This window comes from Candidatus Eisenbacteria bacterium (assembly GCA_016867715.1).
In the GTDB taxonomy this organism is placed as follows: Bacteria; Orphanbacterota; Orphanbacteria; order Orphanbacterales; family Orphanbacteraceae; genus VGIW01.
Window position 1 is genome coordinate 1 of the sequence record VGIW01000010.1, and the last position, 56,611, is coordinate 56,611.

Consider the following 56,611-nt stretch of genomic DNA (forward strand, 5'->3'; position numbering starts at 1 on the left):
CTCTCGGGATCAGGCTCTCGGCGTTCGCGGCGGGCGCGTGTGTCCCCTACGCGCTCGTCCTCGTCTGGATGGCGGCCTCGGGGACGCTCCGCGCCTTTCGGCACTGGACGATCGATTACGCCGGCGCCTACGTCTCGCAGGTTCCGCTCGGCGAGGTGCCGGGCCGCTTCCTCGCCCTTTTCGGGAGCGTCGCGGGACACGCCCCCTCGATCTGGATCCTCGCGGGATGCGGGGTCGTTTCCCATCTCCTCACACGGCCCCGCCGCGCGCCTGTCTTGCTCGCGGCTCTCTTCTTCTCTCTCGCCGCCGTCTCTCCCGGGTTTTACTTTCGACCTCATTATTTCGTTCTTCTTCTTCCGGTCGCCTCGCTTCTCGCGGGGGAGGGGATCGAGCGGATCGAGCGACTTCTCGGGGAGCGTTTCGGATGGGGAGCGTCCGCGCGCCTCGCGCCGCTCGTCCTCCTCCTCGCGCTCGCCTTCGCGGTGCATCGGGAGAGGGCCTTCTTTTTCGCGATGACCCCGGAGGAGGCGTGCCGGTCGACCTACGGGCTCAACCCCTTCGTCGAGTCGATCGAGATCGGGGAACGCGTTCGCGAGAGGACGCGCCCCGACGAGCGGATCGCGGTGATCGGGTCGGAGCCGGAGATCTACTTCTACGCGGATCGGCGCGCGGCGACCGGATTCCTTTACGTGTATCCCATGATGGAGGCGCAGCCCTTTGCGCGCGCGATGCAGGAGCAAATGATCGCCGAGATCGAGCGCGCGTCGCCTGCGGTTCTCGTCTTCGTTCGCAATCGGCACTCGTGGGCGATTCGTCCCGATTCCGAAACGCTCCTCCTCGATTGGTTCGATACCTATCGGGAGCGGAATTACCGTTTGACCGGCCTCGTCGAGCAGCATCCGGAACGAAGCGTCTTCCACTGGGGGCCGGATCTTCCGTGGCCGCCGCGGACGAGCGACTGGATCGCGGTCCTCGATCGGCGCGAAGAAGCGCGCACCGGCTTCTCGGGGGGCGAAGCTGCGAACTGAAGCGGGAGGACCGACAGGTGTCCCGATTCCTTCCGCAGGCCCCCTACCCGACCTCCACCTCGATCATCCCCTTCTTCTCGTTCCACGTGCACGGGTACGAGCGCGTCTTCTCGCGGGGGATCTGGTAGTGATCGAGGAACGCCACGGCGCTCAGCATGACGATGCTTCCGTTCTTGTATCGCTTGATTCGGTACGCGTTCGGGAGCTCCTCTTTCATCGGCTTTATCCCGATCGTTGTCTTGTCGCGATCGTAGTAGTAGACGACGTAGTCGAATTCCTTCAGATACGTCCGATCGCAGACGGTGTTGATGCCGATGTTCCCCCTTTTCGATATCGTGATTTGCGGTTCTCGGTTCCCCCACCGTCTCCGTTGCTTGACGAACTCTTCGTAGGGCATCGTCTTCCTCCAGATTGATACCTTATACTCATTCTTGTACTTTGTTTGACAGCCGGATGTCAAGAGCTTTCCCTCTCCCGATCAGAAGTCCAAATCCAGAAAAGAGCGAAAGGCTCGATCGACGCCGCATCGCTGATACCTGCGTCGAACAGAATGCCTGATCCTGATTCAGAATGCGGTGCGAATTGACGTCGGCTCCGATCGGTGATAGCATGAACATCAGAATCTGAAAGGAGATATTCGTATGAGCCCGATGCGGAATTCCTGGAACCCGTCCGACCCGACGCATCGAGACGATGCCTTCGCCAACCCGGGGGGTGCAACTCCTCCCACCGCGGTGCTCATCGATGGGAGCGCCCTCTATCTCGTTTCCCGCGCGCTCTATGAGGGGCGCTCGCTCGACTACCGGGGCTTCATTCGCCTTCTCTGTGAAGAGGTGGAGGGAGTGCGGGAGCCGGATCCGAGAGGGAAGGAGGGCCTCTGGGTGATGTGGACCTCGGCGTCTTCCCAGAACGCGGGTCAGATGCGCTTTCTCGAGTTCGCCGAGAACGACCTTCATTGGGAGGTCCGCCGTTTCGCGCCGATCGAGAGCTTCGTGGTGGAGCCGGCGGGGGTGCTCGGGTTTTCGGAGGACGGGAAGGTGGCGCCCCGGCTGGTCCGTTTCGATGCGGGGATCGCGTTCGCGATCGGAAGGCTGGCGGACTCGTATCGGATCGCGGTGGTCTCGGATAGCTTCGCGCTCTCCGAGCCTCTCCTTCGGACGGCGCAGATCGCGCGTCGCCGCGGGGGCGGTCACCGCGCGCCCGTGCTCGCTTTTTTCGGACGGGGGCTCGACGCGCGGTGGCAGCGGGTTCTCCGCGCGGAGGGGGAAGACGGGCTTCGCTTCCTGGATTTGGATGATTTCGAGGAGGGGCTTTTCGGTTTCGGGAGAGTGGTTCGCCCCCGCCCGGCCCGAGAGGAAGACGCTCCGATCTACTAGATGCGCCGGGTCCTGTGCCGCATCGTGCGGTTCCTGGGCTCAGCCCGATGCGGGACGGGGAAGGCCGATTTCCCCAACGAACCTCCAGGCCTCAGCGGTGACGGAGGCGATGACTGAAAGGAGAATGGCCCAGTGAACTTCCACATTCGGAATGCCGTCCTCTCTTTCGCTGTTTTTTCCCTTCTCTTCGCCTTCCCCGCCTATGCAACGACCTACACGATCAAGACCTACAGCTATCAAGGGGAGCCCCTCGCGGGGCAGCTCGTGTTCGGCCGGCTCTGCGACCGGACGCTCTCCGATACAACTGATGCGAACGGGGAGGCGACTTTGGAATGGGTCCTCACCGGGGTCCCGGAGGCCCGCTCCGAACGGGGCTCCTGGGGCGCCGTCAAGAGGCTTTTCCACGTTGGCACGCCGGCGAAGACGAGTGTCTCTCCCTCCGACTTGTTGAACGGCCAGGTTATGATTGATGGGAATAGTGTGTATTGGAATTGGCTGAGAGATTTTGGAATAAATGCAAATGACAACCAGACAGTATGCGTGATGATAACGCCCAAACAATATCGCGGCGTTAGTGATTTTGATGTTGCTCTTATGAAAGTACTCTATGATGTTCCAGTGCTTGGAAATGACAACAAATGGCATCCTACTGCGAATTTTCCGCTGAAGGTTGATGGGTATTATGTTGCATCATTGCCTCATCGTCCCCTAAATTCAACAGAAATTGGATATATTACAAGTGCTATTGATGATATTAATGCAAGATGCGATTCTATTATTCCAGGACCAGCTCTTGCGTGGGCTCCTGGTGAGGTCAATCCTGAGGAAGATAATATTTATATCTATATTTTAAATATGAATTCATCTGATTTTAATATTATTCCAGAGACGCAGGAAATAGAAGCAGTTACGATTTACTATAAGCCCGGAAGTTTGGGAATAGGCAACTGGAGGATTTGTGCACACGAGTTGGCAAGAGCTATTTCTGGTATTAGTGGAAATTCTTCTGATTCCAGACTTGGCATATTGCAGGTTAGTCCTCAGCCTTGGACCAGTTCAGATATCTCTTACATTGCCTGGGGAAGAGATAAAACAAGGAGAACAGAAGAACTTAGAAATGATGCCCAAGCTATTGAGTTCAATCAATAAATCAATACCTCCTTTTCTCCAAAGAACAGATAATCTTGCCCAGGAAGTGGAACTCTCAAGAATTCACAGCAGGCAATGCTCCAATTTCCGGATTCTCCTGGGGGAGAGAAATCCTCAAGACACCACCCTAAATCATTCATGAACCCAGGCTGTGCAAGTGTCTCATTGGTCTGGCAATTATGCTGTGTCTCGTTCTCAAACCCATAATCGCACAATTCCTGAACCGGTTCACAGCGTCCAAAATCTTCATTCCAAATGAAATTAATGGGACACCAAACACCACTTTCAATACAAGTAATGTCCACATCATCTTTGTTGGAAATGGTCGAAAAACGAGAATAGCATCTGCCAGGTTCGTTATCATTTTCAGAATACGCACAATCCTGTCCCACTCCCGTGAGCTTGTTGCAATTCGCATATGCCGGGAGAGGTGTTGTGGTATTGCACGCTCTTCCGAGCACAATGGCTTTGCTCATGTCAGTAAACCACCCGCACTTCATCTCCTGATTACCGCACCAAGGTATTCCTTCCATCGGCGGCTTGATTTCTGGTCCGACGCTGGTGATGTTTAAGTAGTCAAAGTAGACTGGCTCAAGGCTTCCGAGCTGTGCTCTTCCGACCATGAGCGTGCTTTGGTTGTTTAGGAGTATTGGGTCTGGAAGTGTGGGATGATCTTGGTGCCAGGCTACGGAATCCTGCCGCCTTCCTAAGAAGTCTCGTGGCCCGGCGCCGAATCCGCGCTACACGTGCTCCGTTCCGCACGTTCGGAACGTTCCCGACCTCCCCCTCCGGCAGGTGGACAGTTCCCTCACTCCAAAACGTGGGGGGGTGGAGACGTCGCGAATTATCGGAACTTGTTTCTCTACCGGTTCTCTTCATGATCCAGTTCCTCCGGCATGGAGTCGAGAACCGATACGCACGATTCGTCTCCAGTCCCTGTCTTCTGGCGTAAGCAAATCGAGCGCGAGGTTCCGCGAGTTCGGAACGTCCCCGATCTCTCCGTCCGCGATCTCTCTGCGGGGAAGGCCGCCGAGCCGTCCAGGCCCTGGGCGGCCTTTCGGTCGCGCCGCCCAACCGGTGGGCGGGGGCGCGTTCGCGCCCTTTGGGCCGCCTCGCTCGATGAGTCGCTCCCTCTTGCACTTGCCGGCGGCGGTCTTGGCGTTCGGCGGGGGGAACGGATCCTGCTTCGACCGGTCCCGAGAACCGGCCCGCGGGAGGGAGGTGATGCGGCCGCAAGAGAACCGGGCGTCGAATGGGATGGGATGTGCGGATGAAGGGAAGGAGTGAGGATTCGATGAGGTTGCTTTCGATCGCAATGATCGCGCTTCTGGTCCTCGTGTTCGCGCCGGCGGCGCGGGGGGCTTCGCCCGGGGACGTCGTGATCACCGAGATCATGCAGAACCCGGACGCGGTGAGCGACACGTACGGGGAGTGGATCGAGCTCTACAACACGACCGCGGCCGGGATCGACATCAACGGATGGGTGATCGGGGATGGGGGGAGCGAGGCGCACACGATCGCCGCGGGCGGCTCGCTCGTGATCCCCGCGGGCGGGTTCCTGGTGCTCGGGCGGAACGACGACCCGGCGGTGAACGGCGGGTATACCTGCAACTACAAGTACTCGGCGATCACGCTTGGCAACGCGGCGGACCGGGTGGTGATTCGGCAAGGAACGACGACGATCGATTCGGTCGCGTACGACGACGGCGCGACCTTTCCGGATCCGACCGGCGCCTCGATGGAGTGCATCGATCCGCTCGCGGACAACCGCGTCGGGTCGAACTGGGCGGAGTGCGTGGTCTCGACGTATGGGGCCGGGGATTACGGAACGCCGGGCGCTCCGAACGACGCGTGGGGCGTTCCCTCGGGCCCTCCGGTGATCAGCGGGACGCGCCATGAGCCGGCGTATCCGAGCTCCGCGGACACGGTGCTCGTGTCGTCGGAGGTTCGGGACGATGAGGGGATCTCCCAGGTCTGTCTCTATTACCGGGTGAACGGCGGCGCCTCGCAGATGACCGTGATGGCGGCCGGGTCGGGGAACTGGTTCGAGGGACTCATCCCCCCGGCGGCGGATGGGTCGAGCGTGACGTACTACGTCTGCGCGATCGACGCGGGAGGACACACTTCGTACGATCCGGCCGGAGCGCCGGCCGAGACGTACGGCTACACGGTGGAGGACCATCTTCCGACCGTCGTCATCAACGAGATCCTCGCCTCTCCGCAGGGGGACGCGAACAACGACGGGATCATCGACGCGTATCAGGACGAGTTCATCGAGCTTTACAATCCGGGCGCGACGAGCGTGGACGTCTCAGGTTGGACTCTGTCGGACGACGACTCTCCGACCGGCGCGTTCATCTTTCCGACCGGGACCGTGATCCCGTCGCACGGGTTCCTCACTCTGTTCGGCGGCGGATCGCCCCAGGGGTTCGAGGGTCCGGTCTTCGCCGACGACGGACGGATCGGGAACGGTCTCTCGAACAGCGGGGACACGGTGGAGCTTCGAAGGCAGGGCGAGCTGATCGACCAGCGCACGTATGGATCCGAGGGGAACCACGGCGAGTCGATGATCCGCTTCCCGGACGGCTACGGGGATTGGACGCGTCCCTCGCTCGAGGGCTTCGACTGGGACTATAGCCCGCAAGCCTCCAACGGCGGGAGCGTCACCTGGACGACCGGAAAGAGTTGGGGGGCGATCAAGAGGCTTTTCCAGGAAGCGGACGAGTAGCGGCTGATACAACTGTGGGGCGGGGCCCGCGGCCCGTGCGCGGGCCCCAAGATTCGGGGAACGCGATCGGTTGCGGGCGGGTCGTCCGCCCGGGGGGTTGTTGTGGGCGCCGAGGCATGCCTTCCGCGCGCCTCCCCCACCGGACGGATTGTTTGGACCGTGACACCCCATGTGCTAGACTGCGCGGGAAAACGGTCCGCTATCCGGGTTTCCGGGGGGCGAGCAGATGTTGGCGATCCTCCTCGCGATCAGCGCCATCCCTTTCCTGATCGAGATGGTGCTTCTGGTTCGAGCGATCGCTTGGACCCGTCGGGAGAGAAGGGCGAGACGGCCCGTCTTCGGACCCCGCGTCGCCGTGATCGCCCCGCATTACGGATGGGACGCGCAGGCGGAAGCGAACGCGCGAGTGCTCCTCGACCAAAACTACCCCGGCGACTACCAAGTCTTCTTCGTCACACACGTCGACGTGGATGGGCGGCCCGATCGGTCGTACCGGCCCCTGCAGAGGCTCGCGTCCGCCGACACGCGCGCGCGCGTGCTCTTGGCCCCCAACGTGGTCGACAACGGTCTTGGGCGATCGCAGAAGGCGGAGAACCTCCTCACGGCGCTCGCCGCGGTTCCGGACGAGGTCGAGGTTTTCGCCTTCGTCGACGCGGACGCGGGGATTCACAGGGAATGGCTCGACCGGCTCGTGAGGCCGCTTCAGGACGAGGAGGTCGGGGTCGTCACCGGGGCCCGATTCTACGCGCCGATGGTTCCGAGCGTCGCCTCGTACACGGAAGCGGTGTGGGTAAACTTCCAGATCGCGCTCTACGGGGATCCCCGTATCGGGATGGTCTGGGGCGGGTCGTCGGCGATCCGGAGGGAGACCTTCGCGCGCGGAGAGATCCTTGCGCGATGGAAGAAGGCCCTCTTCGAGGATCAGCATCTGACGCGGGCGATGTCCGAGCTCAAAAAGAAGATTCACTTCGCGCCCGAGTGCGTCCCGGTGAACTACACGGCCGAGCGAGGATGGCGTCCGGTGATCGAGTTCACGAACCGCCAGATGGCGGTCACTTATTGGATGAAGCTTCGGCTCTCCTGGTGGCTCTGTCTCACGCACCTCCTCCCGAAGGGAGCGGTCTTCGCCGCCGCGATCCCCCTCACGGTTCATGCTCCCGAGCGGTACGGGGTTCTTCTCGCGGTGCCGTTTCTCGAATCGTTGAGCTATCTTCTCTTCACGCGCACGCTCCCCGAGAACCTCCGCAAGGACCGGAGGATCCGCCGCACGATGCTTCTCACGGCCCTCGCCGTTCCGGCGGCGATGCTGCTCGGAGGGGTCAACAGCCTCTGCGCCCCCTTCAAGCGATCGATCGTGTGGGGCGGGGTGCGTTACGCGCACCGGCATCCGGAGGGGTGCCGGATTCTCGGTCGCGTCCCCCGTCCGATCGAGGAGCCCCGCGAGAGCGCCTGGGAGGGGTTCCTGAGAAGGGCTCGGGCTCCCCTCGCGCGTCTCCTGCAGGTCGAGCCGGGCTTCCGCACGGGCGATCTCTCTGAGGAGGACTAGCATGGCCATCCGCAGCCGCATCCCCCCGAGGGGCTTCGTGCGAACGTTGGCGGCCGCGCTCGACGAAGATGGGATCGCCACGCGCACCTTCCTCCGGTATCAGGCCCTGAAGGAGATCTTCAACCTGCGCCACCCGCTCGGGGCGCGGCACGGGAAGGGAGACGGCGTGCAGCTCGTTTCCCTTCGGATCACGGACCGGTGCAATCTCCGGTGCCACTCGTGCGGGCAGTGGGGGGACAACGGCTACCTTTTGGACACGCCGTCCCGCGAGCTCCGGCGGCGCGAGGTTCCAATAGACATCTATCGTCGGTTCATCAACGAGATCGTGGCGGCCGGTTGGTCCCCCATCTGGTACGTGTGGGGGGGCGAGCCGATGCTCTACCCCGGCATCCTCGAGGTGCTCCGCGCCATCCACGAAGAGCGGATGCCGATCTCGCTCGTCACGAACGGGACGCGCGTCGCGGACCACGCGAAGGAGATCGTCGAGACCTGCCGGGTCTTCTACATCAGCGTCGACGGCCCGAACGCGGCGATCCACAACCGGCAGAGGCCCGGCGCGGGCGAGACGGCCGACAACTTCCGGGAGGTCGTCGCGGCGCTCGATGCGATCCGCGAGGAGAAGAAGAGACGCGGTTCGGTCTATCCGCTCGTCGTGCCGCTCTCCTGCATCACGAGCTACAACATCAATCATCTCGTCGATCTCTACCGCTTCGTCGCGGGCTACGCGGACGCGCACATCCTCTATCTCACCTGGTGGATCGACCCGGAGTCGGCGGAGGAGCACAGCCGGGAGTTCGAACGCCGCTTCGGCTTCCCGCCGAGGACCCACCTCGGCTGGATCGGAACGTGGAAGGACTTCGATCATCGTCTCGTGGCGGAGAAGCTCGATGCGATGCGCGCGCTCTCGAACGCAAGCGGGCGGTGCCCTCCGATCCCGATGCCGGCGCTGAAGACGCGCGAGGAGATCGAGCGCTACTACACGAACCACGCGGACGATTTCGGCTACGATCAGTGCGTCAGCATCTTCATGACGATGGAGATCGACAGCAACGGAAACGTCAGCCTCTGCCGGGACTATCACGACTACGTGATCGGCAACATCGCCCGGGACGACGTCCGGACGATGTGGAACAACGAGCGCGCTCGGCGCTTCCGCCGGTCGATCAGCACCGAGGGGATCCTGCCCGCTTGCCGGCGCTGTTGCGGGCTGATGGGGTTCTGATGGAGGGGAGCGCCGCCGGGCGGGACGAGCACGCGGCGATCGGGCGCTCGGCGGGAACGATCGGCGCCGCCACGCTCCTCTCGCACGTCTTCGGGATGGGCCGCGACGTCCTCTTCGCCTTTCTCTTCGGGACGTCTCTCCAGGCGGACGCCTTCAACCTGGCATTCTCCGTTCCGCAGTTTCTCCGGCGCCTTTTCGGCGAAGGGGTGATGAACGCCGCCTTCGTTCCGGTCTACACGCAACACCGGATCGCGAAGGGAGACGAAGAAGCGTCCCGCTTCGGGTCGAACGCGCTCGTCGTGCTCACGATCCTTCTCGTTCTTCTCGCGGCGCTCGCGGCATGGGCCGCGCCCTTTCTCGTCGGGCTCTACGCGCGCGGATGGCGGGAGGATGCCCTCCGCATGGAGGCAGCGGTCCGCTTTACGCGTTTACTGTTTCCATATCTCCTTTTCATCGGCCCCGCGGTCCTCGTGATGGGGATTCTGAACGCGCTCCGGCGCTTCGCGATCCCCGCCCTCTCCCCGGTTGCCTGGAACATCGGGATCGTCGCCTTCGGTTTCGCGGCGCTCGCGCTTCCGAAGAGCGGCTACGCGCGGATGGACCTCTTCTGCGCGGGAATCCTCTTCGGTTCGGTCTTGCAGCTTCTCGTGCAGGTTCCGGAGCTCCGCAGTGCGGGCTTTCGCTTTAGGCCGCGCGTCGACCTCGGGAGCCCCGAGCTTCGCGCGGTGGGGGCCCTCATGCTCCCCGGAGTTCTCGGGCTCGCCGTGGTGCAGATCAACGTGCTCGTCGATACTCTCTTCGCCACGCTCCTCGATGAAGGATCGGTGACCGCGCTCCGCCTGGGGAACCGCGTGATGTTCCTCCCGCTCGCGGTCTTCGCGACCGCCGTCGCTTCGGCGTCGCTCCCCTCTCTTTCCGCGCAGGTGGCGGAGGAGGGGATCGAGCGGGCGAAGAGAACCCTTTCCTACACGCTCCGGCTTCTCTTCTTCCTCCTCATCCCCGCCACAATCGGGCTCATGATTCTCCGCAGGCCGATCATCCGCCTCTTGTTCGTTCGAGGGGAGTTCGACGCGGGAAGCTCGCTCGACCTCACCTCGACCGCGCTCCTCTTGTACTCGCTCGGGCTCTTCGCGTTCGGCGGCGTGAAGGGGGTCTCGCAAGTCTTCTTCTCGATGCGGGACACGCGGACGCCGGTTGTCGTCGGCGCGATCGCGGCCGGCGCGAACATCCTCTTCGATCTTCTCCTCTATCGACCTCTCGCCGTCGGAGGGCTCGCGCTCGCGACCTCGCTCGCCGGGATGGCCAACTTCTTCCTCCTTCTCGGCCTTCTCGTCCGGCGCCACGGGAGACTCGGCGGCCCGTCGCTCGCCGGATCGTCTCTTCGAACCCTTGGTTCCTCTCTCGTGATGGGCGTCGTCCTGTGGATCGTGAGCGGCCGCCTCGATCCCGGCGGCGAACCGACGCTCGCCGCGCAGCTCCTCCACGTCGGGGGGAGCATCGCGGCCGGTCTTCTCGCCTTCCTCCTCGCCTCCCTCGTCCTCGGCAGGCGCGAGCTCGCCGAGATTCGGACGGCGGTGCTCCGGCGTTGAGAGAGCGAAGTGGCACGTACCGGGGCCGCATCGGAGGAATCTTTTGGCCCTCCTCCTTCGCACGGGGATCGGCTATGCTGGAGCCGTCGAATCTTTGGTGGCGCGGACGCTCCGCGCCGCGCAATCCGCAGCGGATGAAAGATCCACATGCCGTCCGGCGCTTCGCGCGGCCAACGTGCGGCCAGAACGAACGAGCGGCCCCGCGAGCGTGTTCACTGAACCGCCCGCTCCTCGTCCGCGGCGGACCGATGGAGAGTGACGTGGAGAGGATCGCCGGCGTCATCGAGTCGGTCGGCCGAACGCCTCTTGTCGAGCTCCGACGCGTCGTGCCTCGCGGATCCGCTCGCGTGTTGTTGAAGCTGGAGAGCCACAACCCGACTGGAAGCATGAAGGACCGCATGGCTCTCTCACTCATTGATCGCGCGATTCGCTCGGGCCGTCTCTCGCCGCCGGGAAGGGTGGTTGAGTACACAGGGGGAAGCACGGGGACGTCGCTCGCCTTCGTGTGTGCAGCACGCGGGCTCCCCATCACGCTCGTGACATCCGATGCGTTCAGCCGGGAGAAGCGCGACCACATGCGTGCCTTCGGAGCCGTCGTCCTGGAGCTTCCGAGCGAAGGAGGGAAGACCACCAAGGAGCTGATTCAGAAGATGATCGCAAGAGCAACGGAGCTCAGCGCCGAGCCCGGCACCTTCTATGCCGACCAGTTCAACAATCCCGATGCCGCCCTGGGTTACGCGCCGCTCGCGGATGAGCTGTGGGAGCAGTCGGGTGCACGGGTGGATGCCTTCGTTCAGTGCGTAGGTACCGCCCAGTGCATCTCAGGGGTCTCCGACGCTCTGCGCGCACTGCATCCAGGAGTTCAAATCATCGCCGTGGAACCTGCCGAGTCGGCCGTGCTGTCCGGTGGCGTGCCCGGTGCTCACAAGATCGAAGGGGTGGGACCGGGTTTCGTTCCTCCGAGGTGGAGAGAGGACTTGGCGGACGAGATTCAGCAGGTCTCCACCGCCGAGGCGAAAGAGATGACCCGTCGCCTGGCGGGTGAGGAGGCTGTGTTTGCCGGGACGTCCACGGGAGCCAACGTCGTCGCGGCATTGCGCGTAGCCCGGCGACTAGGGGCTGGTCGTACGGTGGCGACCTTGGCGTGCGACTCCGGGCTGAAGTACCTGTCGACCGATCTTTTCACGACCACCTAGTTTCGTAGCCCCGCACCGAAATCCTCTCTCTCCCCTCCTCGTCCCCCCGCGAATCGGACTATACTCCGCCGGAGGAGGGGAGCGATGAAGGCGGAGGATCTGGAGCGTCTTCCCGATCACCCGGGCGTCTATCTCATGAAGGACGCCGGCGGGCGCGTGATCTACGTCGGGAAGGCGAACAGCCTCCGGAAGCGGGTGCGGAGCTACTTCGGGCGCCGCCACGAGTCGGCGCGGCTTCGGGCCCTCGTCTCGCGCATCTGGAACGTGGAGACCTTCCTCGTCGATTCGGAGCTCGAGGCGCTCCTACTCGAGCTCAACCTGATCAAGGAGCACCGTCCCCGCTACAACGTCCGCCTGAAGGACGACAAGCGGTACCCGTACATCGAGGTCACCTTGGGCGAGCCGTTCCCGCGGGTCTTCGGGACGCGGCGCCCGGCCGCGGAAGGCTCGCTCCTCTTCGGGCCGTACACCGACGCGCAGGCGATGCACCGGGTCCTTCGCCTCATCCGGCAGGTTTTTCCGGTCCGCTCGTGCACGGCGGTTCTTCCTTCACGTGCCGTCCGTCTCTGCTTCGATTATCAAATCAAGAAGTGTTCGGGCCCGTGCGAGGGGAAGGCGTCCGAGGAGGAGTACCGCCAAATGATCGATCGCGTGATCCTTCTCCTCAAGGGGAAGAACCGGACTCTGGTCGAAGAGCTTCGCCGGGAGATGGCGCGCGCCTCGGAGGATCGCCTCTACGAGAAGGCGGCGATCCTCCGGGACCAGATCGCGGCGGTCGAGCGGGTGATCGAGCGGCAGAGGATGAGCGCGAGCGACCCGGCTGACCGGGACGTGGTCGCGCTGTCGGAGGGGGACGGCGAGCTCGTCGCCGTGCTCCTTCGCGTCCGCGAGGGGAAGATGACCGGGAAGGAGACCTTCCCCCTCCAGGCGGGGGCGGAGGAGGAGGCGCTCGGCCCGTTCCTCAAGCGGCTCTACGAGAAGGCCCCGGCGATTCCTCCGGAAATCCTCGCCGACCGGGAGGCGGCGGATCGCGAGACGATCGAGGCGTGGCTCGCCTCGCGCGCGGGCTTTCGCGTGCGGCTCCTCGTTCCGAGCCGCGGGGAGAAGAAGCGGCTCGTCGATCTCGCCCGCGCGAACGCGGCGCACGAGCGGCAAGCGCTCCTCGTGCGGAAGCTCGCCCGGAAGGACCGGTCCTTCGAGGCGCTCCGAGAGATCCGGCGGGCGCTCGAGCTCGCGCGCATCCCGCGCCGCATCGAGTGCTTCGATTGTTCGAACCTCGGTGATCGAGACCTCGTGGGATCGTCGGTGTCGTTTCGGGACGGGCTTCCGGAAAAGGCTAGGTACCGGCGGTATCGGATTCGGACCGTGAAGGGGATCGACGACGTCGCCTCGATCGGCGAGATCGTGGGACGGCGCTTCCGCCGCCTTCTCGCCGAGGGGGATCCGCTCCCCGATCTCGTCCTCGTCGATGGGGGGAAGGGACAGCTCGCGGCGGCGTGCGCCGCGCTCCGTGAGGCGGGGGCGGAGGGGACGGAGGCCGCCTCGCTCGCGAAGAGGGAGGAGGAGGTCTTCCGTCCGGGGGTCTCCGAGGCGATCCGCCTCCCGAACGGGCCGGGCCTTCGGCTTCTTCAGAGGATCCGGGACGAGGCGCACCGCTTCGCGATCACTTATCAGAGGCGGCGGCGGGCGGAGGGGACGGAGCGGAGCGCGCTCGACGCGGTCCCCGGCCTCGGCGCGGAGCGGAAGCGCGCGCTTCTCCTCCGCTTCGGGTCGGTGGCGCGCGTTCGCGCCGCAACGGCGATCGAGATCGCCAGGGTTCGGGGGATCGGGCCGATTCTCGCCGAACGAATCCGCGCGCACCTTCGGGGAGCGGAACGATGAGCGCGCCCGGCGTCCCCCCGCTCCGCCACGCGCTCCGCGATTTCCTGGTTCATCTGAAGACCGAGCGGGCGCTCGCGGCGAACACGATCGAGAGCTACCGACGGGATCTCGAGCGCTACACGCGCTTTCTCGAGGAGGAAGGGGTCGTGGAGCCGGAGGCGATCGGCCCCGAGGAGGTCGCGCGTTTCGCGGAGCGGGAGGGACGCGCGGGCCTCTCCGCGCGCACGCTCGCGCGCCGCCACTCGTCCCTCCGCGCCTTCCATCGGTTTCTCATAGAGGAGAAGATCCTCGCGGGGGACCCGACCTCGGTTCTTCTCCCCCCGCGCCTCCCCTTCCGCCTTCCGCACGCGCTCCCGGTTCGGGACGTGGAGCGGCTTCTCGAGGGGATCCGCCCGTCGGGGCCGATCGCGATCCGCGACCGGGCGATGCTCGAGTTCCTCTACGCGACCGGGCTTCGCGTCTCCGAGCTCGTCGCGTTCCCCGTGCGCGGTCTTCTCCGCCGGGAAGGGTACGCGCGCTGCGTGGGGAAGGGGGGGAAGGAACGGGTTGTTCCGGTCGGACGCCGCGCGAAGGAAGCGGTCGAGGCGTATCTCGACCGGGCGCGGCCCGCCCTCGTCCGGGGGAGGACCACCGAGGCGCTCTTCGTGAACCACCGCGGGGGGCCCTTGAGCCGGATGGGGGTTTGGAAAGCCCTCCGGAAGCGCGCGCGCGAGGCGGGGATCGAGGGGAAGCTCTCGCCGCACACGCTCCGGCATTCGTTCGCGACGCATCTTCTCGAGGGGGGCGCCGGTCTTCGCGACGTGCAGGAGATGCTCGGCCACAGCGACATCTCGACGACCCAGCTCTACACCGCGGTCGATCGGACCTACCTCAAGGAGGTTCACCGGACCTTCCACCCGCGCGGTTGACCGCGCGCCGCGCGGAACGGGAAAAGGGTGGAACAACCGGCGGGCGCTGTGCTTCAATACCTCGGCACGGGGAGGGCGTGATGGCTCCGATGACGGAAGAGGTCCGCGGGACCGGCTACAAGGTCGAGCTCGAGGCCTTTCAAGGCCCCTTGGATCTTCTTCTCTATCTCATCAAGAGAGACGAGATCGACATCTACGACATCCCGATCGCTCGGGTGACGGAGCAATACCTCGCGCACATCCGCCTGATGCAGATGCTCGACCTCGAGGTCGCGGGGGAGTTCCTCGTCATGGCGGCGACCCTGATGAGGATCAAGGCGAAGATGCTTCTCCCGCGTCAGGAGGTCGAGGAGGGCGAAGAGGAAGAGGACCCGCGCGAGGAGCTCGTCCGCCGGATCCTTGACTATCGAAGGTTCAAGGCGGCCGCGGAGAACCTCCGGACGCGCGCGGAGGCGAGGAGCCTTCTCGTCGGGCGCGCCGCGCCGGAGGAGGAGGACGGCGAGCCGGACGAGCCGGAGGAGGTGCTCATCCCGGTCGACTTGGGAGGGCTGCTCCGCCTCTTCGCGGAGGTCATGCGGCGGACCCCCCGCCTCGAGCCGTACGAGGTGATCCTCCACGAGTACACCTTGGAGGAGCAGATCGAGCGGATCGAGAGCGCCCTCCGGTCGGCCGAGGAGGTCGAGTTCGAGCGTCTGTTCGAGCCGGAGGCGAAGAGGGCGGAGATCATCGTGACGTTCATCGCCCTTCTGGAATTGCTTCGCCTCCAAAGGATCTCGCTCGTCCAGGCGGGGCTTTTCGGGCGGATCCACATCCGCCGCCGAACGGAAACCGAAAATGGAAACGGGAACGGAAACGGGGACGAACCTCAGCACGAAACGGATTCTTGAGGCGCTTCTCTTCGCCGCCGACGGGCCCTTGAAGCCGAAGGAGGTCCGGGCGCTTCTCCCGGAGACGGCGCCGCGGGAGATCGCGGAAGCGTTCGCGGAGCTCCGGGAGGGGTACGACCGGGAGGGGCGGAGCTTCGAGCTCGCCGAGGTCGAGGGGGGCTGGCAGCTCTTCACGCGGCGGGAGTTCTTCCCCTGGGTGCGGAGGATGCGGAGCGACCTTCGGACCATGCGTCTCTCGCGGGCTGCGGTCGAGACGCTCGCGATCATCGCCTACCGCCAGCCGGCGACGCGCGCCGAGATCGAGCACATCCGCGGCGTCGACGCGGGGGGAGTGCTCCGCACCCTCCTCGACCGGAACCTGATCACCCTGAAGGGGCGGGCGGAGGGGGTGGGGCGTCCTCTCCTCTACGGAACCACCGATTTCTTCCTCAATCATTTTGGCCTCAAGAGTCTAGAGGAGCTTCCGAAGGTTGAGGAGCTCTCCGAGATCATGAAGGCGGACGAGCGGCTCTCGGTCGAAGAGGAGGTCGAAGAACTGCTCGCCGCGCGGAGAGAGCGGGCGGAGGGGGCGGGCGGATCGGAGACGGACGAGGATCCGGAGCTCCCGCGGGAGGGTCGGGAAGAAGGGGGAGAGGGGGAGCCGTACGATGAACCTCCCTCCGGAACGTTCTAAGGAAGAGGGGATCCGGATCAACCGGTTCCTCGCCTCCGCCGGGCTCGGCTCGCGGCGGAAGGTGGAGGAGCTCGTCCTCCGGGGGCGCGTCACGATCAACGGGCGCGTGGTTCTGGATCTTGCCGCCCGGGTCGATCCGGAGAGGGACCGGGTGCGCGTCGGGGGGAGGATCGTCGTTCCGCCCCGCCGCGTCCTCTACGTCCTCCTGCACAAGCCGGTCGACTGCCTGACGACGACGCGCGACCCCGAGGGACGCCGCACGGTCTATGACTACCTGCGCGGGCTCCCGGCTCCGGTCCTCCCCGTGGGCCGGCTCGACCGAATGAGCGAGGGGCTCCTGCTTCTCACGAACGACGGACCGCTCGCGTTTCGTCTCACGCACCCCCGTTATCGCGTCGAGCGGATCTATCGGCTTTGGGTGGATGGAGAGATGAGCGACGCCCAGGTGCGGCGCTTCCAAGCCGGCGTGCGGATCGACGGGAGGCTCGCGCGGCCGAGCGAGGTTCGCCTCGTTCATCGCACGAGGAAGCGAACGGTTCTCGAGGTCGTGCTCGCCGAGGGGCGGAACCGCGAGATCCGGAGGATCTCGAGGGAGCTCGGGCTTCGGGTCGAGCGCCTCGTGCGGGTTCAGCTCGGGCCCCTCTCCCTCCGCGGCCTCGGGCCCGGCGAGTGGCGCCTTCTCGGAGAGAAGGAAGCGGACCTCCTCCGGCGGATGGTCCGTCTCGGGGTGAGCTGACGGGGATGATCCTTCACCTACGAAAGAACGTGTCCGCTCGGGACAAGAAGGACCTCCTTCGGCGGCTCGCCCTCCGGGGGGTGCAGGTCCACTACTCGCCCGGATCGGACGAGACGATCCTCGCGGCGATCGGCGACCGGCAAGCGATCGAGGAGGAGAACCTCGGCGCCCACCCGGCGGTCTCCCGTCTCGTCCCCCTCGACACCTCGTTCAAGCTCGCGAACCGGGAGTTCCGTCCGGAGCGGGCGGAGGTGCGGGTGGGGGATCTCGCCTTCGGCGGAGCGCGCATCCACGTGATGGCGGGCCCTTGCTCGGTCGAGAACCGGGAGGACCTCCTCGCCCTCGCGCGGGAGCTGAAGGATGGGGGAGCGAGCGTGCTCCGCGGCGGCGCGTTCAAACCCCGCACGTCTCCCTACAGCTTTCAGGGGCTCGGCGAGGAGGGGCTCCGGATCCTCGCGGAAGCGCGCGCGGAGACCGGTCTTCTCGTCGTGACCGAGGTGATGGACACGCGCGACGTTGAGCTCGTCTGCCGCTACGCGGACATCGTGCAGGTCGGCGCGCGGAACGTGCAGAACTTCGCCCTCCTCAAGGAGGTCGGACGGGCTCGCAAGCCGGTCCTCCTCAAGAGAGGGATGATGACCACGATCAACGAGTACCTCATGTCGGCGGAGTACGTCATGTCGGGGGGGAACTACGAGGTGATCCTCTGCGAGAGGGGGATCCGCTCCTTCGATTCCGCGACGCGCAACATGATGGACCTCGCGTCGGTCCCGCTCATCCACCACTGGAGCCACCTGCCGATCATCGTCGACCCGTCGCACGGAACCGGGCATTGGCGCTGGGTGTCGCCGCTCGCCCTCGCCGGGGTGGCGGCCGGAGCGGACGGGCTCATGATCGAGGTGCACGCGCGGCCGGAAAGGGCCTACTCGGACGGCGACCAGTCGCTCCTTCCGGAGCGCTTCCGGAACCTGATGCGCGACCTTCGAAAGATCGCCGCCGTGGTCGGAAGAACCCTCGGATGAACCGCGAGACCCGCTTCCGCGTGTCGCCGGGGCCGGCCCCGCGCGGCGCGATCGCCGTTCCCGGGGACAAGTCGATGACCCACCGGGCGCTCCTTCTCGGGGCGCTCGCCGAGGGGGAGACGCTCGCGGCGGGGCCGAACCGGGGGGCGGACTGCCGGGCGACCGCCGCCGCGCTCCGCCGCCTCGGGGTCCCGATCGAGGAGAGCGCCGAGGGGTTCCTCGTCCGGGGGAGCGGAGGGGATCTTCGCGAGGCGGAGAGCCCGCTCGACTGCGGCAACTCGGGGACCGGCGCGCGCCTTCTCGCCGGCCTTCTCGCCGCCGAGGCTTTTCCGTCGACGATCGACGGGGACGCGTCGCTCCGGCGCCGCCCGATGCGGCGGGTCGTGGAGCCGCTTCGCGCGATGGGGGCGCGGATCGATGGGCCCGACGGGGGCGCGCGCCTTCCGCTCACGATCCGGGGAGGAAGCCTCCGCGGCATCGTCCATCGGACCGAGGTCGCCTCGGCGCAGGTGAAGACGGCGGTCCTTCTCGCGGGCCTCCGCGCGTCCGGCCGAACGACGGTCGTCGAGCCGAGCCTCTCGCGCGACCACACCGAGCGGATGATCGCGTATCTCGGCGGGCGCGTGGAGCGCGAGGGGCTCCGGACGACGGTCGAGGGGGGGACGCGCCTTCGGGGGGCGCGCATCGAGGTGGGGGGCGATCCCTCTTCGGCCGCCTTCTTCGTGACCGCGGGTCTCGTCGTCCCCGGCGGCGAGGTCGTCGCGGAGGGGATCGTGGACAACCCGACCCGAACCGCGTTTCTTGATGTGCTCGAGCGGATGGGAGGGCGGATCGAGCGGGAGCGGGCGGAGACGATCGGGCCCGAGGGGCGGATCCACGTGCGGGCGCGCGCACGCGCGCTTTGCGGAACCGTGATCGAAGGGGATGAGGTTCCCCGCCTGATCGACGAGATCCCGATCCTCGCGGTGGCGGGGGCGCTCGCGGAGGGGGTCTTCGAGGTGCGCGACGCGGCGGAGCTTCGCGTCAAAGAGAGCGACCGGATTCGGCTCGTCGTCACGATGCTCCGCGCGTTCGGCGTGGAAGCGGAGGAGCGGGCGGACGGGTTCGTCGTGCGGGGGGGCGGAGCGCTTCGCGGGGCGCGCGTCGCGAGCGGCGGCGACCACCGGATCGCGATGGCGGCGGCGATCGCGGGGCTCGCCGCGCGGGGCGAGACGATCGTCGAGGAGACCGCGTGCGTGGCGACCTCCCTCCCCGAGTTCCTCGCGCTCGCGGCGGATCTCGGGCTCGGGGAGGCGCTCGCGGAGGAAGAGATGTGAGCCTCGTGGTCGCGATCGACGGGCCGGCCGGATCGGGGAAGACCACGACCGCGCGGGCGGTGGCGGAGCGGCTCGGCTATCGCTACCTCGACACCGGGGCGCTCTACCGGGCGCTCGCGCTCGCCGTGATCCGTTCAGGGATCAAGGATCCGCACGGAGAGGGAGCGCTCGCGATCTGCCGGGCGGCGCGCGTGCGGCCCGAGTGGAGAGGGCGGGCGATGCGCGTTCTCCTCGACGGAGAGGACGTGAGCGAAGAGGTCCGCTCTTCGGAGGTGACCAGGCTCGTCTCCCCTCTCTCCGCGCGGCCCGAGGTGCGCGCCCTTCTCGTCGACCTCCAGCGCGAGGCAGGGCGCGAGGGGGGGATCGTGGTCGAGGGGAGGGACATCGGGAGCGTCGTCTTTCCCGAGGCGGGCCTCAAGGTGTTCCTCGTGGCCGACCCGGAGGAGCGGGCGCGGCGGCGCTGGAGGGAGCTCGAGGCGTCCGGGGTTCCCGCGAGCCTGGAGGAGATCCGGCGCGCGATCGACGAGAGGGACCGGCGGGACTCCGGGCGGAGCGTGGCGCCGCTCGTCCGTGCGAAGGACGCGGTGGAGATCGACACGACCCCCCTCACGATCGACGAGCAGGTCGATCGGATCGTCCGGCTCGCGCGGGAGGCCGGCGCGTGAAAACGCTCTACCGGGTGAGCTGGACGGCGGCGCGCGCGCTCGTGAAGGCGGTCTACGGCTTCCGCGTGGAGGGGACGGATCACATCCCTCGGGAAGGGGGGATGATCCTCGCCGTGAACCACGTCTCCTCGGCCGATCCGGTGATCGCCGGCCTCGGCGTTCCGCGGGAGCTCCACTTCTTCGCCAAGAGGGAGCTTTTTCGGAACCCTCTTCTCGGGGGTCTCATCCGCGCGCACAACGCGCTCCCCGTCGACCGGGGAGAGGTCGAGAGGCGGACGCTCGAGAGGGTGATCCGCCTCCTCGCGGAAGGTGGAGCGCTTCTCGTCTTCCCTGAGGGGACCCGCTCCCGGGACGGAACGATCGGCGCGGGGCGCCCCGGGGTGGGCATGATGGCCCTCGCCGCCTCGGTCCCGATCGTGCCGGCCTACCTTCGGGGGACGCGCCGAATGGGCGGGTCGCTTGTTCGGAGAGGACACCTCGGCGTCTTCTTCGGGCCGCCGCTCGATCCGGGGTCGATCCCGGGGGCGAACCGGAAGGAGCGCTACCGGAAGATCGCCGAGGAGACGACCCGCCGGATCCGCGCCCTCCAGTCGAAATATGGCTGGCGCGAAGGGGGGAGGGTGCTCTAAGATAAGAGATTGCCCTCGTGGAGGGCGAATCGTTCCGTATGAGGAGGAAGAGAATCGGTATGGAGTGGAACCAGGAAGGGAGACGCGCGGGCCGGGGCCGCCCGTACGACGACGACGCGGACGACCGCGACGAGGACGGGCGCGCGGACGGAGGGGACGGGGGAAGGGACGAAGGTCCCCGTCCGGCGCGGATCAAGTTCGTCAACATCGACGAGGAGGACGGAGAGGAGACATCCGCGGATCTTCAGCAGATGCTCGGCGTGTACGAGGAGTCGATGCGGGAGATCGAGGAGGGCCAGATCGTCACCGGGACGGTCCTCCGGGTCGGCGAGAACGAGGTGATGGTCGACGTCGGCTTCAAGTCGGAGGGGGTGATCGCTCTCTCCGAGTTCCCCGAGCCGATCAACATTCGCGTGGGGGATCGGATCGACGTCTATCTCGAGAAGCTGGAGAACCAGGACGGTCTCGTCGTCCTCTCGAAACAGAGGGCGGATTTTCTCCGGGTCTGGGGGCGAATCAAGGACTCGTACGACGCGGGCTCGATCGTGGACGGACGGCTCGTCCGCCGGATCAAGGGGGGCGTCGTCGTCGACCTCTTCGGGGTCGAGGCGTTCCTTCCGGGCTCCCAGGTCGCTCTTCGCCAGGTTCCCAACCTGGACGATCTGATCGGTCAAGTGTTTACGTTTAAAATTATCAAGCTGAACAAGCGGCGCCGCAACATCGTCGTCTCGCGCCGGGTGGTCCTCGAGGAGGAGCGGAACAAGAAGAAGGAGCGCCTGATCGGCGAGCTGGAGAAGGGGCAGATCCGCGAGGGGGTCGTGAAGAACATCACCGACTTCGGCGCCTTCGTCGACCTCGGGGGGATCGACGGGCTCCTTCACATCACCGACATGTCGTGGGGCCGGATCGGGCATCCGTCCGAGGTCGTGAACATCGGCGAGACGATCCGGGTGAAAGTCCTCGAGTTCGACCGGGAGAAGGAGCGGATCTCGCTCGGCCTCAAGCAGCTCACCGCCTATCCGTGGGAGGACGTCGAGTCGCGCTACCCGGTCGGCGCGCGCATCAAGGGGCGGGTCGTGTCGATCACCGACTACGGCGCCTTCGTGGAGCTCGAGAAGGGGGTCGAGGGGCTGATCCACGTCTCGGAGATGTCCTGGACGCGCCACATCCGCCATCCCTCGAAGGTCCTCGGGGTCGGAGACGAGGTGGAGGCGGTCGTGCTCAAGGTCGACCGCGAGGCGGAGAAGATCTCGCTCGGCCTGAAGCAGACCGAGCCCGATCCGTGGCTCACGATCGAGCAGCGCTATCCGGTCGGCTCGCGGCTCTCCGGAAAGGTCCGGAACCTCACGAACTTCGGCGCGTTCGTCGAGCTCGAGGAGGGGATCGACGGGCTCGTTCACATCTCCGACATGTCGTGGACGAAGAGGATCAAGCACGCGAACGAGATCGTGAAGAAGGGGGACCTGGTCGAGGTGATGGTCCTCAACATCGACAAGGAGAACCGGCGCATCTCGCTCGGCCTGAAGCAAGTCCAAGAGGATCCGTGGGACCACATGGAGATCCGGCATCCCGAGGGATCGACGGTGGAAGCTTCGGTCGTCAAGGTGTTGGACAAAGGGGTCGTGGTCGATCTCGGCGGCGACGTGGAGGGGTTCGTTCCCCTCTCGCAGATTCCGGACGAGATCCTTCGTGATTCGAAGGAGGGCCTCGCGCCGGGGAGGAATCTCGACCTTCGCGTCGTGCGGGTCGATCCGCAGAACCGGAGGATCGTGCTGTCGGTGAAGGCGTTCCTCCAGCAGGAGGAGCGGGACGAGGTGGATGGCTATGCGCGCCGCCATTCGGGAAGCGCGAAGACGACGATCGCGGATCTCGTCGACTTCTCGAGAGGCGCGGACGACGACGAGGAGGAGGACCGATAGGCCTTGACAGGGGCCGCCCCGGGCCTATAATCGACTCACTCATGGGACGTATCTTTCGGGAAATCGGGCGATTAGCTCAGTTGGTTAGAGTGCTTGCTTGACATGCAAGAGGTCACTGGTTCAAGTCCAGTATCGCCCACCATTGCGATCCGGTCCGAGGGAGGGAAGGACCCCGCGCGCGGCGGGGCCCCGGACACGGGTCTCTTTTTGTCTTGAAGCGCGGCCGGCCGGGAGGCGGCGCGCGCGGGGGGATCGGCGCGTGTCCGGAAAGGATCTGAGCCCCGAGGCGTACGAGGTCTACCGGCACTCGGCGTCCCACCTGATGGCCTCGGCGATCGAGAGGCTCTATCCGGGGGTTCGTTTCGCGATCGGTCCGCCGACGCAGGAGGGGGAGAAGTTCGGCGGGGTCGGCTTCTACTACGATCTCGATATGGAGCACGCGCTCACCCCGGAGGATCTGCCGCGGGTCGAGGAGGAGATGCGGAAGCTCGCGGCGGCGGATCTCCCCTTCGTGCGGGAGGAGGTCGCGCGGGGCGAGGCGATCGCGCTCTTCGGGAAGAGGGGGCAGAACTACAAGGTGGAGATGCTCCGGGAGATCCCGGACGGGGAGCCGATCACGCTCTATCGCCACGGGGATTTCGTCGATCTCTGCCGCGGCCCGCACCTCGCGCGCACCGGGGAGATCCGGTCGTTCCGGCTTCTCTCCGTCGCCGGGGCGTATTGGCGCGGGGACGAGACGAAGCGGATGCTCCAGCGGGTTTACGGGGTCGCCTTCCCCGACGAGGAGTCGCTGGAGGCATACCTCCGCAATCTCGAGGAAGCGGAGAAAAGGGACCACCGGAAGCTCGGGAAGGAGCTTGATCTCTTCTCGATCGACGAGCGTTTCGGGCCCGGGCTCATCTTCTGGCATCCGAAGGGGGCGCGCGTCCGGAACGAGATCGAACGCTTCTGGTATGAAGAACATTTTCGGAATGGGTACGACGTCCTCTACACCCCCCACCTCGCCAAGGAAAGGCTCTGGGAGGTGTCGGGGCACATGAGCTTCTACCGGGAGCGAATGTACTCGCCGATGGATATCGACGGGACGAACTACATCGTGAAGCCGATGAACTGCCCGTTCCACATCCACGTGTACCAGAGCCGGCTTCGGAGCTATCGGGATCTTCCGCTCCGCTGGGCGGAGCTCGGGACCGTGTATCGCTACGAGCAGTCGGGGGAGCTCCACGGTCTGAAGCGCGTGCGCGGGTTCACGCAGGACGACGCGCACGTCTTCTGCACGCCGGAGACGCTCGCGGACGAGATCGCCAGGGTTCTCGCCTTCACGCTCCACATGCTCCGGACCTTCGGCTTCCACGCGTTCGACGTCTACCTCTCGACGCGGCCGGAGAAGTCGGTGGGGAGCGAGGCGGATTGGGAGGCGGCGACCGCGGCCCTTCTGGCGGCGCTCGAGGAATCGGCGCTCCCCTTTACGGTCGACCCGGGGGAGGGGGTCTTCTACGGGCCCAAGATCGACGTCAAGATCCGCGACAGCCTCGGGCGGTCGTGGCAATGCTCGACGATCCAGGTCGACTTCAACCTCCCGGAGCGGTTCGATCTTTCGTATCGCGGAGCGGACGGGGCCGAGCACCGTCCGATCATGATCCATCGGGCGCTTCTGGGGAGCTTCGAGAGGTTCTTCGGATGTCTCGTCGAGCACTTTGCCGGGGCGTTCCCCGTGTGGCTCGCGCCCGAGCAGGCGCGTCTCCTTCCGGTCTCCGAGAAGGAGAACGACTACGCGGCCCGGGTGGGGGAGAAGCTTCGCGCGGCCGGCGTTCGCGCGGTCCTCGACGACGCGAACGAGACGCTCGGAAACAAGATCCGGAAAGGACGCGAGGAGAGGATCCCGTATCTTCTGATCCTCGGGGGGCGGGAGGCGGCGGCGGGGACCGTCTCCGTCCGGAAACGCGGGGAGGGGGAGACGGGCGTCCTCACGGTGGACGAGTTCCTGGAGAGGATTCGGGGCGAGATCGAGCGGCGGGAGACGGGGCTCGCCCCGAGGGAGGAGAAGCGATCAAACCGATAGAAGTCCGGGTGAACCGGAGGATCCGCGTTCCGATGGTGCGTCTGGTCGGGGACGACGGCGAGCAGATCGGGATCGTCCCGACCGAACAGGCGCTCGCGATGGCCGAGGAGAAGGGGTTGGATCTCGTGGAGGTCGCCTCGAGCGCTCGGCCGCCGGTCTGCCGGATCATGGACTACGGAAAGTTCAAATATCAACAAGCAAAGCGGGCCCAAAAGGCGAAGCGGAAGCAGCACGTCACGCACCTGAAGGAAGTCAAGCTCCGCCCGAAGATCGAGGAGCACGATTACCAGTTCAAGCTTCGGAACGCGATTCGGTTCCTCGAGGAGCGGGACAAGGTGAAGCTGACGATCCTCTTCCGCGGGCGGGAAATGGCCCACCTCGACATCGGGCGCCGGATCCTCGAGCGCTTCGTTCGGGACGTGGGGGAGGCCGGCGCGGTGGAGGTCCCCGCCCGGATGGAAGGACGGACGATGACGCTCGTCCTCTCGCCGAAGGGACGCCCGAAGACGCCCGAGCGGAAGACGGAGAAGGCCCCCGCCCTCGAGGAGAGCGGGGCCGGCGAGAGAAACGAATAGACGAATAATGAATGGGTCAAGGAATCTTCCGGACGGAAGGTTCCAGGGGAGGAGAGAGAGTCATGCCGCGAGCGAAGAGCGGCCCGCCCGGGGCCCGTCGCCACAAGAAGCTTCTCGAGAAGGCGAAGGGGTACCGGGGGGCGCGCAAGAACACGTATCGGAGCGCGCTTCGCGCGGTGATCAAGGGCCTTCAGCACGCCTACCGGGGGCGCAAGCAGAAGAAGCGCGACTACCGCGGGCTCTGGATCGTTCGGATCGGAGCGGCGGCGCGCGCGCACGGCCTTTCCTACAGCGCGTTCATGCACGGCCTCAAGGTGGCGAACGTCGACCTGAACCGGAAGGTCCTCGCCGACCTGGCCGTCCACCAGCCGGACGCGTTCAAGGAGCTCGTCGAGACGGCGAGAGGGGCCGAGGCGAAGCGGTAGGTTCTTCCGGGCGGGGCTCCGGCGTCCCTCGTTTTTTCTGCTGGACGCCCGGAGCGGATGTGCTATGTTTTGAATCGATAAGGAGCGATTCCTCATGGAGGACTTGAACTTGCGGCGCCTCGACGAGCAGATCGCCCTCGTTCAGGAGCGGTTCCTCCAAGAGAGGAACGAGCGGGCCCGCTGGGAGGCGGAGCGCCGCCGGTTCGAGGAGAGGCTCCGCGCCCTCGAGGCGGAGATGGCGGCCCTTCGCGAGGCGGAGAAGCGCCTTCTCCTTCTCGAGTCGGAGAACGAACGGTACCGGAAGAGCCAGGAAGCGGCGCGCCAGCAGGTGGGCCGCGTGCTCGAGAGGATTCGTTCGATCGAGCGGTAGGCGATTCCGTATTTATATAGAAGGACTTGCGGTCGATCGCCCGCGGCGCGGGCAAGGGCTTCGAGAGTTCTGGAAAGACAAACCGGACGTCGGTACTCGATCGTTCGTTTGCGGGGAGAGAGTGGAACCCGAGAAGAAGAGCGCGAAGGTCACGATCTTCGGGAGCGACTACAGCATCAAGGCAACCGAAGATCCTGCGTACATCGAGCGGATCGCTCGGTACGTCGACGGGAAGATGCGCGAACTCCAGGGGCGCGGCACGGTCTCGTCCTCCACCAAGATCGCCATCCTCGCGGCGATGAACATCGCCGACGAGCTGCACCGGGCCAAAGAAGCCCGGGACTCGTGGCAGCGCATGGTGGATGAGCGCGCGGCCGAGTTGGCCGGTATTCTGGAGGGACGAACGAACGATTGATCCGAGGCCCCGGGTCGCCGGGGCCTGTGTCCGAGACGGTCCGAGGAGAAGCCCCGCCCGCGAGGCGGCGCCCCGGCGAATCGGGGGGCCGGCGCCGGCGGGGCTTTCGGTTGTTTCCCGGGCGGGCGCCGCGGAGGGCGGCGCCTCCGCCCCGCGTTCACATAGATGGGATCTTCCCTGGGAGGGAGCGGAACATGAATCCCGTGTCGATCGTTCTCGGCGTGGTTTTCGGAGCGATCCTCTTCGCGGTTGCCTGGCTGGTGCAGTGGCGCCTCGGGACGAGGCAAGTCGGATCGGCCCGCAACATCGCCTCGCGCATTCTCGAGGAGTCGAAGAAGGAAGCGGAGACCCGCAAGAAAGAGGCGATCCTCGAAGCGAAAGAGGAATGGTATCGGGCCAAGGAACGGTTCGAGCAAGAGACGGCCTCGCGGCGGAAGGAGATGGAGAAGCTTGAGAAGCGCTTCACCGAACGAGAGGCGAGCCTGAACCGCCGCGTCGAGCTTTTGGAGAAGAAGGAGTCGGAGTCGAAGCGCCGCGAGAAGGAGCTCGCGAAGCGCGAGGAGGATGTGCAGAAGGCGGAGGAGGAGGTGAAGGTCCTCGTCGAGAAGGAGAACCGCCAGCTCGAGCGGATCGCGGGTCTCTCCACGGCCGAGGCGAAGACGCTCCTCTTGCAGAACCTCGAGGAAGAAGCGCGGCACGAGGCGGCCGGCACGCTCCGGCAGATCCGCGAGGAGGCGAAGCGCTCCGCCGAGAAGGAAGCGAAGAAGATCGTCACGCAGGCGATCCAGAGGTGCGCGGCGGATCATTCCGTCGAGAACACCGTCTCGGTGGTGACGCTCCCGAACGACGAGATGAAGGGGCGGATTATCGGACGGGAGGGGCGGAACATCCGCTCGTTCGAGACGGCGACCGGGGTCGACGTGATCATCGACGACACGCCCGGGGCGGTCGTTCTCTCCGGGTTCGATCCGATTCGGCGCGAGGTCGCGCGGATCAGCCTCGAGCGCCTCATCTCGGACGGGCGCATCCATCCGGGACGGATCGAGGAGCTCGTCGCGAAGGTGCAGAAGGAGCTCGAGGAGCGGATCGTCGAGATCGGCGAGCAGACGGTCCTCGAGATGGGGATCGTCGGGCTCCACGAGGACCTCGTGAAGCTTCTCGGCCGGCTGCATTTCCGCACGTCGTACGGGCAGAACGTGCTCTCGCACGCGAAGGAGGTCGGGTGGCTCTCGGGTCTCATGGCCTCGGAGCTCCGGCTCGATCCGCAGATCGCGAAGCGGTCGGGACTTCTTCACGACATCGGCAAGGCGCTCACGCACGAGACCGAGGGGATCCACTCGCTGATCGGCGGGGATGTCGCGGAACGCTGCGGGGAGCCGCCGCAGGTGGTGAACGCGATCCGCGCGCATCACGATGACATCGAGGCGACCTCGCTCTACGCGCCGCTCGTGCAGGCGGCCGACGCGATCTCGGGCGCGCGGCCGGGGGCGCGCGGCGAAACGCTCGAGACCTACGTGCGGCGCCTCGAGAAGCTCGAGGGGCTCGCCACGTCGTTCAAAGGGGTCGATAAGTGCTTCGCGATCCAGGCGGGGCGCGAGATCCGCATCATGGTGGAAAGCGACAAGGTCTCGGACGAGGAGGCGGCGAACCTTTCGGCGAGCATCGCGCGGAAGGTCGAGAAGGAGCTCGAGTATCCCGGACAGATCAAGGTCGTCGTGATTCGCGAGACCCGCACCGTGGAGTACGCGCGCTAGCGCGCTCGTCGACGGAACGCGCCGCGCGCTGCGCGGGAGAGGGGGAAGAGGGTGCGGATTCTCTTCATCGGCGATGTGTTCGGCGCGGCGGGGCGCCGGGCGGTCGCCGAGCGCCTGCCGGAGATTCGAAGGCGCCTCGCTCCCGACTTCTCTGTGGCGAACGCGGAGAACCTCGCGGCCGGGTTCGGGCTCACGGCGGCTCTCGCGGAGGAGCTCTTCGAGGCGGGGATCGACGTCCTCACCGGCGGCAACCACACCTGGGACCGGCGCGAGGCGCTCCCTTTTCTCGAGGAGAACGGGCGGATCCTCCGTCCGGCGAACTATCCGCCGGGCGCGCCGGGACGGGGGGCGGGGGTCTTCGTCTCGCGGGGGGGAGCGAAGGTCGCCGTGCTCAACCTGATCGGCCGGGTCTTTCTCGACGCGTACGACTGTCCCTTCCGGACGGCGGACGAGGCGATCCCGGTCCTTCGCGAGGAGACGCCGATCCTCCTCGTCGACTTCCACGCCGAGGCGACCTCGGAGAAGATCGCGATGGGTCGCTACCTCGAGGGGCGCGTGAGCGCGGTGATCGGGACGCACACGCACGTGCAGACCGCGGACGAGACGATCCTCCCGGGAGGAACCGCCTACCTCACCGACGCGGGGATGACCGGCCCGCACGACTCGGTGATCGGCGTGAAGACCGATTTAATCTTCAAACGTTTTCTCTTGAAGATGCCCGTGCGCTTCGAGCCGGCGGAAGGGGACCCGCGTTTCTCCGGCGCGGTCGTCGACGTCGATCCGGCGAGCGGGCGGGCCCTTCGCATCGCAAGGATTCACGAGAAGGCGGCGGATCTCTTCTGAGCGCCGGGCCGGCTGCGTCCGGCCGCCGCGAGGAGGCGTCGTGGACGGGAAGCGGATCGACGGGAAGGCGATCGCGATGAGGATCGAGGAGGAGGTGGCGGCGGAGGTCGCGCGTCTCCGCACCGCGGGGACGGAGCCCCGGCTCGTCTCCCTCGCGCGCGACGAGGAAGACGCCTCGTTCGCGTCGTATCTCCGGGCGCGCGAGGCGGCGTGCCGGAGGGTCGCCATCCGCTCCGATGTCGAGACGGTCCCCTTCGCGAGCGGAGAGAAAGGGTTCCTCGACGCGCTCGAGAGGCTCGGCGAGGACCCCTCCGTCCACGCGATCCTCCTCAAGCTCCCCTTGCCGGCCGGCTTCTCCGAGGAGAGGATCTTCTCGCGGATCGCGCCGGAGAAAGACGTCGAGGGGCATCACCCGCTGAACGCCGGACTTCTCGCGCTCGGTCGCCCGCGCTTCGCTCCGTGCACCGCGCTTGCCGTCCTCGAGATCCTCGCGGCCGAAGGGATCGCGCTCGCGGGGAAGCACGCGGTGGTCCTCGGGAGAAGCCGGGTCGTCGGCGCGCCGCTCGCCTCGCTCCTTCTTCAGAAGGGGACCGACGCCACGGTCACGGTCTGCCACTCGCGCACGGGGGACCTCGCCCGCTTCGCGCGGCAGGCGGATCTTCTCGTCGCCGCGGTCGGGAGGCCGGAGTTCGTCCCCGGCGATTGGGTGCGGCCGGGCGCGGTCGTGATCGACGTCGGGACCCACTCCGTTCCGGATCCCTCCTCGGCGAAGGGGTGGCGCCTCGCGGGGGATGTCCGGTTCGACGAAGCGGAGGCGGCCTCGTCGCGGATCACGCCGGTGCCGGGGGGCGTGGGGCCGGTCACGACCGCGGTCCTCCTTCGGGCGACCGCGCGGGCGGCGGGGGGCGCCCGATGAGGACGCCTCTCCCGCGGCCTCTTCCGTTCCAGGACGAGAGGGTGTGGAGCGTCTCCGAGATCACCTCCGCCGTCAAATCGACCCTCGAGGCGGAGTTCGCCTCGCTCTGGGTGGAGGGGGAGATCTCGAACTTCACGCATCATTCATCCGGACATATGTATTTCTCGTTGAAAGACGAGAAGGCGCAGCTCCGCGCGGTCTTCTTCCGGGGAGAAAACCGGCTTCTCCGTTTTCGGCCGCAGGACGGGATGAAGGTCCGGGCGCGCGGGGCGCTCACCGTGTACGAGAAGAGCGGGCAGTACCAGCTTCTCGTGCGAAGCCTCGTCCCGATCGGGGTCGGGGAGCTCGAGCTTGCGTTTCGGCAGCTCGTCGAGCGGCTCGAGAAGGAGGGACTCTTCGATCCGGCCGGGAAGAAGCCGCTTCCGCGCTTCCCCGGGCGGGTCGCGGTCCTCACCTCGCCAACCGGCGCGGCGATCCACGACATCCTTCGCGTCCTTCGCGGGCGCTTCCCGATCGAGGTGCTTCTCGTCCCGGTGCGGGTGCAAGGAGAAGGGGCGGCGGAAGAGATCGCGGAGGCGATCGACCGGATGAACGCGCGCGGAGGGGTCGATCTCCTTCTCGTCGGGCGCGGCGGGGGATCGCTCGAGGATCTCTGGGCCTTCAACGAGGAAGTTCTCGCGCGCGCGATCGCCCGCTCGCGCCTCCCGGTCCTCTCGGCGGTGGGGCACGAGGTGGACGTCACGATCGCGGATCTCGCGGCGGACGTGCGCGCGCCGACCCCCTCGGCGGCGGCGGAGATGCTCGTCCCGGGGCGGGAGGAGATCGCGGAGCTCCTTCGCGCGAGGAGGGAGCGCCTCGCGGCTCGCGCGCGGGAGACGGTCCGCTTCTGGAGGGAACGGATCCGGCGCTTCCGGGAGAGCCGCGCGCTCGCCCGTCCCGAATCGCTCGTCCGGGAGAGCGCCCAGCGTCTCGACGATCTCTCGCGCCGCATGGAGAGCGCCTCGGCGGCGCGGCTCGGGCGGGCGCGCGACCGCTTCGAGGGGATGCGAAGGGCGCTTCGCGCGCTCGATCCCTACGCGATCCTCGAGCGGGGCTACTGCATCTGCCGCCAGGGCCGAGGCGGGGCTCCGGTCGTCGATGCGCGCGCGATCGCGCCGGGCGCGCTTCTCGATCTTCACTTTCGTAGGGGGAGAGCGGAGGCGCGCGCCGAGCGGGTCGATCCGGAGTCGGAAGGAGATTGAACCATGAAGAAAGCGCCGGAGCCGGTCGATTGGGAGAAGAGCGTCCAGCGGCTCGAGGAGATCGTGCGCGCCCTCGAGGGGGGAGCGGCCGGGCTCGACGAGTCGCTCGGGCTCTTCGAGGAGGGGACGGCGCTCGTCCGGGCGCTCGAGAAGCGTCTCGCGGAGGCGGAGCTTCGCGTGAAAACGCTCGTCGAGCGGGAGGGCGAGGCGCGCGAGGAGCCGTTCGAGGAGGAGGCAGGGTGAGCGAATCGCCGGCGGAGCGGCTCCGGCCGTACCGGGAGCGCGTGGAACGCGCGCTTCGCGAGCATCTCTCCCCCGAAGGAGAGGAGGGGCCCGATGCGATCCGCCGGGCGATGGCCTACTCGCTCTTCGCCGGCGGAAAGCGTCTCCGTCCGATCCTCGCGATCCTCGCGCACGAGGCGGCGGGAGGGAGCGCCTCCGGGATCGAGGCGATCGCCGCGGGGATCGAGATGATCCACACCTACTCGCTCATCCACGACGACCTCCCCTGCATGGACGACGACGATCTTCGGCGCGGCGTCCCGACCTCGCACGTCGTCCACGGCGAGGCGCTCGCGCTTCTCGCGGGGGACGCGCTCCTCACGCGCGGCCTTACCCTTCTCGCCGAGGCGGAGGGGGTTCCCGCGGAGCGGCGCCTCCGCATCGTCTCGCTCGTCGGGCGCGCGGCGGGGGAGAGCGGGATGATCGGAGGGCAGGTGCTCGATCTCGCCGCCGAGGAGCGGCCGGTCACGCGGATCGATGAGGTACGAACGATTCATGAACGAAAGACCGGCGCCCTTCTCGCCGCATCGGTCCTCGCCGGGGCGATCGCCGCCGGATGCCCCCTCGAGGAAGAGAAGGGGTTCGAGACGTACGGCCGGAGGCTCGGGCTCGCGTTCCAGGTGGCGGACGATCTTCTCGACGCGGTGGGGGACGCGGGAGCGATGGGGAAGCGGGCGGGAAAGGACGCCGCGCGGGGGAAGGCGACCTACCCGGGTCTCGTCGGCGTCGCGCGCGCGCGGGCGATCGCCGAGGAGCTCGCGCGCGAGGCGGCCGCGGCCCTCCCGCGCGACACGAAGGACGGTCTTCTCGCGGCGGTCGCCCGCTTCGCGGTTGACCGGGCCGGCTAGGGTTTGATAGGAGATCCACCATGAAGCTCGCCGTCGTGGTCAATCGAAGAAAACCGGGGGCGGATGAGCGGGCGGCGGCCGTCGAGCGTTGGGCGGAGCGCCGCGGCCAGGAGGCGTACACGATCGACGGGGCCGCGCCGGAGGCGATCGACCGGGCGCGCTTCGACCGCTCGGACTTCGTGATCTCCCTTGGCGGCGACGGGACCCTTCTCCGCGCCGCCCGCTTCGTCGGGGAGCGGGAGATCCCGATCCTCGGCGTGAACCTCGGATCGCTCGGCTTCCTCGCCGAGATCGGCGCGGACGGGATCGAGGAGGCGCTCGAGAGCCTGCGCGCCGGGCGCTTCCACCTCGAGGACCGGATGAACCTCGAGGGGACCGTGAACGACCGGGCGGGAGAGAGGAGCTTCCGCGTCCTGAACGACGCTGTGATCACGCGCGTCGGCGCGACGCGCATCGGGCACTTCGCGACCTACCTCGGGGACGGCCTGATCAGCGCGTACACCGCGGACGGGCTCATCCTCTCGACGCCGACCGGATCGACCGCGTACAACCTCTCGGCCGGCGGGCCGATCGTGAACCCGACCCTCCGCGTGATCGTGATGACGCCGATCTGTCCGCACGCCCTCGGGCTTCGCCCGCTCATCCTTCCGGAGACCGAGCATATCCGCGTCGAGTGCACCGAGCCGGACGAGGAGGTTCGCCTCGCGACGGACGGGCAGGAGTCGCATGTCTACCGGTCGGACGCGGTGATCCGCGTCCGGGCCGCGCGCCGGCCGACGCGCCTCGTTCGGGTCGGAGGAAAGGACTTTCACGAGGTGCTCCGCCACAAGCTTCACTGGGGGAAGCGGGAGTAAGAGGGAGGGGCGGGGCGGGGATGCTCCAGGAGCTTCACATCGAAAACTTCGCGCTCGTCGAACGCCTGCGGGTGGCGTTCGGGAGCGGCCTCAACGTGCTCACCGGAGAGACCGGCGCGGGGAAGACCATCCTCCTCGAGGCGATCGCGCTTCTCGCCGGCGGGCGGAGCGATCGTCCGGCGGTGCGGGAGGGGGCGGAGGAGGCGGTTCTCCAAGGGCGGTTCGATCTCTCGCGCGAGGGGTCCTTTCCGCATCGGGAGTGGGTCGACGAGGAGGGGATGCTCCTCCTCGAACGGCGGATCCCCCGTTCGGGGCGCGGAAGGGCGGAGGCGAACGGGCGTCTCGTTCCGCTCGAGACGCTCCGCCGGCTCGGCGCGGCGCTCGTCGCCTTCCACGGGCAGCAGGAGAGGGAACACCTTCTGGATCCGGCGCTTCAGCGCGCCTACCTCGACGCGTTCGCGGGGACGGAGGAAGAGAGGGCGCGCTTTCGCGAGGCGTACGCCGCGCTCGAGGGGGCGCGCGCGGCGCGGCGCGAGGCGGAGGAGCGGCTCCGCGCGGCGCGCGAAAGGGAGGAGTTCCTTAGGTGGCAGGCGCGCGAGATCGATGAGGCGAACCTCCGCGCGGGGGAAGCCGAGGAGCTCGCGGCGACGGTGCGCGCGCTCCAAGATGCGGAGCGTCTTCGCGAGATGATCCACCGCGTGCGGGAGGAGCTGCACGACGGGGAGGGGAGCGCGGTCGATCGGATCGGGGATGCGGCCGAACGGCTCGCGCGCGTTTCGGCGGCGCCCGAGGAAACCCACGCCGCCGCGGACGCGTGCCGGAGGGCGCTCATCGAGATCGAGGAAGCGCTCGCCGCCGTTCGCCGGATCGAGGGACGGATCGACGCGCCCCCGGGGGCGATCGACGAGGCGATCGCGCGGCTCGAGAGGATCCGCGCGCTCGAGAGGAAGCACAAGAAGAGCGCGGAGGAGATCCTCGCGCTCCGGAAGACGATCGCGGGGGAGATCGCGCTCCTCGACGGCGGCGGCGAGGCGCTTCGTTCGCTCGGCGAGGAGGAGGTGCGCCGCGGGGTGGAGGCGGCCGAGGCGGCGCGGGCTCTTTCGGAGAAGCGCGCGGCGAGCGCCCGCCGTCTCGGCGCGGCGATCGAGAAGGCGCTCCGTCCTCTCGCGCTCCCGGCCGCCCGGTTCGCCGCCGAGGTCGCGCGGGCTCTTTCGGAGAAGCGCGCGGCGAGCGCCCGCCGTCTCGGCGCGGCGATCGAGAAGGCGCTCCGTCCTCTCGCGCTCCCGGCCGCCCGGTTCGCCGCCGAGGTCGCGCGCCTCGAGGATCCGGAGGGGGAGCTCGCGATCGGGGGAAAGAGCTTCCGCGCGGGCGAGGAGGGGATCGACCGGGTCGAGTTCCTCTTCGCGGCGAACCGGGGGGAGCCGCTCCTCCCGCTCCGGCGGGTGGCGTCGGGCGGGGAGATCTCGCGCGTGATGCTCGCGGTGAAGCGCGTGCTCGTGGGCGTCGCTCCCGTTCCCACCGCGGTCTTCGACGAGGTCGACGCGGGGGTCGGCGGGGACGTCGGGGAAACGATCGGCGAGGCGCTCGCCGAGGTCGCCGCGAGGCGGCAGGTCCTTTGCGTCACGCACCTCCCCTCGATCGCGAGCCTCGCCGACCGGCACCTTCGGGTTGTGAAGCGCGTCCGCGGCGGCCGGACGCGGATCGAGGTCGCTCCGCTCGAGGGGGAGGAGCGGGTCGAGGAGCTCGTGCGGATGCTCGGAGGCGCGTCCCGGCGGGAGACGAGCGTTCCGCACGCGGAGGCGATCCTCCGTTCCGCGCGCCGCCCGCGGCGCGCAGGATAGCGAGCGGCCGCGCCGCGCGGGAAGCGCGCGGACGGGGCGTTTCCGGGAAAACGCTTGACAGTCGGCTTCGGCGGCTGGAAGATCGAACCCCCGCACGAACGGGGCAAGGCGAAAGCCCCGGATCCTCCCGCCGCGAGCGGTTCGCGGGCGCGCGGCGCGCGCGTTCCGCGAAGAAGGCCGCCGGCCGATCCGATTCCGGGAGCATCGATGACGATTCCTTCATGGGCGAAGTTTCGGGAGCTGGCCGGCCAAGGGACCCTCGTTCCCGTCTACCGGGAGATCCTCGCCGATCTCGAAACCCCGGTCTCCGCGTTCCTCAAGCTCATGGGCGAGGGGAGCGCGTTCCTCCTCGAGAGCGTCGAGGTCTCGGAGAGGTGGGCGCGCTACTCGATCCTCGGGTTCGATCCGGAGATCACGGTGACGGTCGCGGAGGGGACGGCGGTCGTCGCGCGCGCCGGGTCGGCTCCCCGGCGGTTCCCGGCGAAGGACCCGATCGAGCCGGTGGAGAAGGCGCTTCGCGGCGAGGTGGTCGTCCCCTGCGAGGGGCTCCCGCCTTTCTACGGGGGCGCGGTCGGTTTTCTCTCGTACGATGCGGTCCGCGCCTTCGAGACGCTCCCCGTCCGCGCGCGCGCCGACCGGCCGGTTCCGGACGCGCTCTTCCTCTTTCCGCGGACCCTTCTCGTCTTCGACAACCTCACCCACCGCGTGCAGGTCCTCACGCTCGTCCGCGCGGGGAAGGGGAGAGACGCGGAGCGCGCGTACCGAGCGGGCGCCGAGCGGATCGAGGCGGTGATCGAGAAGCTCCGGCGGCCGGTTCCGCCGCGGGAGAGCCCGCGGGGCGGCGGGCGGATCGACTACACGAGCACGCTCGACGAAAAGGCGTACTGCCGGAAGGTGCGGCGCATCCAGAAGTGGATCCGGGAGGGGGAGATCCTGCAGGCGGTCCTCGCGCAGCGCCTCGAGACGACCCTCCGTTCGGATCCGTTCGATGTGTACCGTGCGCTCCGAACGATCAATCCATCTCCTTATATGTACTACCTCGATCTTCAGGACCTCAAGATCATCGGCTCGTCCCCCGAGGTGCTCGTCCGGGAGCGGGACGGGAAGATCGAGGTGCGGCCGATCGCGGGGACGAGGCCGCGCGGCGCCGATCCGGCGGAAGAGGAGAGAGTCGCGCGCGAGCTTCTCGCCGACGAGAAGGAGCGGGCGGAGCACGTGATGCTCGTCGATCTCGGGCGGAACGACGTCGGGCGCGTGGCGGAGTTCGGAAGCGTCGCGACCGAGGAGTTCCAGGTGCTCGAGAAGTACTCGCACGTGATGCACATCGTCTCGCACGTGAGCGGGCGGCTCCGCGAGGGGCTCACCTCCTTCGACGTTCTTCGCGCGTGCTTCCCCGCGGGGACCGTGACCGGCGCGCCGAAGATCCGCGCGATGGAGCTGATCGAGGAGAGCGAGCCGGTCCGGCGCGGGGTGTACGGCGGAGCGGTCGGCTACTTCGGATACGCGAACCATATGGACATGTGCCTCGCGATCCGGACGATCGTCGTCGAGGGGACGCGGGCGCGGATCGGCGCGGGGGCGGGCATCGTCGCCGACTCGGTCCCCGAGCGGGAGTACCGGGAGACCCTCTCGAAGGCGGACGCCCTTCGAAAGGCGATCGAAACCGCGGCGCGCGGGCTCGAATAGGGGAGACGCGGCGTGATCCTCCTCATCGACAACTACGATTCCTTTACGTACAACCTCGTGCAGTACTTCGGCGAGATGGGGGAGCGGATCGAGGTCGTTCGAAACGACGCGATCGGCGTCGAGGCGATCCGCCGGAAGAAGCCCGATCACCTCGTGCTCTCCCCGGGACCCGGCGGGCCCGAGGACGCAGGGATCTCGGTCGAGGCGATCCGCCGTCTCGGAGGATCGATCCCGATCCTCGGCGTCTGCCTCGGGCACCAGTGCATCGGGGCGGCGTACGGGGCGGAGATCGGGCCGGCGAAGACGATCATGCACGGGAAGACCTCGCACATCATCCACGACGGGAAGGGGATCCTCCGCGGGATCGACAACCCGTTCGAGGCGACCCGCTACCACTCCCTCGTCGTCCGGAGAAAGAACCTTCCCGAATGCCTGGAGGTGATCGCCTGGACGGCCGACAAGGAGATCATGGGGCTCCAGCACCGGGAGCACCTCGTGTGGGGCATCCAGTTCCATCCGGAATCCATCCTCACGGTGCGGGGAAAGAGGATCCTCCGGAACTTCCTCGACATCGCATGAAACCCGGCGCGCACGCGAACGACCCGAACCATTCTCCTCTCCGGGAGGCGATCCGCGCCCTCGTGCAAGACCGCCGCGATCTCGGCGCCGAAACGATGCGCGAGACGATGCGCGCGATCATGGAGGGCCGGGGAACCGACGCGCAGATCGCGGCGTTTCTCGTGGGGCTCCGAATGAAGGGGGAGACGGTCGAGGAGATCCTCGGCGCCGCCGAGGCGATGCGCGCGAAGGCGCGGCGCCTGCGGACGATCCACGATCCGGTTCTCGACACGTGCGGCACCGGAGGGGACGGAGCGGGGACCTTTAATATCTCAACGATCACCGCGCTCGTCGCGGCGGGGGCGGGAGCGTGCGTCGCCAAGCACGGCAACTACTCGGTGTCGAGCCGGTGCGGAAGCGCGGATCTTCTCGAGGCGCTCGGCATCGACATCCGTCTATCCTATCCCGACGTCGAGCGCTGTCTCGACGAGGGGCGGATCGCCTTCCTCTTCGCGCCGCTCCTTCACGAGGCGATGAAGTTCGCGATCGCCCCGCGGCGCGAAATCGGCGTCCGTTCAATCTTCAACCTTCTCGGGCCGCTCACGAACCCCGCGGGCGCGAAGCGCCAGCTTCTCGGCGTGTACGGACCGGCGCTCACCGAGCCGATCGCGACGGTGCTCGCGCGTCTCGGGGCGGAGCGCGCGTGGGTCGTGTACAGCGAGGAGGGGACGGACGAGATCACGCTCGGGGGGCGAACGTTCGTCTCCGAGGTGGAAGGGGGGCGCGTGCGGAACCTCACGCTCTCCGCGCGGGACTTCGGGCTCGCCTCCGTTCCGGTCGATGCGATCCGCGGCGGGCCGCCGGAGACGAACGCGTCGATCGCCCTCTCGGTCCTCGCCGGGGAGCCGGGTCCGGCTCGCGAGACGATCCTCGCGAACACGGCGGCCGCGCTCCTCGTCTCCGGGACGGCCGGGACGCTCGCCGAGGGGATCGATCGGGCGATCGAGTCGATCGATTCGGGGGCGGCGCGCGGGCGGCTCGAGTTCCTTCGCTCGCGGGGCCGGGGCCCCGAACGGCTCCTCCCCGAAGGCTCGTAGAACGTGATCCTCGATACGATTCTCCGCCACAAGAGGGACGAGGTCTCGGAGAGGAAGAAGGCCCGGTCGTTCGCGTCGCTCCGGCGCGAGGCGGAAGAACGAACGGACGTTCGGCCGTTTCGAGAAGCGCTTCGGAGGGAACACCTCGCGCTCCTCGCCGAGATCAAGAAAGCGTCCCCGTCGGCGGGGGTGATCCGGGGGGTGGTTCACCCGGCGGAGATCGCGGCGGCGTACGAGGCGAACGGCGCGTCGGCGGTCTCGGTCGTGACCGACGCGCGCTTCTTCCAGGGATCGCTCGAGGCGCTTCGGGAGGCGCGCGCGGCGGTTCGGCTCCCCGTTCTCTGCAAGGAGTTCATCGTCGATCCGTACCAGATCGCCGAGGCGTCGGTCCACGGCGCGGACGCGTTTCTTCTTCTCGCGGGGCCGCTTCTGCGGGCGGAGCTCGCGGACCTTCTCGCCTTCGGGCGCGCGCTCGGCCTCGAGGCGCTCGTCGAGGTGCATTGCGGGAAGGACCTCGACGAGGCGCTCGCCGCGGGGGCGGAGACGATCGGCGTGAACAACCGGGACCTCGCGACCTTCCGCGTCGACCTTGGCGTCTCGCTCGCGCTCGCGCCCGCGATCCCGCCCGATGCGGTTCGCGTGAGCGAGAGCGGGATCCGGGGTCCGGAGGAAGCGCGGCTCCTCCGCGCGGCGGGGTTCGACGCGATCCTCGTGGGGGAACACCTGATGCGCGCCCCCTCGCCGGGGGATGCGGTCCGCCGCCTTCTGGAGGGGACCGAGTGGGGCTCGTGAAGATCTGCGGGCTCGCCCGCGAGGCGGATGTGGAGGCGGCCGCGGAGGCGGGGGCCGATCTCGCCGGGTTCGTCTTCGCTCCCAGCCCGAGGCGCCTGAGCGCGCGCCGAGCTTCGGTCCTTCGCGCGCGTCTCGAGGGGACGCCGGTCCGCGCGGTCGGGGTCTTCGTCGGCGGGACGCCGGAAGAGATCCGGCGGATCGCGGAGGAGGCCCGGCTCGATCTTGTTCAGCTCCAGTCGGAAGGACCGGAGGACGCGAGGGCGATCGGCCTCCCGGTGATCCGCGCGCTTCGGGTCAATGGGGACCGCTTGGTCGGCCGCGCGAACGACCCGTCCGCGGCGTGGTATCTTCTCGACGCGTTCGATCCGGAGAGAGGGGGCGGGACCGGGCGGGCGTTCGACTGGGAAGCGGCGCGCTCGCTCGCTCTTCCGCGCCCCTTCCTGCTCGCTGGGGGGCTCCGCCCGGAGAACGTCGGCGAGGCGATCGCGATCCTCCGTCCGGACGGCGTGGACGTCTCGAGCGGCGTGGAGGAGGCTCCCGGGCGGAAGAGCCGCGAGCAGATCCGGCGGTTCGTCCGCGCGGCGCGCGACGCGTGGGAGAAGATGGGAACATGACCAAGCGAGTGCCCGATCGGCGGGGATATTTTGGGGCGTACGGCGGGCGCTTCGTGCCGGAGACGGTGATGCCGGCCCTTCTCGATCTCGAGAAGGCGTACGCGGCGTGCCGGAGGGATCGCTCCTTCCGCCGCCGGCTCTCGGATCTCCTCCGCGCGCACTGCGGAAGGCCGACGCCGCTCTCCTTCGCCGCGCGTCTCTCCGCCGCCCTCGGCGGCCCGAAGATTTATTTGAAACGTGAAGATCTTTGCCACACGGGGGCGCACAAGATCAACAACGCGCTCGGGCAGGCGCTCCTCGCCCGCTCGATGGGGAAGAAACGGATCGTCGCCGAGACGGGGGCGGGGCAGCACGGGGTGGCGACGGCGGCCGCGGCGGCGCTCCTCGGGATGGAGTGCACGATCTACATGGGGACCGAGGACATGCGGCGGCAGGCCCCGAACGTCGCGCGGATTCGGCTCCTCGGCGCGGAGGTCGCGCCGGTCGACGCGGGATCGCGCACCCTGAAGGATGCGATCAACGAGGCGATGCGGGACTGGGTCACGAACGTGCGAACGACCCACTACCTCCTCGGATCGGTTCTCGGCCCGCACCCGTACCCGCTCCTCGTGAGGGACTTTCAGACGGTGATCGGCCGGGAGGCGCGCCGGCAGATCCTTCGAAGCGAGGGGCGCCTTCCCGACCTCCTCGTCGCGTGCGTCGGGGGAGGGTCGAACGCGATCGGCCTCTTTCATCCGTTTCTTCGGGACGAGCGGGTGGCGATGGTCGGGGTCGAGGCGGGAGGGAGGGGAGGGGCGCTCGGCGCGCACGCGGCCCGGTTCTTCGGCGGATCGGAAGGGGTCCTGCACGGCACGCGGAGCTTCCTGCTTCACGATCGCCACGGGCAGATCGCCCCGACTCACTCGATCTCCGCCGGCCTCGACTACCCCTCGATCGGACCGGAGCACAGCTTCCTCCGCGCCGAGGGGCGGGTTCGCTACGCGCGGGTCGGGGACCGGGCGGCGCTCGATGCCTTCCACCTTCTCGCGCGGACCGAGGGGATCCTCCCCGCCCTCGAATCGGCCCACGCGCTCGCCTACCTGGCGGAGCAGGCGCGCGCCCTCTCGAAGAAGACCCTCGTTCTCGTGAACCTCTCCGGCCGGGGGGACAAGGACCTGGAGACGGTCCGGAAGAGCCTCGGCAAGAAGGTTTCGGGATCGAAGGGGAAGCCCCCTCGTTCCCGCTGATCTCTCCGACCATTCGAACGGGATTTCATCCTTCAGGACTTGACAGTTGGCCCAAGAGAGGCTTTACTGAGGGCAAGCCGGATCGGTTGTTTCCCTTTTCGGAATCGGGTCCCCGCCGGATCGGCGGGTGTTCGCGGGTTCGTCCGTGATCGTCGAGGGAGGGCTCGCCGTGAGCCGTCCGGGCGCCCGGATGCCGTTCCCCCCCGCGTGTTCCTCGATCGCCGCCGCGCTTCTGGCGTGCGGTCTCCTCGCCTCGCCCTGGCTTTCCCCCTCGGTGCGCGCCGAAGGCCTTCGCGCGGTCGTCGTCACGATCGACGGAATCCGCGAGTCGGAGTTCCTCGCGTGGGGGGAGCGGCTCGCCGACTGGGCGTGCTCGTACGGGGCGTACGTTCCGGATGTGGTGAACGAGACGCGGGGGATCACCGATCCGAACCACGCGATCCTCTGGGGATCAGGCGATCCCGGGCAGTGCCTCAACATGGAAGGACATCCCGCCGAGCCGATGCACTTCGAGCTTCTCCGGAAGGAACGAGGGCTTTCGGAGTGCGTGGTTGCGTTCGCGACGGGGAAGGAGCATCTCGTCGCGACGAACGCGTTCTCGGCCCATCCGGAATACGGAAGGCTCTACCGCGCGCACACCTGTCTCGTGAGGTCTCCGGCCCCTTCCTGCATGGGGGTCGGCGCGCTCTACGAAGGGCCGGACTCGCTCATCGTTCGGGCGGCGCTCGACCACCTGCAGAACCACAACGTCGTCTGGATGGGGGTGAACCTGAGCGAGTACGACTTCTTGGCGCATGCGGTCGGCTTGACCTGTTGCGAGAACGATACGGTCTGCTACTGGGCGCGCCTGGAGGAGGTCTACCGCACCGCCGAGGGCCTCGTCGTCGACGAGATCTGGCCCTTCCTCGAATCCCATCCGCTCTACGCGGGCCGCACGCTCCTCGTCGTGGCGACCGACCATGGACGCCATCTGGATGATGTGCGAACCGGCTTCGTGGATCACGGCCACGGGTGGCTTCCGGACCACTCGGGCTGCCAACTGAACTGCGCCGGGTGCCGGGAGATCTGGGCGGTGTTCGTGGGGCCTGGAATCCGCGCGGGGACGGTCGCGTTCGGCACGTACAGGCTCGAGGACGTCGCGGCGACCGTCCGCCACTTGATGGGATTTCAGAACCCGTTCGAGAGAGGCTTTCCGATCGAGGAGATCTTGGAGGATCTGTCGACGGGTCTCGAGGGTCCGCGGAGGGCCGAGGGGGCGAGGCCCGAGGCGGGCGGGCCGAACCCGTTCCGAGGGTCTACGCGGGTCTCCTTCCGTCTCCCCGGCCCATTCCCTGTGGAGGCGCGGGTTCACGACCTCGCGGGGAGGGAGGTCCTTCGGGTCGATCTCGGGCGCCTCGACGCGGGACCGAACGAGTTCGTCTGGGACGGAAGGGACGCGCGGGGAGATCGGGCCGCCCCCGGGGTGTATTTCTGCGTGTTCCGATCGGACGGAGGAACGGAGCGGAAGAAGGTCGTGCTCCTTCGATGAGCCGCAACTATTCAGATGTCGATCGATGTGGTTTCGATAAACAAGAGACGAGAAAAGCATCTATCGATCGAATCAATCGATACGTTTGACTGTCGATTGATTGATATCGAGTCGATCGCGGGTTCTCGGCTCGAGCCGAGGAGAGACCCGAACCGCGAAGGGGATCTTCCGGCACGGAAGATCCCCGAGAGGCCTACGCCCGAGAGGATTCGAACCTCCGACACCTGGCTCCGGAGGCCAGTGCTCTATCCACTGAGCTACGGGCGCATGTCGAGAAAAGAAGCCGGCGTTCGCCGCGCGGCGCAGGGTGCATTGTAGCCCAGCCGCTCTCTCCGTCCAACCGAAATGTCTGGGCGCGCGGGGCGAGGCGGGCTTCGTTGGGAGGGGATGCGGCTTCTCGCCTCTCGCGCCCCGCCGGGAACCGGCGCGGGAGAGGTTGCACCCGGCAAAAAGGGCGAACACGGGCGGGAATCGGAGTGCCGAATCTGGGTAATCCGTTGCGAGACAATCGGTTCGATGCGGACGCGATCCCCGCGAGAAAAGAGTTGACAGGGAGGATTGGGGATCCTACAATGCCGCTCCACCCTTTGCGCGACCGGGAGAAACCGGCCGGGAACCGGCCTTCGCGCCCCGGTGTGGATCGGTCGCGAGGATGGCGAGCGTGCGCGAGGCGGCGACCTGGCGCGGCGGCCGGCGTCGCGGCGGAGGGAGCGCGGCCGAGCGGCCGCGCGGTCCGGGCTTCGGCGGGTCGGCGGAAGCCCGGGGGGCGTGCGGGGAGTTCACGGCTCACCCCCTGCTCCCCGGGAGCCGGCCCGGCGCGGGCGAACGGCGCCGGCGAACACGGATACGATCGAACAGGCCGCTTTCTCGTTCGGAGTCTGTGAATGGAGGTGGACGTCCGCATTTCCACTCTCCCTTGGGCTCACGGCGAATAGGCGGCCTTCTTCTTTTGGGGTGAAGGATCGGGCGGGAAGGCCCGCCGCGCGCTCGCTCGCGTGGACGGCGTCCGGCGGGACCGGCGCCGTCCTCTCGCTTTCTCTTCAAGGAACGCGCGAGGCCGAAACGGCGCGCCCGGCGAGCGCCTCCGGGAAGAAGATCGGGGCCTCGCCCTCGATCCCGCGGTTGTCCCTCCCGCGCGTCGGGCAGTACCCTCGTCACCGGAAGAAGGGAGCGAGCGCCATGTTCAGGCGGTCGGTGCGGATCGGCCTCGACTGGTCGGGAACAAGCGTCAAGGCGGTCCGCGTGGTTCTCTCCGGGGGACGCGCGCGGCTTTCCCACGCGGCGTCGGGCCCCGCGAGGGGAGAAGCCCGCGCCGGGATGGTGCTCCGGAACGCGGGGATCCGAGGGCGCGGCGCCGATCTCCGCGCCTCTCTCCCGGAGGGGGAGATCCACATCCGCGAGATCGACCTCCCGCTCGCGCCCGGAACGGACTGGGCATCCTCGCTCCCCTTCGAGATGCGCCGCCATGCCCCCCTCTCCGCGGAAGTCGATTGGGTGCTCGCGCACGAGGTCACGCGGCGCGACGAGGAGGGAGGACGCCTCTCCGTTCTCGCCGCGATCGCCCCCCGTAAGGAAGCGGAGGAGTCCCTCGCGGCGCTCGAGCGGATGGGCATGCATCCCCGGCGTCTCACTGCCGCGCCGATCGCCGGGATCCGCCACCTTCTCCACGATCCCGCCCTCCGCGAGGAACGAAGCTGCCGGGCTCTCCTCGACGTGGGGGAGAGCGGGAGCTGGCTCGTGATCCGCAAGGAAGGCTCTCCTCTCTATTGCCGGCGTCTCCGGACGGGCGGAAATCGCTTGACGAATGAACTGATGGAGCGCGCGGGGATCGACCGGGAGGAGGCGGAGAACGTGAAGCGGGGGGAAGTCCCTCTCGCCCGCGTGCGCCCCGAATGGCGGGAGAAAGCGCCGACGCTCATCGATCTCGTTCGGGAAAGCGCGCTCTCCCTCGCCGACGAGACCCGCGAGGCGATCGATGGGTTTCGCCGAAAGCACGGGCCGGTGCGCGTGCTGCATCTCGGCGGGGGGGGCGCTCTCCTTTCCGGGATCGACCACCTCCTCGGGCGGCGGCTCGCGCTCGAGACGCACGTGGTCGACCCCTTCGAGAGCCTGGAGCTTCCGCCGCGCTGGAGCGAGAAAGAGAGGAACCTTCTGCGGGGGCAGGCGGCGCGTTTCCTCACGGCGGTCGGCCTCACCGCTTGGTGGGAAGCATGAGCGAGAATCGGTACGATCTCGACTTCCTCCCCGCGGTCCGCCCGGTCGATCGGAGACCAGGCGCAGTTCTTCCCCTCCTGCTTCTGGCGATCGGCGTTCTCTTTCTCGCGGTCGAGAGGCACGAGAGCCGGGAGGCGGCGAATCGTTGGGAGGAGGCGCGGAGGCGCGTCGAGGCGAGGGCCGCGGAGGCGGGGGCCGGATCGGGATCGGAGGGATGGCGCGCCAGGGAACGGGTGGAGGAGCGGGTGGAGCGGGTTCCTTGGAAGGCGCTCCTCGCTCTTCTCGCCGAGGAGCTCCCGCCGGAGGGGAGGATCGAACGGATCGCGTACGACGGGGCGGCGCGCGCCCTTCGGATTGAAGGGAAGGGGAGCGAGGGGACCGGGGCGGCGCTCGCCGGAGCCCTCGCGCGCGATCCACTCGTCGCGCGCTCCTTCCCGACCGTGAGGGAGGAAAAGACCGGGCCCTCGTCCTTCGTCCTTCTCGCCGAGGAGAGGAGGGCCCCATGAGCCGCCCGGAGGTTCTCGCCGCCGCGGGGGCCGTGGTGCTTCTCGCCTTGCAGATCGCCGTCGGGGGGAGCGGTCCCTTCGGTCGGTCGGAGTGGGGAGAGGAGATCGCCCGAAGGGAAGCCGAGGTGCGGGCGCTCGAGGAGGCGCGCGCCCGGGAGAGGGCGGAGAGCCGCCTTCTCGAAGAGTACCTCGCCTCCGCGGGTTCGGCGCTCGCGCCCCGCGGGGTTCTCCCTGAGGAGGGGGTCCCGGGAGCATGGCGGGAGGCGTTCGGACGCTTCGCTCCCGGTCGAGCGGAGTGGAGCGGCGGGGAGCCGATCCGGCTTCGCGTCCGCGGGCGCTTCGCCGACGCGGCGCATCTTCTCGGCGTGATCGACCGAACGCCGGGCCCGCTTCGTATCGACCGCCTCGAGATCGTGCCCGAGGGAGGGGGCGTCGCGCTCACCGTCCAGTTTTCTTCGGTGGCGGAGGGAGGGGCCTGAACATGAGCGCCCGCCTGCCGCGTCCTGCGGTTCTCCTTCTCGCGACGGTCGTCCTCTTCGGCGCGTGGCGCGCCCTCGACGCGGCGCATTTTCGGCGCGAGGCGCTTCCGGAGGTCGATCGCCCGGAAGCCCCTGCGGCCTCCCAGGAGCCCCCGGTCCTCGAGAGAGCCCGCGCGCGCGACCGCATGGCGGAGGAGTGGGCGGAGCGGCCGATCCCGCGCGATCCGTTCCGGGGCTCCGCTCCTTCCGCCCCGCCACCGGCCCCTTCCCCATCGGAGGCGATCCCCCGGATCGCCCGCGCCCTGGGAGAGGGGGAAGGACGGACGATCGTTCTCGCGTTCGGCCGTTCCGAGTCGCGCCCCCTCGCCGCGGGCGGTTCGGATCGGGGCTGGACGGTCCTCTCGATCCAAGAAAGAAAGGCGCTCGTCGAGCACGACGGGGTGATCTACTCCCTCCCGATTCCTTGAGGCGGGGGGAACGGGGATCGGCCGCCCGAGCGATAGAAAAGGAAGTCCGATCGTGCCCGAGAAGAAACCCGCCTGGAAGCTACACGGGACGTAGCTTCCCCTCGCGGGAGGAGGGATCTCCGAAGAACGGCTTCTATCCGATGCGATCAGAAAAGGATCGATGGAGGATCTGACAAAAAACGTGAAGGGTTTTTCCCCAATTCCTGTAGCTTGGAGGGCCCTTTTCGACTGTGAATCAAGTTCGCAGAAAAGGGATCGACGTAACCGGCGACTGGGTAGAGGATTAGATGCGGGCCCGCGACGGGGATCCTGGCACGTCTCTTGTAAAGAGGGTTGCCGCCGGAGGAAGAAGATCCCCTGCCTTCCTTCGTGTCGCGCTTCGTCCTGTGAACCAAATCGTTCGAAAGGGAAACTGCCTAGACTACCCTGGGTTTCCAATGTAGCGTGCACGGGTTGCGCGGGGGACATTTGTTCAGGGCCGTCCGTTCGTGGGCGGCCCTTTTGTGTCGGGGCGGGAGGGGAGTGGGCGGCGCAATCCGGTGAAGGCCCCACGCGCTTCGCCCCGCGCGCGGGTGAGGGAGGGGGGCCGGCGTGAGCGTCCTTGTTCTCGTCAACCCGCGGGCGGGGACCCGCCGCGATCGGCTCATGATCTCGGAGCGGATCGTCTCTCTCCTCGCGCCCGAGGACGTGGCCATCGAGGTGCCCGGGAGCCGGGAGGCGCTTCGCGCGCGCGCGGAGCGGGCCGCCGCTTCGGGCGCTAGGCTCGTCGTGGCGGTCGGAGGGGACGGCACGATCCGAGAGGTCGCCTCCGCGCTTCAGGGGACCGAGACCGCGCTCGGCATCCTTCCGCTCGGGTCGGGGAACGGGCTCGCGCGAGGGCTCGGGATCGGGGTCTCGGCGAGGCGGGCGCTCCGCGTGCTGGCCGAGGGGAAGGACCGCGCGATCGACGTCGGGTACCTGAACGGCGAGCCGTTCTTCAACGTCTCCGGGATCGGCTTCGACGCGGTGGTCGGGGAAGAGTTCAACCGGGGACCGTTTCGGGGGCTTCTCCCGTACTTCGGGATCGCCGCCAGGGAGTCGCTCCAGTACCGACGGGCCGAGGTGAGCCTCCGTCTCCCCGACCGCGAGATCATCGCGCGGGTCTTCCTCGTCACCGTCGCCAACCTGAACCAGTTCGGAGCGGGGGCCATCATCGCGCCGGGCGCGGACCCCTCGGACGGGCTTCTCGATATCGTGGTCGTGCGGAAGCTCTCCGCCTTCGAGCTTCTCCTCTACGCGCCGAAGCTCTTCGACGGATCGGTCCGGGAGCTCTCGAACCTGGAGACCTTGCGGAGCGCTTCCTTCCGGATCGTCCGATCGGAGAGCGGTCCCGTGCACCTCGACGGCGAGCCGTTCCGGTTCGGGCACGTGCTCGACTACTCGATCCGGCCGCGGGCGCTTCGCGTGCGGGTCCCGGCGTGAATCGGCTTTCCCTGGCGCGGCGGCGCGCTCTTTTCTATTCTCATCGCGTGGTTCCCGCTCGGTCCCCCGAGCCGAAGGAGGCGACATGATCATGAGGATTCCGCTCGCTCTCTCTCTTCTTCTCCTCGCGTGCGGAGCGGGAGAGGAGCGGGTCGCGACGAGAAGCGAGCCGGCCGGCGATCTCTTCGTGCACAGCCCGAGGGCGCCGCGCCTCCCGCTCGAGCGCGCGGAGCGGGGCGACCGAGCCCCCGAGCTCCCTCCCGATGCGGTCCTCTGGACGGCGCGCCTCCCGATCGGATCGGACCCGGAGAGCGGCCCCGCGATCCTCGCCGCGACCGACGCCTCGGGCCTTCCGATCGAGAGCCGCATCTGGATCGATCCCATCGGGATCGGGGATTTTCTCTCGGCCGAACCGGTTCCGCTCGAACCGGATTCGACAAGCGAGGGGTACTTCTGGACCGATGCGGCTTCGTTCGCCTTCCCGGTCGCCGGAGCTTCGGGGACGGCGGAGGGGAGCGCCTCCTTCCGTCTTCTCCTCGAGATCGGCAAAACCGGAGGGCGTGTCCGTCTCTATCCGGCCGAGACGAGGACCGGGGTCTTCCCTCGCGGCGGGACGCGTTTTCTTTTATACGACAACGATCGAAACGGGATCTATGATCATGCGGACCGGCTCGTGATCGACGCGAACGGCGACGGGACCTTCGACGGGAACCGGAACAGCATCGAGCTCTACGCGATGGACGAGCCGTTCCTTCTCGGGGATGCGTCCTACCGCATCGCATCGGTCGCGTGGGACGGATCCTCGGTCGTGCTGGCCCGGAGCTCCGAGGAGGCGGAGGCACGCCGCGCCCTCCTTCCCGGAGACCCCGCCCCCGACTTCACCCTTCCGCGCACGGACGGCGAGCCGATCCGCTTCGCCGAGGCGCGCGCCGGACGGCCGACGCTTCTCTCCTACTGGGCGACGTGGTGAGGAGGATGCGTTGAGGAGGCTCCTCAACTCGCACGACTGGCCGAACGATTCGCCTCCGAAGGGCTCGTTCTCTTCTCGGTGAGCTACGACGACTCCGCCGCGCATGTGGAACGCTTCTTCCGCGAAAAGGGCTTCTCCTATTCGGTCGTGATGGACGATCGGGAGAAGGGAGCGACGGGAAAGCCGTATCAGGTCGGGGCGATCCCGACCCTCTTCTTCATCGATCGGGAGGGGAAGATCGTCGAGAAGATCGTCGGGTACGAGCCGGCCGAGGCGGCGAAGCTCGAGGCGCGGGTCGCCGCCCTTCTGACAAGGTGACAGGCCCCCTACGGATTCAGGGTGTCTGTCCCCCACTCAGGATCGGGCGTCCGCGGCCTATTTCTTCTTCCGCGAGGGGGCGCTCCGCGCGCGCACGGTCTCCCCGTCCGCCTCCAGGACGATCTTTTTCACCTCAAGGTTCTCGAGCAGATAGAGGGAAACGGGGCGGAGGACGAGGTCCTCGACCGTTCGGGTGAGCTGGTGCGCGCCGGTGCGCGTGCTGAACCCCCGCTCGGCGACGAGGCGGACCACCTTGGGGTCCACGACAAGCGAGACCCCGCGCCGCGCGAGGCGCTCGCGGATCGATTCGATCTCGATCTCGGCGATCGCGCGCACCGACTCGGGGGTGAGGGGGTCGAAGTAGAGGACCGCGTCGAACGCGTGGAGAAAGTCGGCGGCGAAGAAACTCTCCGTCGCCTGCTGAATCGCGCGGCGCTGCATCTCGATCGTCTTCGTGCTCTCGCTCTCGAGAAACCCGACCGTCTTCTGCTCTTCCTCCTGAAAGAGGTTGTCCGAGTTCGCGATCACCACCACCGTCGTCGCGGCGAACGAGATGTGGCGCCCCTCCTCGTCGGTGATCCTCCCTTCCTTGAGGAGCTGGAGGAGGATCGGTCCGACCTTCGGGTTCGCCTTCTCGATCCCGTCGACGAGGAAGACCGCGTTGGGCCGCCGCTCGATGAGCGCCGCGAGGACCCCCTTCACGCCGGGCGTCCCGCGCGTCCCGAGGAGCTTCTGCGCCGCGTCGTCCCCGGTGAACTGCGCCATGTCGAGGTGGAGAAGATGGTCGAGGTTCCCGTACAGCTCGATCGCGAGGCGCCGGGCGAGCTGGTTCTTTCCGACCCCTGAGGGGCCGATGAAGAGGAACGAGCCGTCCGGTCGTTCCGGGTGGGAGGAGAGCCCGACCTTCGCCACGCGGAGAACGTCCGCCACGCGGCGCACGACCTCGCACTGCCCCTTGATGCACGCAGAGAGGCTCTCCTCGAGGCGGATGAGATAGCCCCCCGCCCGGTCGTAGAGCTTCTCCATCGGGATGCCGAGGCGGCGGCTCACGGTCTCCCCGACGACCTCCGCGTTCACCGCGCGCGGCTTTCGTCTCTCGCCCCGCGCGCGCACGACCTCGGCGGCGCACGCCTCGTCGAGGACCTCGAGCGCCTTCCCGGGGAGCACGCGCGAGCGAAGATAGTAACTCGAAAGGTCGATCGCCTTGTCCACCGCGTTCGCCGTGATCTCGATCGAGTGGAACCGCTCGAGCTTCCCGCGCACGAGGCGGAGGATCTTCCGCGCGAGGTCGGGAGAAGGTTCCGCCACCTGGATCGGGACGAGGTTCGACTCGATCCAGGGGTGCTCGAAGACCGCCCTCTGGTAGGCCCACTCCGAGATCGAGGCGATGATCTGGAGCTGCGGCTGGCGCGAAGCGACCTCGAGGAGAGCGGAGGCGCCCCCGAACCCGCCGTCCGTTCGGCCGAGGAAGTTCTCGAGTTGGTTGAAGTAGAGGATCACGTCCTCGCGGCCCACCGCCTCCTTGATCGCGTGGAAGAGCACCCGCTCGAAATCTCCCGGGTCTTGAATGTACGGCATCACGCTCGGCAGCGTGATCTCGAGGATGTGCTTCGCGCGAAGGTTCGGCGCGACGTTGCCGTGGGCCATCAGCTCGGCGAGCCGAAGAACCATCGTCCGCTTCCCGACCCCCACCGGTCCGTGGAGGAGCACGTTGTGGTTCGAGCGTTTCTGGAGGGTCTCGAGGAGACGGGTGACCTCGGACTTCCAGGGGACAAGCGAGCTGACGCGCCGCTCGTGGGAGAGGTGGCTGAGATCGGTCGAGATGTGGGAGAGGATCGAGAGAGGCGTCTCTTCGGTCTCCGCGGCCTCCGGCGGTCCGGTTTCCGGATCGTTCATCGGGGGTCCTTTCGTGAGGGTCCTCGCCGAGAATAGGAACCGGGGCGTCCCCTGTCAACCCGCCCGGGCGTTCGTTTCCTGAACAGCGTATCGGTTGTTGAGCACCTTTTCTCGCGTCCGTTCGGCCTCGTGGACGCCGCGCGATCGGCCGGCCGCGGGAGCGCGTGCGCGCGGCCCGCGCGGCCTCCCCGGCGCTCTCGCGCGCGTCGAGGGGTGGCACGCCTTATGCGACCCGGCGGGGCGAAGGGAAACGGCCGCTCGGTCGATCATCGGAGAAGCGGGGGGAAGCGGGAGCCCTCCCCCCGGGAGGCCCTGCATGCGCATGCGACGGCGGACCGCGGCGTCCGCTCTCCTCGTTCTCCTCGCGCTTCCCCTCGCGGGATGCGCTCCGTCGGTCTTTGTCCGGCGGGGACAGGACGCCGAGGAGGAGCGCCCGATCGAGAACGCCGCGGTTCTTCTCTTTCGAAAACAGGTTGCGGGATGTCCTCCGCATCTCGACGAGCTCGCCACCGACGCGTTCAGTTTAGAGCTAAAGAAATACTTCCCCGCTCTCGTCGACCGCTATCAGGTGGCGGCGTTCCTTCGCGCGCGCGGCATTCCGGAAGCCGAGGCGACCGCGCCGCACGTTCTGCGGGCGATCGGAGAGGAGCTCGGGGCGGACGGCCTCTTCGTGGGGACGGTCACCGGGTACGGCGAGACGCGAAGCTTCCTCGGATGGAACGAGCGTCCCCACTTCTTCATGGAGTGTCGTCTTCTTTCGACGAGGGAAGGGCGGGTTCTGCTCGCGGGACGGGCGTCGATCACCGAGAGCGTTCCCCTTCCGGTCGAGGACACGAAGCAGATGGCGGTCTACGGCGTGCGGAGCCTGATCGCCCGCATGCGGCTCGACGAGCGCCTCGGGCCTCCGGTCCTGACGCGGGAAGACCCGGCCTGGAGACGCGCGATGCGGGCGTACGAGCGCCGCCGGTTCTGGGAGGCGGCGGAGGCGTTCGGCGCGATCGTCGCCGGCTTCCGGCCGGGGGACCTTCGCGAGGAGGCGCGCCTTTACCAGGCGCGCTCCCTCGAGGAGCTCGGCTTCGAGGAGACGGCGCGCGCGGTCTACGAGGGGATGCGCGCGGGCCCCTTCGCTGCCGCGGCGCTCGTCCGCCTCGCCGAGCGGGCCCTTCGAGCGGGGGAGGGGGAGACCGTTCTCCGTCTCGCCGACGAGATCGCGGCGCGCTTTCCCGGCTCGCCCGAGGAAGGAGCCGCCCGCTATCTCGGCGGGTCCGCGCTCGCGCGCGCCGGACGAACCCGCGAGGCGATCGCCTTGTTCGCGGCGGTGCCGGAAGAGAGCGCGTGGCGCCGCTTCGCACGGTACGCGCTCGCCGAGGCGCATCTTCGCGCGGGGGACGAGAGCGCCGCCCGCGCGGCGCTCGAGGAGGCGGGGGCGCCGGGCGGGGGAACCGAATCGGAACGCCGCCTGAGGGGCCGTGCGCTTCTCGCGCTCGGGGATCTTCATCATCGGGCGGGGCGGCTTGAGGAGGCGGACGCCTGCTTCGCCCGCGTGGAAGGCGAGGAGGAGGCCCGCGCCTCCCTCGCGCGCGGGTGGGTCGCCGCCGAGCGGGACCGTTTCGGGGAGGCGATCGAGCTCCTCGCGGCGGCTCGGGTCTCGGAGGACCCGCGTCTCGCCGCCGAGGCGCTTCTTCTCGACGGCTCGTGCCGGGCGCGCCTCGGGCTCTGGAGCGAGGCGGCGGCCGTCTTTCGGGAGGCGCTCGCGGCGTGCGCCGCCTGGGAAGCGGCGGGGGCGCGCGGGGCGGACCTCGCCCGCGAGCGCGGGGAGGCACTTCGGGAGCTTTCCCAGGAGATCAAGGCGCACGAGGGGGCGGTCCTCGGTCTTCTCCCCGCGGGGGACGCGGGCGGGGAGAGCGCTCTGCGGGCCCTTCGAAGACGACACGAGACGCTCACCCTCCGCGTGGAGCGGATCGAGGCGAGCGTACCGCGCGCCGGGGATCCGGAGAGCGAGACGGCCGCCCGGGCGGCGATTCGGGAGAGGGCCGACTTCTCGCTCGCCCAGGCGCTCTTCGAGAGCGGCCGGGGGGAGACCCGGGAAACGGCGGCGCTCGGCGGCGCGGGAGGAAACCGATGAGGAGGCTCGTTCTCGCCCTCTCGCTTCTCGCGGCGGCCGCGCCCGGCCTCGCGGAGACGGGGGAGCCTTCCCTCGATCGCGTGATCCTTGCGGATCGAACGGTTCGTGTCGGAAGGATCCTCTCGCTCGACGCGACCGACCTTGCGATCCGCGAGGACTTTCGGAGCGCGAGCCGCCTTCTCCCGCTCGCGGAGGTGCGCGAGATCCATTGGTCGGACGGCTCGGTCCGCCTCTTCCATCCGATCGAGAACGCGGATCCGAACGCCCCCGACCTCTCCGCGACGCCGCTCCGCTCCTCTCCGCATATCCGTCCGGAAGATCTCGTCCTCACGCGGGGGGAGGTCGTTCGCAACGCGATCCCGCGCGGCATCCTCGCCGGGACCGTCGCGACCTTCTGCACGACCGACGCCGACGGGAAGAAGATCGCCTTCGCCACGGGCTTTCTTCTTCAGTTCGGCATCTCTCTCGCTTTGGGGTGGTGAACGATGCGGCGCGGAATCTTCTTCATGTGGAAAGGAACCGGCGCGACGTGCCTCGCGCTCGCTCTTCTCGCCGGGTTCGCTCCGGGCGCGGCGGCCGAGAAAGGCGCCGGTCGGGACAGGGAGGCGCGGGAGGCGTCGATCGCTTCGTTCGAGGCGCTCCTCGCGCGGTATCCGGAGAGCGCGATGCGCGCCCCCGTTCTCCTCCTCCTCGGCGATCTCTACGCGGAGCGGGAGAAGGCCCGGTATCTCGAGGCGGCCCTCTGCCACGAGGAGGCGCTCGCCGCCGGACGCTCCGCCCCGCCTCCGGTTCTCGATTACGGAGAGGCGATCCGCGCGTTCGAGGAGGTCGCGCGCTCGGGCGCCGACTTCCCGGGGAGCGTCGAGGCGCTCCACGCGCTCGGGGTCTGCCACGACGAGATGGGGCGGGCGGATGAGGCGGAGCGGGCGCTTCTCGAGGCGACGGCTCTCGCTTCCGAACCGGCCCTTCGCGCCGCCTCGCTCCTTCGGCTCGGCGAGCTCCGCTTCTCCCGCGGGAACTGGGAGGGGGCGCGGGAGGCGTTCGAGGCGGCCGAGGAAACGGGCGTGGACGCCGGGGCGATGAAGCTCGACTACCGGATCGGGTGGTGCCGCCTGAAACAAGGCGCCCTCCCCGAGGCGGGGGAGCGATTCGAGGCCGCGCTCGCGCGCGCGCTCCAAGGGGATCTCGCGGGGCGCCCGGAGGAGAGCCTCTCCGAGATCCTTCGATCGCTCGCCCTCGTGCAGGTCGAGACCGATCCGGGCGATCTCGACGGCTTCGCGATGCGCTTTCCGGAGGGGAGCCTCCGGCGCGCGGCGCTCGTCGAGCTCGGGGAGGCCCTTCTCGAGCACGACCGGCCCGCCCCGGCGGAGCGGGCGTTCCGGAGCGCGCTTCGGATGGACGCAGGCGCGTCCGACGCTCCGGATGTTCACGATCGAATGATTGAAGCATTGAGCGCAGGCGAGCGGAAGCGGGAGGCGGGGATGGAGATGGAGGATTTCGTGCGGCGCTACGCCCCGGGCGGGGAATGGTGGGAGGCGGCGAGGCCGGAGGGGGACCGGGCGGACGCCGTGCGGGGGAAGATCGAGAGGAACACGTGGAACGCCGCGCTCCTCCGCTTCGAGACGGGGACGGAGGAGGATCTCCGCGCGGCCGCGCGTCTCTTCGAGGAGCACGCGGACACGCAGGGGGGCGCGCACAAGACGGCGCGGGCCCTCCTCTTCGCCGCCGAGTCGCGGGCGCGTCTCGGCGAGAACGAGAAGAGCCTCGCGCTCCTCGAGCGGATCGATGCGGGAGAGCTCCCCGAGGAGGAGAGGGAGCACGCGCTCCGGGGCGCGGTCCTCGCGCATCGGAGCCTCGGGCGGACCGACGAGGGGCTCGCGCGGGCCGCGATCCGGTACGCGGAGGCGTATCCGGAATCGGAGGAAGCGCGGAAGGCGCTCCTCGTCGCCGCGGAGCGGGAGGAGACGGCCGGGCGTCTCTCCTCGGCGTTCGCTCTCTCTGCGCGGGCGGCGGAAGGGGCAGCCCCGCCTCTCCGCGGAGAGGCGGAGGCCAGGGCGGCGCGTCTCGCGGCGGCGAGGGAGGAGAAAGGGGCGGCCGAGGAGTGGTTCCTCCGCGCCGCCGCCTCCGCCGAGAACGACGCGGACCGAAAGGATCGCCTCGAGCGGGCCGCGGCGAGCGCGTTTCTCGCGGCGGGGGATCTTGAGGCCGAGGGGGATGCCGCCGGGGCGGCCGACGGGTACGCTCGCGTCGTCCGCGCGTACCGATCGACCGCGGTCGCGGCGGACGCTCTTCTTCGCGAGACGGCGTGCCGCGCCCTGTTCGACGAGCGGGAGAAGGTCCTCGCGCTCGCCGACACGGCCGCCGTTCAGGGCGCGGGGAGCGAGGAGACGCGCGCCGGGCTCGCGGCGGCGGCCCAGGGCGCCGCGCGCGCCGGCCGGGACTCCCTCGCCGCGCGGCTCTACGAGCGCGCGGTCCGGGTGCTCCCACGGGCCGAGGATCTCCTCGGCGCCGGGGAAGCCTTCGAGCGCGCGGGGGAGAGGGAGGCGGCGCGCGCCTCCCTCGAGCAGGCGGCGGCGGTCGGTGCGGGGACGCCGCTCGCGGCGGAAGCCCTCTATCGCTTGGGCCTCGTCTACGCGGGGGACGGAGAGAACGGGCGCGCCGCGCAGGCGTTCGACCGGGCCCGGGAGGAGGGAGAGGACCGGCCGATCGAGCTTCTCGCGCGCGCCGGGAGCGCGTGGCTCGCCGCCGGCGACGAGGCCCGGGCGGCGGACCGCCTCTCCCGAGCGGTCCGCGCGTCCGAGTCGGAGGGCGCCTCCGGCCAAGAAGAGGAGGCGCACGCGGCGCGGGCCTTCATCGATTATTCACGGGTCAAGGAAAAAACCTGGACCGAGGAGGTCGCCCGCTGGCGCCGCGGAGGATCGGGCGAAAAGGCGGGCCGTCTTCTCGAGGAGCGGATCGATCTCTACCGCCGGGCGATCGCCCTCCGCTTCGAGGGGACGACCGAGACGGCGGCGCGCGAGGCGGCGGAGGTTTTCGAGGTCTACGGCAGGACCGCTCTCCTCCGCGAGATCGAGGCGGGCCGCGCCGCCTCCGCCTCTCTCGCCGAGCCGTTCTACGCGGACGCCGCGGTTCTTTTTCGATCCGCGGGGGAAGAGGGACGCCGGCTCTCTCTCTACGCGAGCCTCGCGGACACGCTGATCCGCCGGGCGGATGAGGATGCGCGCGCGGCGGCGCTCCCCCTCGCGGGCCTCCCGGCCGATCCGGAGGCGCGCGCCGAGGCGATCGGCGCCGCTCTTCAGGCGATCGAACGGTGCGACGAGAAGTGGAGCGTGGCGGCGGATCTTCTCCGGCGGCAGGAGTCGATCGAGGGGCCGCACACGCGGAGCGCGAACCGGGCGGCGCTCGCGCTCCGGGCGTCCGCCTCGCTCGAGGAGGGCGCCGCGCTCCTCCGGGAGGCTCCCGAGCCGGGCGACCTCGCGGGGGAGGACCTCGTTCTCTACCGCGGGCTCGTCGAGGAGAAGGCGCGCGCCTTCGAGGCGCGGGCGGCCGAGTGGCTCCTCTCGCTCCCGGACGCGTCCCCGGAAGTCGTTCCCGCGGACCTCTCCCTTCGCGGGGGAGAGGAGGCGGGACGCCGCGAAGGAGAGAACCGATGAGAACGCTTCTCCTCGTCCCGCTTCTTCTCGCTCTCGTCTCTCCTCTCCGCGCCGCCTCCCCCGGCTCGCCGGAGGAGACGACGCGCCGGCAAACGATCGACCTCGAAACCCTCACGATCGAGGGG

The 56,611-nt window shown here is 68.2% G+C and carries 51 protein-coding genes and 2 tRNA genes; 49 read left to right on the forward strand and 4 right to left on the reverse strand.

All coding sequences use genetic code 11. The annotated features are described in order from the left end of the window. A partial coding sequence (locus FJY73_03390; GenBank protein MBM3319703.1) for a hypothetical protein occupies positions 1-1,028 on the forward strand: 1,028 nt, incomplete at its 5' end. A gap of 43 nt (positions 1,029-1,071) precedes the next feature. Here FJY73_03390 and FJY73_03395 read toward each other — a convergent pair. Next, entirely contained in the window at positions 1,072-1,425 is a 354-nt protein-coding gene (locus FJY73_03395; GenBank protein MBM3319704.1) for a hypothetical protein, read from the reverse strand. A gap of 244 nt (positions 1,426-1,669) precedes the next feature. Between FJY73_03395 and FJY73_03400 the strand changes: the two genes are divergently transcribed. Together FJY73_03400 and FJY73_03405 are read left to right on the forward strand one after the other, a co-directional pair. Continuing rightward, positions 1,670-2,404, forward strand: a complete 735-nt coding sequence (locus FJY73_03400) for a hypothetical protein (GenBank protein ID MBM3319705.1) — start codon at positions 1,670-1,672, stop codon at positions 2,402-2,404. A gap of 132 nt (positions 2,405-2,536) precedes the next feature. Beyond that, entirely contained in the window at positions 2,537-3,553 is a 1,017-nt protein-coding gene (locus FJY73_03405; protein MBM3319706.1) for a hypothetical protein, read from the forward strand. Here the strand turns inward: FJY73_03405 and FJY73_03410 are convergent. After that, complete coding sequence (locus FJY73_03410) at positions 3,547-4,176, reverse strand: hypothetical protein (GenBank protein MBM3319707.1); 630 nt, start codon at positions 4,174-4,176, stop codon at positions 3,547-3,549. The genes FJY73_03405 and FJY73_03410 overlap by 7 nt on opposite strands. Before the next feature lie 671 nt (positions 4,177-4,847). On the opposite strand from FJY73_03410, the gene FJY73_03415 reads away from it, so the two are divergent. From FJY73_03415 to FJY73_03590, 36 genes are all read left to right on the forward strand, one after another. After that, on the forward strand, positions 4,848-6,281 hold the full coding sequence (locus FJY73_03415) for a lamin tail domain-containing protein (protein ID MBM3319708.1): 1,434 nt from the start codon (positions 4,848-4,850) through the stop codon (positions 6,279-6,281). A 226-nt stretch (positions 6,282-6,507) separates the two neighbouring features. Continuing rightward, positions 6,508-7,827, forward strand: a complete 1,320-nt coding sequence (locus FJY73_03420; protein MBM3319709.1) for a glycosyltransferase family 2 protein — start codon at positions 6,508-6,510, stop codon at positions 7,825-7,827. Between the two features lies 1 nt (position 7,828). Further along, positions 7,829-9,049 carry a radical SAM protein gene (locus tag FJY73_03425; GenBank protein ID MBM3319710.1) on the forward strand — a complete coding sequence of 407 codons (1,221 nt, stop codon included), beginning with the start codon at positions 7,829-7,831 and terminating at the stop codon, positions 9,047-9,049. Continuing rightward, the gene (gene murJ / locus FJY73_03430) at positions 9,016-10,638 is read left to right on the forward strand and encodes a murein biosynthesis integral membrane protein MurJ (protein ID MBM3319711.1); all 1,623 of its coding nucleotides are present in this window, start codon (positions 9,016-9,018) and stop codon (positions 10,636-10,638) included. The genes FJY73_03425 and murJ overlap by 34 nt, the downstream gene beginning before the upstream one ends. 248 nt (positions 10,639-10,886) lie before the next feature. After that, complete coding sequence (locus FJY73_03435) at positions 10,887-11,834, forward strand: cysteine synthase family protein (GenBank protein MBM3319712.1); 948 nt, start codon at positions 10,887-10,889, stop codon at positions 11,832-11,834. 84 nt (positions 11,835-11,918) lie between these two features. Further along, complete coding sequence (uvrC, locus tag FJY73_03440; protein MBM3319713.1) at positions 11,919-13,715, forward strand: excinuclease ABC subunit UvrC; 1,797 nt, start codon at positions 11,919-11,921, stop codon at positions 13,713-13,715. Continuing rightward, positions 13,712-14,623: a site-specific tyrosine recombinase XerD gene (xerD, locus tag FJY73_03445; GenBank protein MBM3319714.1), complete on the forward strand. Its 912-nt coding sequence runs from the start codon at positions 13,712-13,714 to the stop codon at positions 14,621-14,623. Before uvrC ends, xerD begins: the two co-directional genes overlap by 4 nt. Before the next feature lie 89 nt (positions 14,624-14,712). Continuing rightward, entirely contained in the window at positions 14,713-15,510 is a 798-nt protein-coding gene (locus tag FJY73_03450; protein MBM3319715.1) for a segregation/condensation protein A, read from the forward strand. Continuing rightward, a complete protein-coding gene (gene scpB / locus FJY73_03455) occupies positions 15,458-16,183 on the forward strand; it encodes an SMC-Scp complex subunit ScpB (protein ID MBM3319716.1) in 726 nt (241 codons plus the stop codon). The genes FJY73_03450 and scpB overlap by 53 nt, the downstream gene beginning before the upstream one ends. After that, positions 16,158-16,919: an rRNA pseudouridine synthase gene (locus tag FJY73_03460; protein MBM3319717.1), complete on the forward strand. Its 762-nt coding sequence runs from the start codon at positions 16,158-16,160 to the stop codon at positions 16,917-16,919. Before scpB ends, FJY73_03460 begins: the two co-directional genes overlap by 26 nt. A 5-nt stretch (positions 16,920-16,924) precedes the next feature. Further along, on the forward strand, positions 16,925-17,941 hold the full coding sequence (gene aroF, locus FJY73_03465) for a 3-deoxy-7-phosphoheptulonate synthase (GenBank protein ID MBM3319718.1): 1,017 nt from the start codon (positions 16,925-16,927) through the stop codon (positions 17,939-17,941). Beyond that, positions 17,938-19,257 carry a 3-phosphoshikimate 1-carboxyvinyltransferase gene (aroA, locus tag FJY73_03470; protein ID MBM3319719.1) on the forward strand — a complete coding sequence of 440 codons (1,320 nt, stop codon included), beginning with the start codon at positions 17,938-17,940 and terminating at the stop codon, positions 19,255-19,257. Before aroF ends, aroA begins: the two co-directional genes overlap by 4 nt. Further along, positions 19,254-19,922 carry a (d)CMP kinase gene (locus FJY73_03475; GenBank protein ID MBM3319720.1) on the forward strand — a complete coding sequence of 223 codons (669 nt, stop codon included), beginning with the start codon at positions 19,254-19,256 and terminating at the stop codon, positions 19,920-19,922. Before aroA ends, FJY73_03475 begins: the two co-directional genes overlap by 4 nt. Further along, positions 19,919-20,551 carry a 1-acyl-sn-glycerol-3-phosphate acyltransferase gene (locus tag FJY73_03480; protein MBM3319721.1) on the forward strand — a complete coding sequence of 211 codons (633 nt, stop codon included), beginning with the start codon at positions 19,919-19,921 and terminating at the stop codon, positions 20,549-20,551. The genes FJY73_03475 and FJY73_03480 overlap by 4 nt, the downstream gene beginning before the upstream one ends. A 59-nt stretch (positions 20,552-20,610) precedes the next feature. Continuing rightward, positions 20,611-22,470: a 30S ribosomal protein S1 gene (locus FJY73_03485; protein ID MBM3319722.1), complete on the forward strand. Its 1,860-nt coding sequence runs from the start codon at positions 20,611-20,613 to the stop codon at positions 22,468-22,470. Between the two features lie 65 nt (positions 22,471-22,535). Continuing rightward, positions 22,536-22,612: transfer RNA gene (locus FJY73_03490), tRNA-Val, on the forward strand. A gap of 132 nt (positions 22,613-22,744) precedes the next feature. Then, positions 22,745-24,532, forward strand: a complete 1,788-nt coding sequence (gene thrS / locus FJY73_03495; protein MBM3319723.1) for a threonine--tRNA ligase — start codon at positions 22,745-22,747, stop codon at positions 24,530-24,532. Positions 24,533-24,540: 8 nt separating this feature from the next. Next, positions 24,541-25,107: a translation initiation factor IF-3 gene (locus tag FJY73_03500; protein ID MBM3319724.1), complete on the forward strand. Its 567-nt coding sequence runs from the start codon at positions 24,541-24,543 to the stop codon at positions 25,105-25,107. A 62-nt stretch (positions 25,108-25,169) separates the two neighbouring features. Then, positions 25,170-25,532 (forward strand): 50S ribosomal protein L20, encoded by a 363-nt coding sequence (rplT, locus tag FJY73_03505; protein ID MBM3319725.1) that lies wholly within the window; start codon positions 25,170-25,172, stop codon positions 25,530-25,532. A gap of 94 nt (positions 25,533-25,626) precedes the next feature. Next, positions 25,627-25,902, forward strand: a complete 276-nt coding sequence (locus tag FJY73_03510; protein ID MBM3319726.1) for a hypothetical protein — start codon at positions 25,627-25,629, stop codon at positions 25,900-25,902. A gap of 121 nt (positions 25,903-26,023) precedes the next feature. Continuing rightward, positions 26,024-26,317: a cell division protein ZapA gene (locus tag FJY73_03515; GenBank protein MBM3319727.1), complete on the forward strand. Its 294-nt coding sequence runs from the start codon at positions 26,024-26,026 to the stop codon at positions 26,315-26,317. A gap of 194 nt (positions 26,318-26,511) precedes the next feature. Continuing rightward, on the forward strand, positions 26,512-28,071 hold the full coding sequence (gene rny / locus FJY73_03520) for a ribonuclease Y (protein ID MBM3319728.1): 1,560 nt from the start codon (positions 26,512-26,514) through the stop codon (positions 28,069-28,071). 51 nt (positions 28,072-28,122) lie between these two features. Further along, positions 28,123-28,914, forward strand: a complete 792-nt coding sequence (locus FJY73_03525; protein ID MBM3319729.1) for a TIGR00282 family metallophosphoesterase — start codon at positions 28,123-28,125, stop codon at positions 28,912-28,914. A gap of 76 nt (positions 28,915-28,990) precedes the next feature. Next, positions 28,991-29,830: a bifunctional 5,10-methylenetetrahydrofolate dehydrogenase/5,10-methenyltetrahydrofolate cyclohydrolase gene (locus tag FJY73_03530; GenBank protein MBM3319730.1), complete on the forward strand. Its 840-nt coding sequence runs from the start codon at positions 28,991-28,993 to the stop codon at positions 29,828-29,830. Next, a complete protein-coding gene (xseA, locus tag FJY73_03535; GenBank protein ID MBM3319731.1) occupies positions 29,827-31,071 on the forward strand; it encodes an exodeoxyribonuclease VII large subunit in 1,245 nt (414 codons plus the stop codon). Before FJY73_03530 ends, xseA begins: the two co-directional genes overlap by 4 nt. Before the next feature lie 3 nt (positions 31,072-31,074). Then, positions 31,075-31,314 carry an exodeoxyribonuclease VII small subunit gene (locus tag FJY73_03540; protein ID MBM3319732.1) on the forward strand — a complete coding sequence of 80 codons (240 nt, stop codon included), beginning with the start codon at positions 31,075-31,077 and terminating at the stop codon, positions 31,312-31,314. Beyond that, positions 31,311-32,201, forward strand: coding sequence for a polyprenyl synthetase family protein (locus FJY73_03545; GenBank protein MBM3319733.1), 891 nt, complete (start codon positions 31,311-31,313; stop codon positions 32,199-32,201). The genes FJY73_03540 and FJY73_03545 overlap by 4 nt, the downstream gene beginning before the upstream one ends. 20 nt (positions 32,202-32,221) lie before the next feature. Next, complete coding sequence (locus FJY73_03550; GenBank protein ID MBM3319734.1) at positions 32,222-33,055, forward strand: NAD(+)/NADH kinase; 834 nt, start codon at positions 32,222-32,224, stop codon at positions 33,053-33,055. A gap of 20 nt (positions 33,056-33,075) precedes the next feature. Further along, the gene (locus tag FJY73_03555; GenBank protein ID MBM3319735.1) at positions 33,076-34,896 is read left to right on the forward strand and encodes a DNA repair protein RecN; all 1,821 of its coding nucleotides are present in this window, start codon (positions 33,076-33,078) and stop codon (positions 34,894-34,896) included. A 207-nt stretch (positions 34,897-35,103) separates the two neighbouring features. Then, a complete protein-coding gene (trpE, locus tag FJY73_03560; protein ID MBM3319736.1) occupies positions 35,104-36,582 on the forward strand; it encodes an anthranilate synthase component I in 1,479 nt (492 codons plus the stop codon). Between the two features lie 12 nt (positions 36,583-36,594). After that, positions 36,595-37,161: an aminodeoxychorismate/anthranilate synthase component II gene (locus FJY73_03565; protein ID MBM3319737.1), complete on the forward strand. Its 567-nt coding sequence runs from the start codon at positions 36,595-36,597 to the stop codon at positions 37,159-37,161. Beyond that, positions 37,158-38,237: an anthranilate phosphoribosyltransferase gene (gene trpD, locus FJY73_03570; GenBank protein MBM3319738.1), complete on the forward strand. Its 1,080-nt coding sequence runs from the start codon at positions 37,158-37,160 to the stop codon at positions 38,235-38,237. Before FJY73_03565 ends, trpD begins: the two co-directional genes overlap by 4 nt. Positions 38,238-38,240: 3 nt before the next feature. Next, entirely contained in the window at positions 38,241-39,029 is a 789-nt protein-coding gene (trpC, locus tag FJY73_03575) for an indole-3-glycerol phosphate synthase TrpC (protein MBM3319739.1), read from the forward strand. Further along, complete coding sequence (locus tag FJY73_03580) at positions 39,017-39,643, forward strand: phosphoribosylanthranilate isomerase (protein ID MBM3319740.1); 627 nt, start codon at positions 39,017-39,019, stop codon at positions 39,641-39,643. The genes trpC and FJY73_03580 overlap by 13 nt, the downstream gene beginning before the upstream one ends. Further along, a complete protein-coding gene (gene trpB / locus FJY73_03585; protein MBM3319741.1) occupies positions 39,640-40,869 on the forward strand; it encodes a tryptophan synthase subunit beta in 1,230 nt (409 codons plus the stop codon). Before FJY73_03580 ends, trpB begins: the two co-directional genes overlap by 4 nt. Positions 40,870-40,996: 127 nt before the next feature. Next, positions 40,997-42,397, forward strand: coding sequence for a T9SS type A sorting domain-containing protein (locus FJY73_03590; GenBank protein ID MBM3319742.1), 1,401 nt, complete (start codon positions 40,997-40,999; stop codon positions 42,395-42,397). A 194-nt stretch (positions 42,398-42,591) separates the two neighbouring features. Here FJY73_03590 and FJY73_03595 read toward each other — a convergent pair. Beyond that, a tRNA-Arg gene (locus tag FJY73_03595) sits at positions 42,592-42,664 on the reverse strand. A gap of 912 nt (positions 42,665-43,576) precedes the next feature. On the opposite strand from FJY73_03595, the gene pilM reads away from it, so the two are divergent. The 7 genes from pilM (at position 43,577) to FJY73_03630 (ending at position 48,812) form a co-directional block, all read left to right on the forward strand. Beyond that, positions 43,577-44,611, forward strand: a complete 1,035-nt coding sequence (gene pilM, locus FJY73_03600; GenBank protein MBM3319743.1) for a pilus assembly protein PilM — start codon at positions 43,577-43,579, stop codon at positions 44,609-44,611. After that, positions 44,608-45,117, forward strand: coding sequence for a hypothetical protein (locus FJY73_03605; GenBank protein MBM3319744.1), 510 nt, complete (start codon positions 44,608-44,610; stop codon positions 45,115-45,117). Before pilM ends, FJY73_03605 begins: the two co-directional genes overlap by 4 nt. Beyond that, the gene (locus tag FJY73_03610; protein ID MBM3319745.1) at positions 45,114-45,596 is read left to right on the forward strand and encodes a hypothetical protein; all 483 of its coding nucleotides are present in this window, start codon (positions 45,114-45,116) and stop codon (positions 45,594-45,596) included. The genes FJY73_03605 and FJY73_03610 overlap by 4 nt, the downstream gene beginning before the upstream one ends. A 2-nt stretch (positions 45,597-45,598) precedes the next feature. Continuing rightward, complete coding sequence (locus tag FJY73_03615) at positions 45,599-46,063, forward strand: hypothetical protein (protein ID MBM3319746.1); 465 nt, start codon at positions 45,599-45,601, stop codon at positions 46,061-46,063. Between the two features lie 591 nt (positions 46,064-46,654). Beyond that, positions 46,655-47,524: a YegS/Rv2252/BmrU family lipid kinase gene (locus FJY73_03620; protein ID MBM3319747.1), complete on the forward strand. Its 870-nt coding sequence runs from the start codon at positions 46,655-46,657 to the stop codon at positions 47,522-47,524. An 85-nt stretch (positions 47,525-47,609) separates the two neighbouring features. Continuing rightward, positions 47,610-48,494 (forward strand): hypothetical protein, encoded by an 885-nt coding sequence (locus FJY73_03625; GenBank protein MBM3319748.1) that lies wholly within the window; start codon positions 47,610-47,612, stop codon positions 48,492-48,494. Positions 48,495-48,530: 36 nt separating this feature from the next. Beyond that, the gene (locus FJY73_03630; protein ID MBM3319749.1) at positions 48,531-48,812 is read left to right on the forward strand and encodes a TlpA family protein disulfide reductase; all 282 of its coding nucleotides are present in this window, start codon (positions 48,531-48,533) and stop codon (positions 48,810-48,812) included. Between the two features lie 57 nt (positions 48,813-48,869). On the opposite strand, the gene FJY73_03635 is transcribed toward FJY73_03630, so the two are convergent. Next, complete coding sequence (locus tag FJY73_03635; protein ID MBM3319750.1) at positions 48,870-50,708, reverse strand: ATP-dependent Clp protease ATP-binding subunit; 1,839 nt, start codon at positions 50,706-50,708, stop codon at positions 48,870-48,872. Positions 50,709-51,024: 316 nt separating this feature from the next. Between FJY73_03635 and FJY73_03640 the strand changes: the two genes are divergently transcribed. From FJY73_03640 to FJY73_03650, 3 genes are read left to right on the forward strand one after another with little or no spacing between them, the layout of a single operon-like run. Then, the gene (locus FJY73_03640; GenBank protein ID MBM3319751.1) at positions 51,025-52,833 is read left to right on the forward strand and encodes a tetratricopeptide repeat protein; all 1,809 of its coding nucleotides are present in this window, start codon (positions 51,025-51,027) and stop codon (positions 52,831-52,833) included. Continuing rightward, entirely contained in the window at positions 52,830-53,315 is a 486-nt protein-coding gene (locus FJY73_03645; GenBank protein ID MBM3319752.1) for a hypothetical protein, read from the forward strand. The genes FJY73_03640 and FJY73_03645 overlap by 4 nt, the downstream gene beginning before the upstream one ends. A gap of 3 nt (positions 53,316-53,318) precedes the next feature. Beyond that, entirely contained in the window at positions 53,319-56,486 is a 3,168-nt protein-coding gene (locus FJY73_03650) for a tetratricopeptide repeat protein (protein ID MBM3319753.1), read from the forward strand. Positions 56,487-56,611 lie beyond the last annotated feature (125 nt).

What these genes read in the sequence shown, in the direction of transcription:
- FJY73_03395 (MBM3319704.1), bottom strand. Translation starts at nt 1,425, where the DNA reads ATGCCCTACGAAGAGTTCGTCAAGCAACGGAGACGGTGGGGGAACCGA.
- FJY73_03400 (MBM3319705.1), top strand. Translation starts at nt 1,670, where the DNA reads ATGAGCCCGATGCGGAATTCCTGGAACCCGTCCGACCCGACGCATCGA.
- FJY73_03410 (MBM3319707.1), bottom strand. Translation starts at nt 4,176, where the DNA reads ATGGTCGGAAGAGCACAGCTCGGAAGCCTTGAGCCAGTCTACTTTGAC.
- FJY73_03415 (MBM3319708.1), top strand. Translation starts at nt 4,848, where the DNA reads ATGAGGTTGCTTTCGATCGCAATGATCGCGCTTCTGGTCCTCGTGTTC.
- FJY73_03420 (MBM3319709.1), top strand. Translation starts at nt 6,508, where the DNA reads ATGTTGGCGATCCTCCTCGCGATCAGCGCCATCCCTTTCCTGATCGAG.
- FJY73_03425 (MBM3319710.1), top strand. Translation starts at nt 7,829, where the DNA reads ATGGCCATCCGCAGCCGCATCCCCCCGAGGGGCTTCGTGCGAACGTTG.
- FJY73_03435 (MBM3319712.1), top strand. Translation starts at nt 10,887, where the DNA reads ATGGAGAGTGACGTGGAGAGGATCGCCGGCGTCATCGAGTCGGTCGGC.
- uvrC (MBM3319713.1), top strand. Translation starts at nt 11,919, where the DNA reads ATGAAGGCGGAGGATCTGGAGCGTCTTCCCGATCACCCGGGCGTCTAT.
- xerD (MBM3319714.1), top strand. Translation starts at nt 13,712, where the DNA reads ATGAGCGCGCCCGGCGTCCCCCCGCTCCGCCACGCGCTCCGCGATTTC.
- FJY73_03450 (MBM3319715.1), top strand. Translation starts at nt 14,713, where the DNA reads ATGACGGAAGAGGTCCGCGGGACCGGCTACAAGGTCGAGCTCGAGGCC.
- scpB (MBM3319716.1), top strand. Translation starts at nt 15,458, where the DNA reads ATGGAAACGGGAACGGAAACGGGGACGAACCTCAGCACGAAACGGATT.
- FJY73_03460 (MBM3319717.1), top strand. Translation starts at nt 16,158, where the DNA reads ATGAACCTCCCTCCGGAACGTTCTAAGGAAGAGGGGATCCGGATCAAC.
- aroF (MBM3319718.1), top strand. Translation starts at nt 16,925, where the DNA reads ATGATCCTTCACCTACGAAAGAACGTGTCCGCTCGGGACAAGAAGGAC.
- aroA (MBM3319719.1), top strand. Translation starts at nt 17,938, where the DNA reads ATGAACCGCGAGACCCGCTTCCGCGTGTCGCCGGGGCCGGCCCCGCGC.
- FJY73_03485 (MBM3319722.1), top strand. Translation starts at nt 20,611, where the DNA reads ATGGAGTGGAACCAGGAAGGGAGACGCGCGGGCCGGGGCCGCCCGTAC.
- rplT (MBM3319725.1), top strand. Translation starts at nt 25,170, where the DNA reads ATGCCGCGAGCGAAGAGCGGCCCGCCCGGGGCCCGTCGCCACAAGAAG.
- FJY73_03510 (MBM3319726.1), top strand. Translation starts at nt 25,627, where the DNA reads ATGGAGGACTTGAACTTGCGGCGCCTCGACGAGCAGATCGCCCTCGTT.
- rny (MBM3319728.1), top strand. Translation starts at nt 26,512, where the DNA reads ATGAATCCCGTGTCGATCGTTCTCGGCGTGGTTTTCGGAGCGATCCTC.
- FJY73_03530 (MBM3319730.1), top strand. Translation starts at nt 28,991, where the DNA reads ATGAGGATCGAGGAGGAGGTGGCGGCGGAGGTCGCGCGTCTCCGCACC.
- xseA (MBM3319731.1), top strand. Translation starts at nt 29,827, where the DNA reads ATGAGGACGCCTCTCCCGCGGCCTCTTCCGTTCCAGGACGAGAGGGTG.
- FJY73_03540 (MBM3319732.1), top strand. Translation starts at nt 31,075, where the DNA reads ATGAAGAAAGCGCCGGAGCCGGTCGATTGGGAGAAGAGCGTCCAGCGG.
- FJY73_03550 (MBM3319734.1), top strand. Translation starts at nt 32,222, where the DNA reads ATGAAGCTCGCCGTCGTGGTCAATCGAAGAAAACCGGGGGCGGATGAG.
- FJY73_03555 (MBM3319735.1), top strand. Translation starts at nt 33,076, where the DNA reads ATGCTCCAGGAGCTTCACATCGAAAACTTCGCGCTCGTCGAACGCCTG.
- trpE (MBM3319736.1), top strand. Translation starts at nt 35,104, where the DNA reads ATGACGATTCCTTCATGGGCGAAGTTTCGGGAGCTGGCCGGCCAAGGG.
- trpD (MBM3319738.1), top strand. Translation starts at nt 37,158, where the DNA reads ATGAAACCCGGCGCGCACGCGAACGACCCGAACCATTCTCCTCTCCGG.
- trpB (MBM3319741.1), top strand. Translation starts at nt 39,640, where the DNA reads ATGACCAAGCGAGTGCCCGATCGGCGGGGATATTTTGGGGCGTACGGC.
- pilM (MBM3319743.1), top strand. Translation starts at nt 43,577, where the DNA reads ATGTTCAGGCGGTCGGTGCGGATCGGCCTCGACTGGTCGGGAACAAGC.
- FJY73_03605 (MBM3319744.1), top strand. Translation starts at nt 44,608, where the DNA reads ATGAGCGAGAATCGGTACGATCTCGACTTCCTCCCCGCGGTCCGCCCG.
- FJY73_03610 (MBM3319745.1), top strand. Translation starts at nt 45,114, where the DNA reads ATGAGCCGCCCGGAGGTTCTCGCCGCCGCGGGGGCCGTGGTGCTTCTC.
- FJY73_03615 (MBM3319746.1), top strand. Translation starts at nt 45,599, where the DNA reads ATGAGCGCCCGCCTGCCGCGTCCTGCGGTTCTCCTTCTCGCGACGGTC.
- FJY73_03625 (MBM3319748.1), top strand. Translation starts at nt 47,610, where the DNA reads ATGATCATGAGGATTCCGCTCGCTCTCTCTCTTCTTCTCCTCGCGTGC.
- FJY73_03635 (MBM3319750.1), bottom strand. Translation starts at nt 50,708, where the DNA reads ATGAACGATCCGGAAACCGGACCGCCGGAGGCCGCGGAGACCGAAGAG.
- FJY73_03640 (MBM3319751.1), top strand. Translation starts at nt 51,025, where the DNA reads ATGCGCATGCGACGGCGGACCGCGGCGTCCGCTCTCCTCGTTCTCCTC.
- FJY73_03645 (MBM3319752.1), top strand. Translation starts at nt 52,830, where the DNA reads ATGAGGAGGCTCGTTCTCGCCCTCTCGCTTCTCGCGGCGGCCGCGCCC.
- FJY73_03650 (MBM3319753.1), top strand. Translation starts at nt 53,319, where the DNA reads ATGCGGCGCGGAATCTTCTTCATGTGGAAAGGAACCGGCGCGACGTGC.